At 62.3% G+C, this 57,671-nt stretch carries 46 protein-coding genes (1 of these 46 running past the window's edge); 16 read left to right on the forward strand and 30 right to left on the reverse strand.

Annotated features, from left to right (window positions below; all coding sequences use genetic code 11):
- Window positions 1-90: 90 nt before the first annotated feature.
- On the reverse strand, window positions 91-7,224 hold the full coding sequence (locus MU551_RS19665; RefSeq protein WP_247048241.1) for an immunoglobulin-like domain-containing protein: 7,134 nt from the start codon (window positions 7,222-7,224) through the stop codon (window positions 91-93).
- Between the two features lie 293 nt (window positions 7,225-7,517).
- Between MU551_RS19665 and MU551_RS19670 the strand changes: the two genes are divergently transcribed.
- Window positions 7,518-7,847, forward strand: a complete 330-nt coding sequence (locus tag MU551_RS19670; RefSeq protein WP_247048242.1) for a DUF6457 domain-containing protein — start codon at window positions 7,518-7,520, stop codon at window positions 7,845-7,847.
- A gap of 56 nt (window positions 7,848-7,903) precedes the next feature.
- Here MU551_RS19670 and MU551_RS19675 read toward each other — a convergent pair whose 3' ends face one another.
- Together MU551_RS19675 and MU551_RS19680 are read right to left on the reverse strand one after the other, a co-directional pair.
- Entirely contained in the window at window positions 7,904-8,347 is a 444-nt protein-coding gene (locus tag MU551_RS19675) for a GNAT family N-acetyltransferase (RefSeq protein ID WP_247048243.1), read from the reverse strand.
- Window positions 8,348-8,439: 92 nt separating this feature from the next.
- Complete coding sequence (locus MU551_RS19680; RefSeq protein WP_247048244.1) at window positions 8,440-9,411, reverse strand: helix-turn-helix transcriptional regulator; 972 nt, start codon at window positions 9,409-9,411, stop codon at window positions 8,440-8,442.
- A gap of 96 nt (window positions 9,412-9,507) precedes the next feature.
- Between MU551_RS19680 and MU551_RS19685 the strand changes: the two genes are divergently transcribed.
- On the forward strand, window positions 9,508-9,873 hold the full coding sequence (locus MU551_RS19685; RefSeq protein WP_247048245.1) for a VOC family protein: 366 nt from the start codon (window positions 9,508-9,510) through the stop codon (window positions 9,871-9,873).
- A gap of 25 nt (window positions 9,874-9,898) precedes the next feature.
- Here the strand turns inward: MU551_RS19685 and MU551_RS19690 are convergent, their stop codons facing one another.
- From MU551_RS19690 to MU551_RS19700, 3 genes are all read right to left on the reverse strand, one after another.
- Window positions 9,899-12,226, reverse strand: coding sequence for an FdhF/YdeP family oxidoreductase (locus tag MU551_RS19690; RefSeq protein ID WP_247048246.1), 2,328 nt, complete (start codon window positions 12,224-12,226; stop codon window positions 9,899-9,901).
- A gap of 46 nt (window positions 12,227-12,272) precedes the next feature.
- Window positions 12,273-13,634: an MFS transporter gene (locus MU551_RS19695; RefSeq protein ID WP_247048247.1), complete on the reverse strand. Its 1,362-nt coding sequence runs from the start codon at window positions 13,632-13,634 to the stop codon at window positions 12,273-12,275.
- A 103-nt stretch (window positions 13,635-13,737) separates the two neighbouring features.
- Entirely contained in the window at window positions 13,738-14,088 is a 351-nt protein-coding gene (locus MU551_RS19700; protein WP_247048248.1) for a GNAT family N-acetyltransferase, read from the reverse strand.
- Between the two features lie 255 nt (window positions 14,089-14,343).
- Here MU551_RS19700 and MU551_RS19705 point away from each other — a divergent pair, with 255 nt between their 5' ends.
- On the forward strand, window positions 14,344-16,014 hold the full coding sequence (locus tag MU551_RS19705; protein ID WP_247048249.1) for a RecQ family ATP-dependent DNA helicase: 1,671 nt from the start codon (window positions 14,344-14,346) through the stop codon (window positions 16,012-16,014).
- On the opposite strand, the gene MU551_RS19710 is transcribed toward MU551_RS19705, so the two are convergent.
- From MU551_RS19710 to MU551_RS19725, 4 genes are all read right to left on the reverse strand, one after another.
- On the reverse strand, window positions 15,998-16,636 hold the full coding sequence (locus MU551_RS19710; RefSeq protein ID WP_247048250.1) for a ScbR family autoregulator-binding transcription factor: 639 nt from the start codon (window positions 16,634-16,636) through the stop codon (window positions 15,998-16,000). The two genes, MU551_RS19705 and MU551_RS19710, sit on opposite strands and share 17 nt — an antisense overlap.
- A gap of 103 nt (window positions 16,637-16,739) precedes the next feature.
- Window positions 16,740-17,045: an acylphosphatase gene (locus MU551_RS19715; RefSeq protein ID WP_247048251.1), complete on the reverse strand. Its 306-nt coding sequence runs from the start codon at window positions 17,043-17,045 to the stop codon at window positions 16,740-16,742.
- Window positions 17,046-17,151: 106 nt separating this feature from the next.
- Window positions 17,152-17,655, reverse strand: coding sequence for a hypothetical protein (locus MU551_RS19720; RefSeq protein WP_247048252.1), 504 nt, complete (start codon window positions 17,653-17,655; stop codon window positions 17,152-17,154).
- Complete coding sequence (locus MU551_RS19725) at window positions 17,648-17,878, reverse strand: hypothetical protein (protein WP_247048253.1); 231 nt, start codon at window positions 17,876-17,878, stop codon at window positions 17,648-17,650. The genes MU551_RS19720 and MU551_RS19725 overlap by 8 nt, the downstream gene beginning before the upstream one ends.
- A 260-nt stretch (window positions 17,879-18,138) precedes the next feature.
- On the opposite strand from MU551_RS19725, the gene MU551_RS19730 reads away from it, so the two are divergent.
- Both MU551_RS19730 and MU551_RS19735 read left to right on the forward strand, forming a co-directional pair.
- Window positions 18,139-19,896 carry a glycoside hydrolase family 13 protein gene (locus MU551_RS19730; RefSeq protein ID WP_247048254.1) on the forward strand — a complete coding sequence of 586 codons (1,758 nt, stop codon included), beginning with the start codon at window positions 18,139-18,141 and terminating at the stop codon, window positions 19,894-19,896.
- A gap of 150 nt (window positions 19,897-20,046) precedes the next feature.
- Entirely contained in the window at window positions 20,047-20,241 is a 195-nt protein-coding gene (locus MU551_RS19735) for a hypothetical protein (RefSeq protein WP_247048319.1), read from the forward strand.
- A 109-nt stretch (window positions 20,242-20,350) separates the two neighbouring features.
- Here the strand turns inward: MU551_RS19735 and MU551_RS19740 are convergent, their stop codons facing one another.
- The 3 genes from MU551_RS19740 to MU551_RS19750 all read right to left on the reverse strand — a co-directional run bounded on the left by MU551_RS19740 (window position 20,351) and on the right by MU551_RS19750 (window position 24,033).
- Complete coding sequence (locus MU551_RS19740; RefSeq protein ID WP_247048255.1) at window positions 20,351-21,643, reverse strand: ammonium transporter; 1,293 nt, start codon at window positions 21,641-21,643, stop codon at window positions 20,351-20,353.
- Window positions 21,644-21,898: 255 nt separating this feature from the next.
- Window positions 21,899-22,840, reverse strand: coding sequence for a pullulanase X25 domain-containing protein (locus tag MU551_RS19745; protein ID WP_247048256.1), 942 nt, complete (start codon window positions 22,838-22,840; stop codon window positions 21,899-21,901).
- A gap of 212 nt (window positions 22,841-23,052) precedes the next feature.
- A complete protein-coding gene (locus tag MU551_RS19750) occupies window positions 23,053-24,033 on the reverse strand; it encodes an adenosine deaminase (RefSeq protein WP_247048317.1) in 981 nt (326 codons plus the stop codon).
- A gap of 410 nt (window positions 24,034-24,443) precedes the next feature.
- Here MU551_RS19750 and MU551_RS19755 point away from each other — a divergent pair, with 410 nt between their 5' ends.
- Entirely contained in the window at window positions 24,444-25,103 is a 660-nt protein-coding gene (locus tag MU551_RS19755; RefSeq protein ID WP_247048257.1) for a LysM peptidoglycan-binding domain-containing protein, read from the forward strand.
- Window positions 25,104-25,239: 136 nt separating this feature from the next.
- Here the strand turns inward: MU551_RS19755 and MU551_RS19760 are convergent, their stop codons facing one another.
- Window positions 25,240-25,812 (reverse strand): hypothetical protein, encoded by a 573-nt coding sequence (locus MU551_RS19760; protein ID WP_247048258.1) that lies wholly within the window; start codon window positions 25,810-25,812, stop codon window positions 25,240-25,242.
- A 193-nt stretch (window positions 25,813-26,005) separates the two neighbouring features.
- Between MU551_RS19760 and MU551_RS19765 the strand changes: the two genes are divergently transcribed.
- From MU551_RS19765 to MU551_RS19785, 5 genes are all read left to right on the forward strand, one after another.
- The gene (locus MU551_RS19765; RefSeq protein ID WP_247048259.1) at window positions 26,006-26,935 is read left to right on the forward strand and encodes an MSMEG_6728 family protein; all 930 of its coding nucleotides are present in this window, start codon (window positions 26,006-26,008) and stop codon (window positions 26,933-26,935) included.
- A gap of 76 nt (window positions 26,936-27,011) precedes the next feature.
- Complete coding sequence (locus tag MU551_RS19770; RefSeq protein WP_247048260.1) at window positions 27,012-27,893, forward strand: SDR family oxidoreductase; 882 nt, start codon at window positions 27,012-27,014, stop codon at window positions 27,891-27,893.
- A gap of 218 nt (window positions 27,894-28,111) precedes the next feature.
- Window positions 28,112-29,638 carry an amino acid permease gene (locus MU551_RS19775; protein WP_247048261.1) on the forward strand — a complete coding sequence of 509 codons (1,527 nt, stop codon included), beginning with the start codon at window positions 28,112-28,114 and terminating at the stop codon, window positions 29,636-29,638.
- Window positions 29,639-29,654: 16 nt separating this feature from the next.
- Window positions 29,655-29,834 carry a hypothetical protein gene (locus MU551_RS19780; protein WP_247048262.1) on the forward strand — a complete coding sequence of 60 codons (180 nt, stop codon included), beginning with the start codon at window positions 29,655-29,657 and terminating at the stop codon, window positions 29,832-29,834.
- A gap of 28 nt (window positions 29,835-29,862) precedes the next feature.
- Window positions 29,863-30,642, forward strand: coding sequence for an isocitrate lyase/PEP mutase family protein (locus tag MU551_RS19785; RefSeq protein WP_247048263.1), 780 nt, complete (start codon window positions 29,863-29,865; stop codon window positions 30,640-30,642).
- A 97-nt stretch (window positions 30,643-30,739) separates the two neighbouring features.
- On the opposite strand, the gene MU551_RS23530 is transcribed toward MU551_RS19785, so the two are convergent.
- Window positions 30,740-31,624, reverse strand: coding sequence for a GNAT family N-acetyltransferase (locus MU551_RS23530; RefSeq protein ID WP_247048264.1), 885 nt, complete (start codon window positions 31,622-31,624; stop codon window positions 30,740-30,742).
- A gap of 318 nt (window positions 31,625-31,942) precedes the next feature.
- Here MU551_RS23530 and MU551_RS19795 point away from each other — a divergent pair, with 318 nt between their 5' ends.
- On the forward strand, window positions 31,943-33,799 hold the full coding sequence (locus tag MU551_RS19795; RefSeq protein ID WP_247048265.1) for an HNH endonuclease signature motif containing protein: 1,857 nt from the start codon (window positions 31,943-31,945) through the stop codon (window positions 33,797-33,799).
- Between the two features lie 310 nt (window positions 33,800-34,109).
- Here the strand turns inward: MU551_RS19795 and MU551_RS19800 are convergent, their stop codons facing one another.
- The 5 genes from MU551_RS19800 to MU551_RS19820 all read right to left on the reverse strand — a co-directional run bounded on the left by MU551_RS19800 (window position 34,110) and on the right by MU551_RS19820 (window position 40,202).
- Complete coding sequence (locus MU551_RS19800; RefSeq protein ID WP_247048266.1) at window positions 34,110-34,469, reverse strand: hypothetical protein; 360 nt, start codon at window positions 34,467-34,469, stop codon at window positions 34,110-34,112.
- A 130-nt stretch (window positions 34,470-34,599) separates the two neighbouring features.
- Window positions 34,600-36,405 carry a gamma-glutamyltransferase family protein gene (locus tag MU551_RS19805; protein WP_247048267.1) on the reverse strand — a complete coding sequence of 602 codons (1,806 nt, stop codon included), beginning with the start codon at window positions 36,403-36,405 and terminating at the stop codon, window positions 34,600-34,602.
- Window positions 36,406-36,485: 80 nt separating this feature from the next.
- Window positions 36,486-39,026 (reverse strand): Tex family protein, encoded by a 2,541-nt coding sequence (locus tag MU551_RS19810; protein WP_372489903.1) that lies wholly within the window; start codon window positions 39,024-39,026, stop codon window positions 36,486-36,488.
- A 138-nt stretch (window positions 39,027-39,164) separates the two neighbouring features.
- On the reverse strand, window positions 39,165-39,605 hold the full coding sequence (locus MU551_RS19815) for a CBS domain-containing protein (protein ID WP_247048269.1): 441 nt from the start codon (window positions 39,603-39,605) through the stop codon (window positions 39,165-39,167).
- Between the two features lie 102 nt (window positions 39,606-39,707).
- Window positions 39,708-40,202 carry a nucleoside deaminase gene (locus MU551_RS19820; RefSeq protein WP_247048270.1) on the reverse strand — a complete coding sequence of 165 codons (495 nt, stop codon included), beginning with the start codon at window positions 40,200-40,202 and terminating at the stop codon, window positions 39,708-39,710.
- 187 nt (window positions 40,203-40,389) lie between these two features.
- Between MU551_RS19820 and MU551_RS19825 the strand changes: the two genes are divergently transcribed.
- Complete coding sequence (locus MU551_RS19825; protein WP_247048271.1) at window positions 40,390-44,079, forward strand: TM0106 family RecB-like putative nuclease; 3,690 nt, start codon at window positions 40,390-40,392, stop codon at window positions 44,077-44,079.
- A gap of 56 nt (window positions 44,080-44,135) precedes the next feature.
- On the opposite strand, the gene MU551_RS19830 is transcribed toward MU551_RS19825, so the two are convergent.
- The 3 genes from MU551_RS19830 to MU551_RS19840 all read right to left on the reverse strand — a co-directional run bounded on the left by MU551_RS19830 (window position 44,136) and on the right by MU551_RS19840 (window position 46,895).
- Entirely contained in the window at window positions 44,136-45,206 is a 1,071-nt protein-coding gene (locus tag MU551_RS19830; RefSeq protein ID WP_247048272.1) for an alkene reductase, read from the reverse strand.
- Window positions 45,207-45,308: 102 nt separating this feature from the next.
- Window positions 45,309-46,061 carry a hypothetical protein gene (locus tag MU551_RS19835; protein WP_247048273.1) on the reverse strand — a complete coding sequence of 251 codons (753 nt, stop codon included), beginning with the start codon at window positions 46,059-46,061 and terminating at the stop codon, window positions 45,309-45,311.
- A 174-nt stretch (window positions 46,062-46,235) separates the two neighbouring features.
- Window positions 46,236-46,895, reverse strand: a complete 660-nt coding sequence (locus tag MU551_RS19840; RefSeq protein ID WP_247048274.1) for a DUF6318 family protein — start codon at window positions 46,893-46,895, stop codon at window positions 46,236-46,238.
- Window positions 46,896-47,203: 308 nt separating this feature from the next.
- Here MU551_RS19840 and MU551_RS19845 point away from each other — a divergent pair, with 308 nt between their 5' ends.
- Window positions 47,204-47,632, forward strand: coding sequence for a very short patch repair endonuclease (locus MU551_RS19845; RefSeq protein ID WP_247048275.1), 429 nt, complete (start codon window positions 47,204-47,206; stop codon window positions 47,630-47,632).
- A 7-nt stretch (window positions 47,633-47,639) separates the two neighbouring features.
- On the opposite strand, the gene MU551_RS19850 is transcribed toward MU551_RS19845, so the two are convergent.
- On the reverse strand, window positions 47,640-48,383 hold the full coding sequence (locus tag MU551_RS19850) for a response regulator transcription factor (protein ID WP_247048276.1): 744 nt from the start codon (window positions 48,381-48,383) through the stop codon (window positions 47,640-47,642).
- Between the two features lie 101 nt (window positions 48,384-48,484).
- Between MU551_RS19850 and MU551_RS19855 the strand changes: the two genes are divergently transcribed.
- Window positions 48,485-50,149 (forward strand): sensor histidine kinase, encoded by a 1,665-nt coding sequence (locus MU551_RS19855; RefSeq protein WP_247048277.1) that lies wholly within the window; start codon window positions 48,485-48,487, stop codon window positions 50,147-50,149.
- A gap of 133 nt (window positions 50,150-50,282) precedes the next feature.
- A complete protein-coding gene (locus tag MU551_RS19860; RefSeq protein ID WP_247048278.1) occupies window positions 50,283-50,573 on the forward strand; it encodes a hypothetical protein in 291 nt (96 codons plus the stop codon).
- Between the two features lie 52 nt (window positions 50,574-50,625).
- Here the strand turns inward: MU551_RS19860 and MU551_RS19865 are convergent, their stop codons facing one another.
- The 6 genes from MU551_RS19865 to MU551_RS19890 form a co-directional block, all read right to left on the reverse strand.
- A complete protein-coding gene (locus MU551_RS19865) occupies window positions 50,626-51,843 on the reverse strand; it encodes a 5-methylcytosine restriction system specificity protein McrC (protein ID WP_247048318.1) in 1,218 nt (405 codons plus the stop codon).
- 76 nt (window positions 51,844-51,919) lie between these two features.
- Window positions 51,920-54,148 carry an McrB family protein gene (locus tag MU551_RS19870; protein ID WP_247048279.1) on the reverse strand — a complete coding sequence of 743 codons (2,229 nt, stop codon included), beginning with the start codon at window positions 54,146-54,148 and terminating at the stop codon, window positions 51,920-51,922.
- A gap of 107 nt (window positions 54,149-54,255) precedes the next feature.
- Window positions 54,256-54,519, reverse strand: a complete 264-nt coding sequence (locus MU551_RS19875; protein ID WP_247048280.1) for a hypothetical protein — start codon at window positions 54,517-54,519, stop codon at window positions 54,256-54,258.
- A 38-nt stretch (window positions 54,520-54,557) separates the two neighbouring features.
- Entirely contained in the window at window positions 54,558-54,974 is a 417-nt protein-coding gene (locus MU551_RS19880) for an acyl-CoA thioesterase (RefSeq protein WP_247048281.1), read from the reverse strand.
- A 38-nt stretch (window positions 54,975-55,012) separates the two neighbouring features.
- Window positions 55,013-57,088, reverse strand: a complete 2,076-nt coding sequence (locus tag MU551_RS19885) for an ABC transporter ATP-binding protein (RefSeq protein ID WP_247048282.1) — start codon at window positions 57,086-57,088, stop codon at window positions 55,013-55,015.
- Window positions 57,085-57,671 carry the final stretch of an ABC transporter ATP-binding protein gene (locus MU551_RS19890; RefSeq protein ID WP_247048283.1) on the reverse strand. 1,147 nt of this gene lie beyond the right edge of the window, so the window shows 587 of its 1,734 coding nt (coding positions 1,148-1,734); its start codon lies off the right edge, out of view; its stop codon occupies window positions 57,085-57,087. Before MU551_RS19890 ends, MU551_RS19885 begins: the two co-directional genes overlap by 4 nt.

A 57,671-nucleotide genomic window follows, 5' to 3' on the forward strand; every position in this document is an offset into this window, starting at 1 on the left:
CGGCGGGCCTGCTGCAATCGCAGCAGGCCCTCCTTTTGTGTCGGTCAGCCCGCTTCTAGACTGACCCGCTTTGTGGAGACCACTTAGTTTCTATTTCTTTACCGTGACCTTCACTGTGGCCACCGGATCCCCGTCCGAGCCCTTGGCCGTGATGGTTGCAACGCCTGCCGGGGTGCCCGCGGGGATGGTCAGGGTGACCTTCGCCGCGCCCTTCTCGTCCGTCAACACCGTGCCCAGGACGGTGGCCCCGTTACTCAGGACCACCTTGTCCCACCTGTCGAAACCGGCCAGTGTGAACGTCAGCGTACCGCCGGGTTTAACACTGGCGGCGCTGGCCTTCAAGGACGGTGCCACGTCGGCGGTGATCCTCACTGTGACGGTGCGGATCTTGTCGGCGTTGCCTGCCTCGTCGAAGGACCGGTAGCTCACCACAAAGTCGCCAACTGTGGAGAACTTCACTGAGTCACCGGCAGCAATGGCGGTCCAGGCGCCCTGGTTCACCTTGTACTCGATCCTGGCGACGCCGGACAACGTGTCCCTCGCCGAGAAGAGCACATTCACCGGGTTCCGGGGAGTTCCGACAGCGGAGACAGGCGTGGTGAGAGCCGTCGTCGTCGGCGTGATCTTATCGATCTTCACCGAAGCACTGCCGGCAGAACCGTCCAGCACCGCATTGTTCTTCAGCAGCCGGTGGTCAACCGTGTGCAGTCCGCTGGTGGAGATGGTGAACGGCTGCGCCGCCGACCCCCAGGCCCCGCCGTCGAGTCGGTACTCAGCTATGGTGCCGGAGGGCGCCGTGATGGTCACGGTCACGTCGTTCGCGTACCAACCCTCGGCTGACGGCTGGGCCGCCGCCGCCAGTGTCACTGTCGCCTTGGCCACGGCCTCCGCCGGAACGAGTGCGGACTGCGCTGCGCTCACGTTACCCGCGGCATCCACCGCACGGTACTCAACGGTGGCCGCACCTGCACCGACTGTGATTTCGGCACCGGCACCTGCCACGGCCGTCCATGCCTCGGCTCCGTCAACCCGATACTCCAGTCCGGCCACGCCGGACTCCGGCTCTGCGTCAGCGCCAGTCAGCGCCACCTTCCGGGCAGCACTGTCCACCACCGCCGACGCCGTCGGAGCCACGCGGTCGATCTTGAAGGCCTGATCCACGACGGCGGACACGTTGCCCGCCGCGTCCACTGCGCGGAGCTTCAAGGAAGGACTTCCATCAGCCAGCACCAACGGCGCGAACACGTCCCAGGTCACGCCGCCGTCGCGGCTGACCTCGATGCGCGGTGCCACACCGCTGTCATCGGTAGCAGTTGCCGAGACGTTCACAATCGACTTCCACCACCCATTCATCCCGTCAGGGGCGTCAGGAGACACCGTGACGGTCAGTACCGGCGCTGCAGAATCCGAAACGACAACCTTGACCTGCACGTTCTTGTACGCATCAGCCAGTTCTTCGGCTGCCGTCATGTTCAGGACCGGCTGCCCGTCAAAACCGAAGTGCACCGTTGCTGCCCTGGCATGCCGCCCTGGATCAAACAGGCCTCCGTCACCCTGGTCGCCCGGGCCGGATACCTCTCCGATGGTCCGCGAGTGGAACACAATGACCGGGTTTCCGTACTCGTCCACGGTGAAGGAGTTGTGGCCGGGGCCTGCCTGGCCGGGAACATCCGCGGTGGTCAGGATGGGATACGGGTTCTTGGTCCACGACGCCGGGTTCATCAGATCGGCGCCCTCAGAAGCCGTCAGCAACCCGATGCAGTAGGCCGCGTCCACGGTGGCCGCGGAGAAGGTGAGGAACACCTTCCCGTCCTTCTTGATCACTGCAGGGCCCTCATCCACCGACTGGCCCGCGTTTTTCTCCCACGCCATGGTGGGCGTGGAGAGCAGGATCGACTTGCTGGTCAGCTGCGAAGGATCGGCGGGATCGATGGTGGCCATCCGCAGGTTCGAGGCACCGGGCTTTTCGGCCCAGACCACATAATGCTTCCCGGCGTTCTCGAAGTACGTCATGTCCAGCGAGAAGCCGCGGAAGGCCTCCGTGTCACCGGCTGCCGGTTTCATCCGACCCAGTTCACTCCACTTGCTGCGGTCCATCAGGTCAGTGCCATCGAGCTTCAGCACCACGGGCCGGATGCTCCACACGCTGCCGTCGACACTGGCGGTGAAGAACACGTACCAGCTGTCGCCCACCTTGTGCAGTTCGGGCGCCCAGACGTACCGGTTCAGTGCCGAGGTGTTCTCGTCCCAGATGGTGACCTCGGGTGCGCTGCCCAGCCCTTCGATGGTCGTGGCCCGGCGGAGGGTCACACGGTCGTAGCCCTCCGGGTCTCCGCTGCCGACCATGGGGTAGGAAGCGGTGAAGTAGTAGTACCCGTCATCGCCCTTGATCACGTCAGGATCGGCCCGCTGTGCCACGAGCTTCTCCGGGTAGGTGGGCCGCTGCACCGTGCCATTGACCGTGTACGTTCCCGGCTTGCGGGATTCGACGGCGGCAACATCGGCAGCGTTCCACTGCACGCCCATCTTGGTGGTGGAGCCGTTGTTGTACTGCACGTCCGACGTCGTCGGCAGCGTAAGCTGCGTACCGCCGTCGAGCTTCACATCACTGAACGGAGCTACACCGGTGTTGACCAGGCGGCTGTACTTGGCGATGACCCGGTCAAGCTCGGCCTTGGTGAGCCCGATGGATGACGACTCAAGGGCGCCCTCCGGGAACGTACCCTGACCGGACGCGGGCATCGCAGGTACCTCAGCCGGATCGGTGAAGGACGCGAAGTCCTTCGTGGTGACCTGGTAGGTCTTGCCGTCGCCCGTTGCGACGAAGGTCAGGCGGTAGGCCGCGATGCTGTTGTCGTACTTCACGGCGACAGACTTCGCGGCAAGGTTCCTGCTGTTGAAAGCGGCCAGCCGCTCCCCCGTGAACGCCGTCAGGTCAGCTGAATCGTAGACGTAGATGGAGGACGAGTTGCTGTCCACCGTGGCGACGAGCCCGAAGGACCCGTCAGCCTTCCGGAACAACGTCGGTGAACCGAACTTCACAGCGCCGATGGTTGGGTAGAGGACCGCACGGCCGTTGTTCAGACCGGTGTACGTGCCGCCGTCTGCGTTCTGGGAAGCAAGGTGCAGTGCATCCGTGCGGGCAGTGTTCCCCGACTGAATGTATGTGCCGATCCGCCCGGCGTCCGCTGCCAGCACCTTCACGGTGTAGTCGCGTACCTCGATCAGGCTGTCGGCGGCGAACGTCGCCGACAGCCTGACCGTGGCTTCGGTGGACGGCCTGGTGACCTTGCCTGCGCCGGAGAGCACTTGGGCATTCGACGATTCCCAAGAGACGGCCACGTTCCCGACAGTTGTCGGGAGACTGATGTCCTCCGTCACTACGCCGATGGCCGGGTTGTAGGAGTCAGCCACCAGTTTCAGGTCCTTCTGCGGGGTGTTGGCAACCACCGTGAAGGTGAACGTGCGGGTGGTGGTCTGGCCTGCGAGTTCAAGCGTCGCGGTCAGGGTGACCGTGACATCCTCGGTGGCGGGCCGGGTGACCTTGCCGTTCGCGTCCAGGTGCGACGGGTCCGAACTGGCCCAGGTGATCTTGGACCCCTTCGTTCCGGCCTGCGGCAGTGTCAGATCCGCCGCGATGGTGTCCGGGCCCAGGTTCAACGCAGCAGCATCAGCATCCAGGGCAGCCTTGGCAACCGCCGGATCCGACCCCGCGTAGAAAGCGTTGGCCACATCAGCCTCAGAAAGCGCCGTGCTGTAAACCGACACGTCCCGCACCCCGCCCTTGTAGAAGTTATCCGGATAAGTGGACCTGCCGATGTATGCAACCAAACCAGTGCCGAAGTCGCTCACGTTCCGGGTGGTTGCAACCGTGCCGATCTTGACCCCGTTGTAGTAGCCCGTGATCGAGCCGGGCTTGATGACCGTCGTGTACAGGCCCCAGTCAGTGCCCGTAGCCGGACCTGCAATACCCATGGACGCCGTCGTCGGGGAAATACCGGCCTCGGTGCCCCACGGCGCCGAAGCGTTCAAGCTGTCAGTGATAACCGACTTGAACAGCCCCTGCTGGTTCCGCGGGTTCAGCAGCCAGTACTGGCTCGGTGGCGAGGCGGGCGAGCCGAAGAACATCGCCGCGTAGTTCCCGGAGCCTGTCTCGTTCTTCAGCCACGTCGACACCGTCAGCGTGTTCTGGCCATCAAACATCCCGGTGGGCAGCTTCACGTGCGCCGCACCGCTTGTTGAGGAACCACCCGGAAGCGTCAGTTCCTTACCCGCAACCGTCGCCCCCGAGCCCACTATCGTCGCCGTCTTACCGTTCCCCGAAGCATCCGGAACAGAGGTCCCGGCAACTGCCGAGAAATCGTAGCGTGCCAGCAGCTTCTGCCCCACCACCTCCGGCGAGGACTTTGCCGAGGCCGGGGAATCACCGACGGCGTTCGTGGCCACTACCGTTGCCTGGTAGCTCCCGGTTTCCAGCTCGGAGAACCGCGTGGAGGTGACGGAAGCATCCACCCGGGAGGTCCGGTAGATGGCACCGTCCGACCGGTAAAGGGTCACGTTGTAACCGGTGATCGGGGAGCCGCCGTCGCCCGGCTTTACCCAGGAAGCGGTCAGCGCCGAGGGCCCGTCCACTGTCAGCAACGGTGCAGCAGGGGCGGCCGGGGCCACCTCCTCGCCGGTCGAGGGGTTCTGGGCAACAACCGTCAGCTGGTATTGGCGTGTGACGGACTTGGTGCCGAGCGTGAGGGTTGCCGTGAGCGTGACCGCAGCATCGGCGTCGGCGGGCCGGGTGACCTGGCCCGTGACGGAGATGATTGCGGGATCCGAAGATACCCAGCTGATGGCCGAGCCCTTGGCGCCACTCGTGGGGAGGGTGAGGTTACCGGTCACCTGGGTGGGACCCAGGTTGATGGCGTCAGCATCTGCCTGGAGGGCGGCGTCAACGACCGCCTGGTCCACGGTGCTCAAGTAATAGTCCTTTATCTGTTCCGGAGTCTTCGCGGTGCTGTGCACCATAACGTCCTTCACGCCGCCCTTGTAGAACGGGTCAGGGTAGGACGACCGGCCGATGTAGGAGACCAGGCTCGTGCCGAAGTCACTCACCTTGCGCGTGGTGGCAACGGTGCCGATTTTGGTGCCGTTGAAGTACCCGGTGATCTGGTTGGGTTCAATGACGGTGGTGTAGAGGCCCCAGGAATTGTCGGTCAGAGGACCGGCGATGCCCTGCGCGGCGTTGGTCGGAGAGATCCCGGCCTCGGTCCCCCACGGCGCGGATGTGCTGTTCCCGTTGGTGATCACGGACTTGAACCGGCCCTGGGAGTTGCGCGGATTCAGCAGCCAGTACTGGCTCGGCGGGTTGTTCGCTCCCCCGAAGAACATGGCGGCGTAGTTTCCGGAGGCAGTCTCATTCTTGAGCCAGGCAGAAATGGTCAGCGTGTTCTGGCCGTCGAAGGTTCCGGTGGGTAGCTGTACGTAGGCCGCGGTGCTGTTGGAAGCGCCGCCTGGCAGGGTCAGGACATTGCCCGCGACGGTGGCGCCGGTGCCTTTGATCGCACCGTCACGTCCCCAAGGGGACGAGTCCGGCACCACGGTGCCGGTGACCTTTGAGAAGTCGTAGTGGAGGAGGGTGTCGCTGCCCGCGGGGATCATGGAGATGATGGCCGTGGCCGTCAGATCCGTTCCGGTGACTGCTCCGGTCACGGTGACGTTGCCTTCGCGGGTGTAGTAGTCAGCGGGTGCCGGAGCATTCCAGGTGACGGCGAGATCCCGGGTGCTGTTGTCGGCGAAAGTCACAGTCGCGGTGCGGGGCAGTTTTGCTGGGGTTCCGACGACGGCGGTTGTCTTCACCTCGGCGACGGACGTCGCCTTCGGCAGGTAGGCACCCATGAGGGCCTTCTGCTCGGCAGCCGTGATCGGCATGATGGTTCCGTGGCGCGGGGCCGGGGACGGCAGGGAGTATCCGGTCGGGACCGCCCAGCTGGCGTTCTGCAGGCTCTGGGAGAACAGCGGGATGTACTTGCGGCCGCCGAATTCGTCAACGAACAGGTAGTAGCCGGGGCCGTTGACGTCGCCGTCGTTCGCCTTGAAAACAGTGGGGCCCTCGACGGCGGCGGTGCCGGCGTTCTTGCCGATGCAGGTGGCGTCGAGCTTCCAGGTGTCAGAGGTGGCGGAGGTAACTGTGGTCACGGCAGTGAGGCTGGTGGAGTGCTCCTGCATGATGTCCAGGCAGCCGCTCGCCTGGGCCTCGTCCTTGGTGAAGCGGTAGTAGGTGCCGTTCTCCGCAATCACCGTGCTGTCGATCCTGGACTTGCCCGTGTTCTGCCAGACCTTGGCCGGGCTGAACGTCACGAAGTCCCGGGTGGTGGCGTACAGCATCTGGTTCGGCTGGCCCTCGCTGTGGTCCGCCGTGGTGTAGAGCTTCGAGGCCCAGAAAACGACGTACTCGCCGAGGCTGACGTCGTAGTAGGCCTCGGGCGCCCAAGTGTTGCCGGCGTTGTCCGGGGAAACCTTCACATGGCGCTGATCCGACCAGTTCACGAGGTCCGTGGACTCCCAGATTTCGATGTACTGGCTGCCCTGGCGCTGGGAAGCATCCCACGTGGTCCCGCTGCCGATCGAGAGGTCGGTGGCGATCATGTAGAACTTGTCGCCCTCCGGGGAGCGGACGATGAACGGGTCGCGCAGGCCCTTGGTGCCCATCGTGGAGGACTTAACCGGCTGGCCGCCGTTGAGCGTCAGCCAGTTGCGGGCGTCGTTGCCGTTGCTGGCGCCGAAGTAGATCTTCTCACCGGCGATGGAGTCGCCGGTGAAGTACGGGAACATGTACGCCTCGAATTTCGGTGTCTCCGGGAGGGCCGGAACCACGGCGTTGAACGTCTTCGTGGCGGACGCGTCGTTCCTGGTGATGGTGGCGGTCAAGGCGACTTCGTCGGTTGCCTGGCCGGTGGCGGGGCGGTGCACCACGCCAGTCGGGTCAACCACCGCGCTGTCCTCTGAGGCCCACGCGATCGAGGTTCCCTCCGCGCCGGCCGACGGCAGCGTCAGGTTTCCTCGCACGTCGTTGATGTTTGTTACAGCGAGAGCGCTGGCTGCTGCTTGGACGGCAGCTGCATCCTCAGGGGCGACGGCGAGCGCAGGTTGCGCCGGCACGATCACCAGGGTTGATGCAATGCAGAAAGTAGCAATGGTGGAAGCAACCCGTAGCCAGGTACCGCTCGTTGTCATGAACACTCCTCTGTGTTTGACTCCCGCCCAGGGCATTTGGGGAACAAGCTGGCGCTGTTGGCGGATAGAGCGTTGTGAGCGCTCACAAGTTGGAACTTTAGAGCGCCACGGAGCTTTAGGCAATAGAAAGGCAGCAAAGTTGCCCTCGTGACGGGGTAATGGCGGCGATTGTTACGCGCAGAATACTGCCCGGCTCGTCGACGCTGTCCGGTGACTTACCCCGCGAAGCCTTGTAGTGTCTTGGGCACCGGACCAGCACATGTTTCGGTCCATACCGCTAGCAAGGAGGAACGATGGCCGCCGCCGACGACGAACTGCAGATCCTGGATGAGTGGAGCCAGCGACTTGCCCAGGCACTGCAACTCCTGGATCTGGAAATTGACCAGGGACTGCTTCTTGACCTGGCCAGGAAATCCGCCGGCTCGGTGATCCACGCGGCCGCGCCGGTAACAACGTTCATGGTCGGCTACGCGGCCGGGCTCGAAGCCGGTACGGGAAGCGCACGTTCCAAGGCGTCGTCGGGAGCCGCTATCCGCAAGGCAGCCGACGTCGCCTTCCAACTGTGTGATCACGGAGCCGACGGCGGCCCGGCCAGTAAGGGCTGGGCGGACACCGCCCAATAGAGGCCGTCAGTTCTTAGCTACAGCGCGGCCAAGGGCCCGGGGTGAGCGCGCTGCTCCTAAAACTCCATAAGGCTCAGTTCCTCGGCTGGTTTGAAGCCCAACCGCTCATAGATGCGGCGGGACTCTGAGGAGGGCGATAGGACAATTCGAACCGCTCCGATGCTCCGGGAGAATTCAATGGCTGCTTGCACCAACTGCTTTCCGATGCCCATGTTTCGGTGCCGCGGCAGGACATAGACGTTTCCGAAGTAGACCCAGCACGACTCCGCCTTCCCTGGCTTGGGCATCCGATGGAAGACCATGACGTTGAGCATCCCGATCAGCTCCCCGTCCTGTTCAGCCACCAGGACCTGCCGGGGGTTCGCCTTCGCCCATTGAAGGAACTCCTTTTCGAAGTCCGGATCTTCGATATCAGAGGGCTCCTGCTCGGCGGCCCAGATTGTCCTTAGCCTGGCAAGGCGGGGGTTATCGTCAGCGGTTCCCTCACGAACAATCAGCATGGGAAAACACTATGGGGTGCGACCCGTCCGTTCGTCAACAGCTGCGGCCGCTGCTCGCGCTACGCCTTTGGGCGGCTTGCGGTGGCTTGCGGTCATCGCCTCGGTGATGAGTGCCTCTCCGCGAGGTCGGCGGCAAGTTGTTGAACGCGTTCGCGCGCTTTGTCCGGGGTGAGTACTTCGATGTGGTCTGCGAATTGAAGGAGTTGGCGCACTGACTCGAGATCAGGATAGCGAAGTCTGACGAGGCACCAGCCGGATTCTCCGGTAGCGACGTCGTCGATGCGGGCGCCGAGGATGCGTAGTGCGAGGTCCAGTCTGTTCTCGCGGAGGCGGACTGTGATGATCACTTGGCTTGACGCTTCGATGCGCTTTTTCAGCTCGGTCCAGACAGTACTGAGCGTCTGCCCGGCCCGGGTCTTGGCAGGCTCTCCAAGGCACTCATATGCCTCAATCCGATCGAGGGCGAAGAGCCGACCTGCTCCATGATCGTCGGCGACGAGGTACCAGCGGTCAGACTTGGTTGCGAGCCCGTAGGGGTCGACGACTCGTATCGTTGACCTGCTCTCTGCACTGCGTCGATATTCGATTTGCAGCTGGCGTCGGCTGCGCAGGTCGAGTGCGAGCTCGGCAATGTTCACGCCCGGTGTCAGGTTGCTCACCATCCACGGGGTGTTGTCGACTGCAATCAAATCCGCAAGCTGCGGGAAGTCCGGGGAAGTGCCGGGGGCCGAGGCTTGGCGGGCGGCGATCTTGTGTCTGGCCATCTGGTGCGCTGCGGACAACCCCAGGCGGTCGAGCTGGCTGCTGTCCAGCCCGGTAACGGACAGGGCTTCCAACTCGCCGGGTTCCAGGTGGGAGGCATTGAGCCGTGCGCCAGGGAGCAGGACGATCCCGCCATTGCGGCCGCGTTCGGCATAGACCGGCACTCCCGCCGCTGAGAGCGACTCGACGTCGCGCAAGACGGTGCGCCGGGACACCTCGAGGCGCTCCGCGAGCTCGCTCGTGGTGATGCGCTGACGCGTTTGTAGTAGGAGCAGAAGGTTCAGCAGCCTGGAGGCTTTCATATCACCTCATCCTCTCAGAATAGGTGACAGGTTCTGGCGTGATTTGCCGATGTTCTGAAGTGGTACTGAGAAGCCATCAACTCTAGGAGTTCGCCAATGCCCGCACCCAATCTGTTCTTGATCTACGTCAGCGACGCTGAGGCTGCCACCGCCTTCTACAGCGACCTGTTCGAGATCGAGCCGAACTTCAGCAGTCCCCGCTATGTGGCGTTCGAGGTGGCGCCCGGCATCCTGTTCGCGCTGTGGACCGGCCGGAATGAGCATGCGATTCCTAGCACCCCGCGCACGTTCGAGGTTGGGCTCATGATTCCTGGCTCGGCGTCCGCAGTAGACGCCCTGTACGGGCGCTGGGTAGCCAAGGGGGTGCAGGTCGCGGAAGAGCCGCACGACGACGTCTTCGGCCGCACGTTCGTGATCACCGATCCGGACGGCAACCTCATCCGAGTCTCCCCGGTGGACTGACCGGCCTGAAGTCGGATCAGGTTCACTAACCTGCCGCAGAAGGCTCCGCGGCCAGTTCTGCGGCAGGCTCCAGCCGGACAAGGACGCCCTTGGACACCGGCGTGTGGCTTCCCTCGGCAACGCTCTCCAGCGGAACCAGCACATTGGCTTCGGGATAGTAGGCTGCCGCACACCCGCGGGCGGTGGGATAAGAGACCAGCCGGAAGTTCCGCAGCACCCGCTCCACGCCGTCGGCATAGATACCGTGGACGTCCACATACTGCCCGTCGCTCAGGCCAAGCTCGGCAAGATCCTCCGGGCTCACAAACACAACGTGCCGGCCTTTCTTGATTCCCCGGTAGCGGTCGTTGTGCCCGTAGATGGTGGTGTTGAACTGGTCGTGCGAGCGCATGCTTTGCAGGATCAGGGTCTTGTCCGGCCGCTCCAGATACTCCAGTTCGTTGACCGTGATCATGGCCTTGCCCGTTGGGGTGTTGAACGTCCGCGAATCTCTGGGGCCGTGCGGCAGGAGGAAACCATCGCGCTGGCGGATCCGCGTGTTGTAGTCATCGAAGCCCACCACCACGTGGGAAATGTGGTCACGGATAAGGTCGTAGTTTCGTTCGTACCCAGCCCAGTCAGCCCGGATCCGGTCACCTACTACCTTCGCGGCGAGCCTGCTGATGATGGCCACCTCGGACAGCAATTGAGGCGCAACCGGATCAACTTTGCCGTAGGAGGCGTGGATCGCGCACACAGTGTCCTCCACGGACACGAACTGCTCGCCAGACTCCTGAAGGTCAATCTCGGTGCGTCCCAGGGTAGGCAGGATCAGCGCTTCCTTTCCGGTGACTGTGTGGGAGCGGTTGAGTTTGGTGGAGACCTGAACCGTCATTTCGGTGTTTTCCATGGCCGCTTCAGCGGCGTTCGTGTCCGAGATAGCAGCCACCAGGTTGCCGCCGACCGCAACGAAAACCTTGATCCCGCCGTCGCGCATCCGCCGGATGGTTTCGACGGAATCCACGCCGTGCTCGCGCGGTGGCTCGAAGCTGAATTCTTCGCCCAAAGCGTCCAGGAAGGCGGGCGGCATCTGCTCCCAGACGCCCATGGTCCGGTCGCCCTGGACATTGCTGTGACCGCGGATCGGGGAGGCTCCGGCGCCTGGCTTGCCGATGTTTCCGCGCAGCAGCAGGAGGTTGATGATCTCCTTGATGGTGGCGACCGCCTTTTTCTGCTGCGTCAAACCCATGGCCCAGGTGATGATGACTTTGTCGGCCTTCAGGTAGCGCCCGGCCAGTTCATCGATCTCTTCGCTGCGCAGGCCGGTGGCCTGGAGGACCACGTTTTCATCCAGCGTGGCGAGGTGTTCTTTCAGCTCTTCCAGCCCCTGACAGTGCTTCTGGAGGAAATCATGATCCAGAACGGTTCCGGGATTCTTTGCTTCGGCGTCGAGCACCCGCTTGGAGACCGCCTGCAGCAACGCCATATCCCCGCCGATGCGGATCTGCACGAACTGGTCCGCGAGCTCCGTGCCCCGCCCGATGATGCCCTTCACCTTCTGGGGGTTCTTGTACCGCATGAGGCCGGCTTCAGGCAGGGGATTGATGGCGACGATCTGCGCTCCGGCTTCCTTTGCTTCCTCCAAGGCCGTCAGCATGCGCGGATGGTTGGTGCCCGGGTTTTGGCCCATCACAATGATCAGGTCCGCCTTGGCGAAGTCCGCATAGGTGATGCTGGCTTTGCCGATGCCGATGGTCTGGCCCATGGCCCACCCCGAGGACTCGTGGCACATGTTGGAGCAGTCAGGGAGGTTGTTGGTGCCATAGGCGCGGACGAACAGCTGGTACAGGAAGGCCGCCTCATTCGACGTCCGGCCGCTGGTGTAGAACGCAGCTTTATCCGGGCTGTCCAGGCCTTTCAGCTTGTCGGCGATGATGGTGAAGGCCTCGTCCCAGCTGACCGGGCGGTAGTGGTCCTCCCCCGCAGGTTTATACACAGGTTCGGTGAGGCGTCCCTGCATCCCGAGCCAGTACTCGGTCTGCCCTCGAAGTTCACTCACGCTGTGCTCGGCCCAGAACTCCGAACCGATCACCACGGGGGTGGCCTCCCAGGTGACCGCCTTGGCTCCGTTTTCGCAGAACTCGAACGTTTTGCGGTGGTCCGGATCCGGCCACGCGCAGCTCATACAGTCGAAGCCGTCTTTCTGGTTCAGCGCCAGCAGCGTCTTCCGCGACCGTTCGAGCCCCATGTGCTCGATCGCGGGCTTCATCGAGTGGTAGACACCAGGGATGCCTGCCGCCCACTTCTTCGGGTGGTCCTTCACCTCGACGTCTTTCTCGTCGACCTCTTCCACCCGCGGGTTCTTGTCCGTCACGCTGCCCACCTCTTGGATTACAGAACGGCAGTCAATCAGCTCAAGTCTAGTCCGTCGGCTCCCGCCACAGCAGTGCCACCAGGAACGCCACCGCGCCGAGCCCCAGCATCACCAGCACCATCGAACCCCAATTGGCCTGGGTGACTCCGCCGCCATAGAGGAGGCCGATAAGCACAGTGGCGGTGATCGCGCCAAGGTACCGTGAGGTCTGGTAAATCCCCGCCGCCACTCCCCTCTCCTGCGGCCTGGTGGACACAAACATCCCCTGGCTCGAGGAAATGCTCACCATCCCGTACGGAACGCCCAAAAGCGCGGTGAGTACCAGCACCAATGGGACGGCGAGGGACCCGGTCAGCAGCCACATCGCGCCGGACGCGAGGGTCAGGAGTACGACGCCGGCGATCAGCACCCGCCGCACGCGGAACCGCTCGATCGCGCGGACAGCGAACGGCGTCGAGACTACGGACATAGCAGCCAGCGGCAGCATCAGCAGGCCCACAATTCCGGGATCGTAGCCGCCTGCTTCCTCCAGCAGTTGAGGCAATCCGAAGAAGGCGAAGTAGTAGAGGCCGTTGAAGAGGGCGAAGCCCACGTAGACCAGCAGGAGCGGGCGGTTCCGGCCCAGCAGCCGCAGGTCCAGGAACGGCGGGGCAAACCTCAGCTCACGCCAGACAAACAGCACGGCCAGCAGCGTTCCGCCGGCCAGCAGCCACCAGCGGAAGTCCGGAAGCACGTTCAGCAGGGACATCATCACCAGCATGAGGGAGCCTACAAAAGCGAGGATTCCAGGAATATCGGAGTCGCGCAGCAGCTCGGACACTTTGCCGTGCTCCCGCTCGGTGTCCGGGGGTGCGAATTTCCAGACCAGAAACAGGGCCGCGAGGGACAACGGGACGTTGATCAGGAACAACGCCTGCCATCCCAACAGGCTCACCAGCACGCCGCCGATCACCGGCCCCACTGCCGCTGCGGAGGTGTTGGACATCTGGATTCGGCCCAGCGGCCGGGTTGACTCAACCTTCGCCAGACGGGCAATCGACCCCACCATCACGACGGCGCTCGGATAGGCCGTCGCTGTCCCGAGGGCCATGAAGGCGCGCGCCACGCAGACCAGCAGGAAGTTCGGTGAAAACGGGGCGAGCGCACAAGTCACAGCCACCAGGGCCATGCCGAACAGGTAAAGCCTCCTCGGCCCGAACCTGTCCGCCAACCTCCCCATCACCGGCTGCCCGGCGGCGGAAGTGAGGTAGAAGACGGTGATCACCCAGGTGACCGAAGCGACGTCGAGCCCGAAGTCCGCGCGCAGCACCACCAGGGCGACGGCGATCATGGACGAGTTCAGCGGGTTCAGCGCAGTGCCGAGGCTGAGGCCGGTGACGGCGAGTCCTGTCCGGGGAGTGTTGCTCACGGCAACAGTCTGGTCCACTGCGTGGAGGCACCACGACTCTATTACGAGTGATTTGCGTCCCACCCGGACTTTTCCGGGGAGCGCACTCCAGGAAACCCAGCCGTCAGGACCTCGCGCCCTGTACCAGGGCAGCGTCGAGGAAATCCAAGTGGGCCGCCGTGACAGGGACCCGGCTGTCATCGTACTCCGGGTGTTTGGTCAGGAATTTCTTGATGTACGGGCAGACCGGGACAATCGTCAGGCCCTCCTGAACAGTCTGATCCAGAGCCTGTGCAGCCAGCTTCTTCGCCAGGCCCTGGCCGCCGTACTCCTCGTTGATGACTGTGTGATAGAAAATGCGCTGGCTGGGATCTGTGCCGTAGGTCCTGTAGGCGGCTCTGCCGATAACCTTGCCGTCGTCGAGCACTTCGAATCGTTCGCACTCCGGGTTGTGCCGGATGGTAATCCCTGACATCGCAACTCCCTGGTTCTTTCTGAGGTTTACTCAGGCCATTTTGGTTTGTCCCCAGCCTAGCCGTGGCAAGGCTGTTCTATGGAGGTCTTATGGCATGCATGCGCTGATCGTTCGCCCAATAACACGCTGCGGCGTTTTCTCCCTGAATGGAATAGTGCACAGGCCCGGGCTTTGCCCGCACCTCCGCTCCCGCTACGCTGTATCTCACGGCTAAAGCAACCTGGCCGAGGATCGTTCCGCCAGGGGGCAGCCACGATGACGCACCAGCCAGCCGACACCGAACTGAGCGAAACGGCCGCAGCATGCTTCGGTTGGGAAACGCTCAAGCACGGCCAACTTAGCGGCATGCGGGCGCTCGTAGCCGGCCGCGATGTCCTGGCCGTCATGCCCACCGGTTACGGAAAATCAGCCATCTACCAGGTAGCAGCCCTGCACCTGCACAGTGAAACGCAACGCCCCGCCGTCGTGGTTTCACCTCTGATTGCGCTGCAGGAGGACCAGGTGGACGGCCTGCTCGAAGTACTGGGACCCGGCGCCGCGGTTGTGGTCAACTCCTCGCACAGTGACTCTGAGATCCAGGAGGCCTGGGAATCAGTGGAAGGCGGCGACGCCGCGTTCCTCTTCCTCGCACCGGAGCAACTCGCTAAAACCGAGACCATGGAACGGCTCGCCGCACTGAGCCCGTCGCTGTTCGTGGTGGACGAGGCCCATTGTGTCTCCTCCTGGGGTCACGATTTCCGCCCGGACTATCTGCGGCTGGGGGAAGTGCGGGCGCAATTGGGCAACCCGCCGGTCGTGGCACTCACTGCCACTGCCTCTCCCCCGGTCCGCGACGACATCCAGCAGCGCCTCCGGATGAAGGATCCACTGGTCCTGGTGCATGGTTTCGACCGCGCCAACATCCGCCTCGAGGTGGTCCGGCATCATGAAGACAAACAGAAGCGAAACACCGCCACAGAGCAGGCCGCAGAACTCGTAGCCAGCCTGCAGGGCCCCGGGCTCATGTACGCGGCCAAACGCAAGGACACAGAGAAGTATGCCGCCACCCTTGCCCAACTCGGGGTCCGCGCAGAGGCATATCACGCTGGCCGTCCGGCAGCCGATCGTGAGCGCATCCATGACGACTTTATGGATGGCGCCCTCGACGTTGTGGCGGCCACCACCGCTTTTGGTATGGGAATCGACAAGCCCGACGTCCGTTTCGTCATCCATGCAGACATCCCCGAGTCGTTGGACAGTTACTACCAGGAGATCGGGAGGGCGGGGCGGGACGGTGGGCCAGCCGTGGCGGTCCTGCACTATCGTGCCGAGGACCTGGGCCTGCGCAAGTTTTTCGGTACTCACACTCCGGATGGGGAATCCCTGCTGGCTGTCCTTGAGGCTCTCCGCGCCGCCGACGGTTTCGCCACTGCGAAAGCACTGGCGGAATCAACAGGATTCGGCGCCCGGCGCGTTACGGGCTTGCTGAACCAGCTTCAAGAGACGGGCTCCGTGAAGAGCGGCAAGAAGGGCGCAAAGCTCAAAGCGAAAGCCGAACTTTCCACGGTGGTGGAGCGCGCCGTCGAACTCGCCGAAGCACGGCAGCGCGTGGACACTTCACGGATCCAGATGATCCGCGGTTATGCCGAAACTGATGGCTGCCGGCGTCAGTTCCTGCTCGGCTACTTCGGCGAGGACCTCCCCGAGCCCTGCGGCAATTGTGATAGCTGCACAGACGGGTCGGCGTACGACGTTGATGACACTACAAGCAACGGTGCAGGCGAACCTTTCCCGCTGCAATCCAGTGTGGTTCATAAGGAATGGGGTCCAGGCCTGGTGATGCGGCACGAGGATGACGTGATTACAGTCCTGTTCGAGCAGGAGGGCTACAAGACCCTCTCCCGCCAGGCTGTAGAGGAGAACCACCTGCTCAAGCGAGGGGTGTGAGTTCTTCCAGGGTAGAGAAGCCGTGCTGCCCTGAGGGCGATGGCGATAGTGTGAGCCGGACAAAAGCCAACAGTTCATCAACGCGTTCTGTCAGGTCCTGGCGGGCGGTCAGCACATTGGACACCATCTGGACACCGGTGAAGCTGGCCACGAGATACCTTCCAAAGGCCCGCGCGTCCACCTTGCCGGAGATCTCCCCGGAGGCCTGGCCCTCAAGCGTGAGCTGTTCCATGATCTGCATCCAGTCGGTATAGGGGCTACTGATGCGTTGACCGAAGGTTGATGACTCCAGAGTCAGCCGGATCCCTGCCCGCACCACAGGGTCAGTCTGGAGAAGGCTGGCAAAACAGGAGCACAGCGCGCAGATAGTTTCGATCGGTCCCAGGTTGCGGGAAAAGACCTCGGCAGCTGACTCTTTGGTCCGCGCATGCTGGTCGTCAATGACGGCCAAGGCAAGGAGTTCCTTGGTCTTGAAATGGAAATAGAGGGCGCCGCGGGTCACTTCCGCTGTCTCAGCAACCATTTGAAGGCTGGCAGGCCCGTATCCCGCGTCTTCAAAAACCGCGGCCGCACCCCGAATGATCGCCTTGCGGGTTTCCACAGCCCGGTCCTGAAGTGCCACGCCGATTTCCTCTCCGCAGTTTGCGCTTTCCCGGTTCCCGCTGCGCAGGATCCCGGTCCGGAGGCGCAACAGACATGGTCAGTCTAGGCGCAAGTGCCATCGGTCAGTCGACAATCCAGAATTCCTTGAATTCCCCGGTCGCCGGCGTCACAGACTCCTCGACGTTGTCCACACGTCCCGGCGGATGGCCTGACCTGAGCCAGTTCCTGAAATTCAACACGAGCGGCTGGGGACCTTCGACGACGACGGCGACAGTACCGTCGGCGTCGTTCCTCACGGTCCCGGTGAGCGCAAGTTCGTCAGCCTTACGCTGGGTCCAATACCGGAAGCCGACGGCCTGCACCATACCTTCAACACGCGCCGTCAGCCGTACATTCTTTGCGGAGTCCTGTCCGGAAGTCTCGCCCATGCCTCCAATGTAACCGCCGCTCTCGGGCCATAGAAAGAGCCCCTGTCCCGGATCCATTCCCGGGCAGAGGCTCCTTCTCTTGACCGCACCGACCTGCTGCGCGAACCTAACCGGCTGGCCGCAGCGAGGTGATCATCTTCTTGATGTCCTTGTACTCCTGGGTTTCCATGTAGCCCTGCGGAGTGTCCACATGCGGCTCATTGCCCGGGGTGGTGTCGAAGGGATTGTAGACGCCTGAGAACATGGCAGCGTTTGGAGGCCAGGTGAAGAACTGGAAAATCGGGCAAGCGTCGGGGCCTGTCGGTTCCGGCCCTGAGGTGATCCCGTAGGCGAGCACATTCATCTTCATCGGGTCCGTCTGGGTGGCGTCCATCCGGGATTCAAAGATGAAACGAGGGGTCTGACCCGACTGTGCCAGGGCAGGCAGGGGTTCGGAATCCAACAGTGCGTAGGGCTGCCTCTCAGTACACGTCGAACCGACGGCCATGTGAGTACGGAGGGTGGCCAGCGGCTTTCCGTTGGCGTTCGTGATTTCCACGAAGACGCCACCGCTGGCAGGAGTTTCCCCGGCGGGATCCTTGATGGTCCACGCCGAGGGGTAATCAAACATCAAATCCCCGTCTGTGGTTGTGTAGCTGGTCCGACCGGCTGACGGTGTTGAGGCGGGTGTTGAGGCCGTCCCTGTGGCCGAAGCGGTGGCGGTTGGTGACGAAGTCGACGTCGGCGTTGGGCTTTCGGAGATGGTGGACGTTGCCGTGGGGGTCGGGCTGGCCGTTCCTGTTCCGGGGGCGGAAGCTGGCGCTCCACAGGCGACCAGCAGGAAGGAGAGGCATAGGGCCCCTGAAGCGGCAAGGGCGGATGGCGCGGTGCGGTGCATCTGTAACTCCTGGTTTTTCGTGAGACCGCCGATAATTCATCAATTGTGGACTGCCGGAAGTCGGGCGAGAAGCATTTATTCCAATCGATATCGAAACGTTGCCCACGTAACGAACGTCGTTAAACAGGGGGGATAGGCGAGGGAGGGTTCGTTGCCCGCCTGTGGCATCTGGTCAATAATCGGAACCGTTGACCAAGGCTAATGAGGAGAACAGCGATGACGATCCAAATGGAACCGGCAAACGAATCTTCAACAGGCTCTGAGGACAACGGTGAACTGGAGGCGGGCAGGGACTGGTTCCACGGCGCCGTCGTTTATCAGATCTATCCCCGTAGCTTCGCTGATTCCAACGGAGACGGGATTGGCGATCTGCGCGGCATCATCAGCAAACTGGATTACCTGCACACGCTGGGGGTCGACGTCGTCTGGCTCTCCCCCATCTACGCCTCGCCGCAGGACGATAACGGCTACGACATCAGCGACTACCGCAGCGTTGACCCCATTTTCGGTACCCTTGACGAGCTTCAGGAACTGAGCGAGGGACTCCATAAGAGGGGCATGAAGCTGGTCATGGACCTCGTGGTGAACCACACCTCGGACGAGCACCCCTGGTTTGTGGAATCCCGCTCCTCCAGGGATAACCCGAAGCGGGACTGGTACTGGTGGCGCCAGCCGCGTGACGGCGTCGAACCCGGAACACCAGGCGCGGAACCCAACAACTGGGGGTCTGCTTTTTCAGGTCCCGCCTGGGACTACGACGACGCCACCGGCGAGTACTACCTGCACCTGTTCGCCAAGAAGCAGCCCGACCTCAACTGGGAAAACCCGGAGGTGCGGGCGTCCGTGTACGACATGATGAACTGGTGGCTGGACCGGGGCGTGGATGGCTTCCGCATGGATGTCATTAATTTCATCTCGAAGGACACCGCGCTACCAGACGGGCCACGTGGTGACGGCAAGCTTTACGGCGACGGCAGCCCCTACTACCTGTCCGGACCGCGCATCCATGAATTCCTGCGCGAGATGCACCGGGAAGTCTTCGCCGGCCGCGACAAGCCACTGCTGACCGTGGGTGAAATGCCCGGCGTGACGGTGGAGGACGCGGTGCTGTTCACGGACCCAGAGCGAAAAGAAGTGGACATGGTGTTCCAGTTCGAGCACGTCGCGTTGGACCAGGAGCAAGGCAACAAATGGCGTCCCAAGAAGCTGGAACTGACCGAGTTGAAGAGTTCCCTGGGCCGTTGGCAGGATGCCCTGGCCGAACGCGGGTGGAACAGCTTCTATTGGGGAAACCACGACCAGGCGCGCGCAGTCTCAAGATTTGGCGACGACGGGCAGTACCGTGAGTTGTCCGCGAAGATGCTCGCCGGCGTCCTGCACCTCCACCGCGGCACACCATACGTGTACCAGGGCGAGGAACTGGGAATGACCAACATGACATTCGGGGCCATCAGCGATTACCGGGACATCGAGGTGCTCAACCATCACCGGGAAGCCACCACCCACTTGGGGCACACCGATGCCGAGGTCCTCGCTGCCCTGGCCCCGCTGAACCGGGACAACGCCCGCACGCCGGTCCAGTGGGATGCTACCCGGCACGGCGGGTTCACCACGGGATCCCCCTGGATCTCTGTCAACCCGAATGCCAACCACATCAACGCCGCAGCCCAGGTGGATGATCCGGACTCGGTGTTCAGTTTCTACCAGAAGGTCATCGCGTTCCGTCATGAGGATCCGGTGATCTCCGACGGCGACTTCACCATGCTGCTGCCCGATGACCCCCACGTCTACGCCTACCGCCGCTCGCTGCCGGGCGTTGAAATCCTGGTGTTGGCGAACTTCTCCGGCTCGGAACAAACTCCACAGGTAGATAAAAGCTGGGCCGAGGCAGAACAGGTGTTGGGTAACTACACTTCCAGGCCCGACCTGCACCTCAAGCCATGGGAACTGAAGGTTTTCCGCCGGCTCGGCTGAGTTCTCTGGGGCACCGCCGAGTTCTCTGGAGCCTGGCTGAGTTCCCTGGGTGGCTTGTTCTTTAGAGCTGGCCTGTTATTCGGCATGGTCCGGACGTATCCTGATGTCGCCGTCCAACAATCGGAACCGAGCCACCATTGAGGGGGCACCATGACTATCCCACCTACCCGCGAACCTGATCCCTTCCCGCCGGAACCTGGCCCCCATCCGGGATCGCCCGATCCCACCAACCCGTTCCCGCCGGAACCGACTCCTTCACCGGAACCGAATCCGCCAACTCCCGGGCCTCTGCCCATCCCGGATCCGGGGCCTGTTCCGCCAAATCCGGACCCCACAAGGTTCTAGGGGCTAACGCCGGTTTTCAAGGGGCAGCACCCCCATTCGACAGGACAGCCCGCCAGTGCTTGGAGCATTGGCGGGCTGTCGTATGTTGTGATCCTGTGGCGTCAGCTTGTCATGGCCGGCTGGTGGCAGATCCCAGGTTCACCGGGTCTTCGTCAGTGAGGTAAGCATCCTCAGCATGGGCAGCGAGGTCGATGCCGCGCAGTTCGTCCTCTTCGTGGATACGAAGGCCAATCGTCATGTCCAGGACCTTGGCAATAACCCAGGTCAGGATGAACGAATATGCCAGCACTGCGCCCGTCGCCACAGCCTGGATACCCAGCTGCTGTGGCCCGCCGCCGTAGAAGAGGCCGCTGACTCCGTTGGGGGCACTGTCCGTGGCGAAGAAGCCCACCAGGAGTGTGCCGATGATGCCACCCACCAGGTGCACACCAACGACGTCGAGCGAATCATCGAAGCCGAGCCGGAACTTCCATTCAATGGCCAGTGAGCAGACTGCACCGGCAATTGCACCGATGGCAACAGCACCCAGCGGGCTCACTGCCCCACAGGCAGGGGTGATCGCAACGAGCGCCGAGACGAGCCCGGAAGCTGCGCCCATGCTCGTGGCCGCACCCCTCCGCAACCGCTCGACCAAGGCCCAGGCGAGCAAACCTGCAGCCGCGGCGACGGCAGTGTTAAGGAAAACTACCGACGCCGATTGGCCTGCGCTCAGGGCCGAACCGGCATTGAAGCCGAACCATCCAACCCACAGCAGGCCTGCGCCGACGAGTACCAGTGGCCGGCTATGCGGCTTGGTGTGTTCCATCTTGGGCCAACCGGAACTGCGGCCAAGAACAAGGGCCAGTGCGAGGGCTGCGACGCCGGCGTTCATGTGCACAGCCGTTCCGCCGGCAAAGTCGATAGCCTTGATCCCGCTCGCTATCCAGCCACCGGTGACTGAGCCATCCGCGGAGGTGAAGGCAAAGACCCAGTGGGCGATGGGGAAGTAGACCAGCGTGGCCCACACTCCGGCAAAGACCATCCATGCCCCGAACTTCATGCGACCGGCAGCGGCACCAGCGACCAGGGCCGTGGTGACGCAAGCAAAAAACAGCTGGAAGGCTGCGAAGAGGGCCGGCGGTATGGCGGCGTCCGGGTCCTCGACCAGCAACTTGTCCATGCCCAGGTACTCGCTGACATCCCCGATCAGGCCAAGTCCGCCCACCGAGTTTCCGAAGGACATCGAATAACCGAAAAATGCCCACAGTACGGCCACTAGACTCGCACCGCCGAAGCACATCATCATCATGTTCAGGATGCGGCGAGATCCCACCATGCCACCATAAAAAAGCGCCAGGGCGGGGATCATCATGCAGACCAACGCGGAACTCGCGAGGATCCAGGCGACATCTCCAGGGTTCATTTGGGTAACTCCACTCATAGTCGGATCCGGGCAGCTTGCTGAGACCGACGCATGCCGTCACCTAACATCTTTATTCTCGGACGATGCCTTTGGGTTTCGCCAGCGTTTAATTCGTTGGAATGTTGGGTTACCGGATGAACGGTGAACACAGCTGAGGATGTCGGAAATCCCGCCTCCTACGGGAAAACGGAAGAGCCGGATCCGTTGGGCGGATCCGGCTCTCAAACCCCGAATAGCAGGGCTAAGTAAAGGTGATTACGAGTAGCGGATGTCGTGGGTGCGGTGATCGTACTGGATGGTCAACGGTCCGCCGACGTGGTGCAGTTCGTGGTTCGGCCCGTCGAACGCACCAAACGCACCGTAGTTCTCATCCCAGGAACGGTTGAGCGCGATCTTGAAGGTGTAGTAGCCGGCCGGCAGATCAGCAGAAAGCTTCCACAGCTGGTCCAGCTGATCCAACTCCAGCTGGGCCTCGTCGTACTGCGGGGCCCAGTTGTCCGGCGCGCCAAGAAGCGTGTTGAAATCACCGGCGACGGCGACTGCCTCGGGCTGGTCAAACGTCTCCACGGCAGTTGCCGGCGCAGCGACAGCAGAAGCTGCTTCGACGTCGGGAACAACCGTTGGAGCGACGGACCCTGCCTTCTTGGCAGCAGGCTTGCGGGTCCGGACGGCCTTCGCCACCGGCTTCACAACGTCCTCGATCAGCTGAGTGGCCTTGTCCTGTACCTTGTCTGCCACCTTCGCAGCTTTCTTGGCAGCAGGCTTCTTGTCCTCGGCCTTCTTCGGCGCTGCCTTCTTCGGCGCTGCCTTCTTCGCCGCCAGGTGGGCAGGTGCCACCGTGGGAACGGGAAGGTCAGCCGGAACGGGAGTGCCGGCGTCGAGCGCTGCCCCAAACGCAGAAGCGTCCGGGAAGGCGACAGTTGCGCGCAGGCCGTCGTCGGTGATGGTCCAGCCTGAACGGCCCTTGACCAGCCACCCTGCTTTCACGAGCTTGGCGGTCGCCGAGGTCAGCGTCTTGTGGCCCCGGGGAATGCCACCGCTCAGCAGCACTCCCTCATGTTCGTTGAAAGGAACGCGGCCCGTTGCTTCGCCCAGCACGGCGCCGGCGTTCGCCGATTCGCCGGACCACACCCCTTCGGCTAGAACCTCAAGCACGGCTTTCAGGCGAAGGTTGGTGTTTTCAGCGGTGTTCCCCATGGGTCTCCTTTAGAAGCGATTGATGCACCAGCAATTTTGCCAAGGAATTATTAAATTAGCCCATTGGAAACGGTTAACTCTGTGTGTCGTGAACCACTGTGACAGCCGAAACGGGGCGTTTATCCTGTTTACCCATCAGTAACCCTTATTCTGTCGCCTCACGGAGTCGTTGGGCGATTCGCAAGTAAAGAAGTACATAGACAGTCTGCTTATCAGGCGCCCGAATAGCCCAGCTCTGCCAGTAGTTCGGCCTTCCGTTCCTCGGATGCAAACGAGGACCGGATGGAATTTGAGGCAAGGCGCACGCGGTCAAACTCGGAGAGCCCCAGCACTTCCTGCAGCTCCGTGAAATTGTCGTCCACGTAGCCGCCAAAGTAGGCCGGATCATCCGAGTTCACGGAAACGTTCAGCCCAACCGCCAGCATCTCAGGCAGCGGGTGTTTGGCCAAAGAATCCACCGCCCTGAGCCGCACGTTCGAAAGCGGGCACACCGTCAGCGGAACCCACTCGGCCACCAGACGTTCCACCAGCGCAGGATCTTCCATACAGCGGATTCCGTGGTCGATCCGCTCCACGCCCAGAACGTCAAGGGCTTCCACAATATATTCCGGAGGGCCCTCCTCCCCGGCATGGGCAATCAGGTGAAGGCCGGCATCACGTGCCATCGCAAAGAGCCGCTCGAACTTCGCGGGCGGATTTCCCACTTCCGCTGAATCCAGTCCTATCGCCGAGATGGGCGCTTCCATAGCCAGTAGGTGCTCGAGTACAGCGAGCGCCGACTCCTCGCTCAAGTCACGCAAGAACGCAGCGATGAGCAGGGTGGAGATGCCGAATTCCTGTTCTGACGTAGCAAGGACCGAGGAGACACCCTTGACGCACGTTTCGAGGGAAATGCCGCGCGCCAGATGGGCCTGCGGATCCATCATGATTTCCGCATGCCGAACCCCCGCCTGTGCAGCCCGGGCCAGATAGGCGCGGGTCATGTCAGCGAAATCCTGTTCCGTCTGCAGCACGGACATGTTTGCGTAGTAGAGATCCAGGAACGACTGGAGATCAGTGAACTCGTACCGCGCCCGGAGCTCGTCCAGATTCGCGTACGGCAGTTGGATTCCGTTGCGTTCGGCCAGCGCGAAAATCAGCTCCGGCTCGAGCGTCCCCTCAATGTGCAAATGCAATTCCGCCACCGGCAGCATCCCCGGAGGATTATGTTCCGGCTCGGACGTAAGGGAGTCTTCAAGCGGCAGGTCAGCGCCGTCGTCGTGCGTGGTCATCTGGCAAGAATAGTCGCCCGGCGGCAAAAAAGATCCGGGGTGATGAGCTGGCTCGGGTGCCGCGCGGCGGGGAGGCTCGGCGGCGCGCGTCGGGGCTGTTCGGCGCGGGCACGACACACCTTCGTGGTTGACGATTTGGCTTCCGCAACCAGCTGTCCTAGCGTGGAAGACAGGCCCGCCAAGCGGGACCAAGAATGCCCGGTGCTGCCACTACCAGATACTGCCCGGCCGGCAGACACCGAATACGACCTCTATTTGTCAGGGGCGGGCAGTGGCGCAACGACCTCCGGGGACGGATCGAGCGCAGGTGGCCCTCAGGAGCATCCTCACCCATGAAATCATCAACTCTTACTACTGCCGCGCGCCGTGGAGTCACTGTGGCCGCCGTTTCCGTTGCGGGGCTCGCCCTATCTGCAACCGCCGCCAACGCCACAACCGCTGCTCCCACAAACACTTGGGACGCCCTTGCCCAGTGCGAGAGCGGCGGAAACTGGAGCACAAATACGGGTAACGGCTACACCGGCGGCCTGCAGTTCAGCTCGAGCACTTGGGCTGCCTACGGAGGCACAGGGTCAGCGGCTGATGCCAGCCGCGAACAGCAGATCGCAGTAGCCGAGCAGGTCCAGGCCAGCCAGGGCTGGGGAGCCTGGCCGTCCTGCGCAGCCCAGCTCGGTTTGAGCGGGGGCGCGACGGCGACAGCTCCGCAAAGCGTCCCGGTCCAGCAGGTTCCTGCCGAGGTTCCCGTGGAGGTGCCGGCCATAGCCGCCGTTGCCCCGGCCGAAGGTGCCCCGCTCGAATCGGCACCCCGCCATGCCGCCGCCGTTCCGCTCAGCGGCAAGACCTACACCGTTGAGAAGGGCGACACCCTGAGCAAGGTCGCCGAGAAGCTCAACATCACAGGCGGTTGGCAGACCCTTGCCGACGCCAACCTCGATACGCTCGCGGACCCTAACCTGGTCTTCGAGGGACAGGTACTGCAGCTGCCGGCGTAGCCAGGCAAACGGGTAGTACCTCGTCCAAAAAGAGAAGTACGACGCCGGAGCGTCCCCCATGAGGGAACTCTCCGGCGTCGTACTGCTTTGGGGATATTTTAAAGCTTTGCCTCTGTTGGCTGCGCGGTTGTCTTGGCTAGGCCGCGACGGGCAGTTCCCGGACGATCTGGACTTTCCACGCGGTGTCGTCACTCGTGTCCAGCAATGCCACCGTACCCAATGCGAGATGGAGGGCGACGCGCTTGGCGGCGAGCAGCTCCAAGTAGAGCTGTTCGTTCATGCGGGAAGGAGAATCAATGACGAACTTCACGGCGTTGCGCATTTTGCGGTAGTTATCACTTCGCTCGCGGTGCATGTGGAGCTCCAGCTCATGGCGCTGGCGGAGCTTCGGTTCATGTTTGTTCAGCCAGGAAACTGAAGCGTGGACTCCAATGACCAGGGCAAGTGAAACTCCGTAGATCCACCAGCCGGTGGAGAGCAGGAAGAGCGGGAGGTTGGCGATGGCCACAACCGCAATGATCACCCGGGCCGCCACAATACGGTTCAACGCCTGGGCTACGGAGCCGAGGGCGGCGCGGAAACCATGCTGCTCCTTGATCGCAGCGGCGGGATCAAGGGTGAATTCGTCAAGCACCAGAATGCCGTTCGCGTCCGGGCTGAGCATCTGTCCGTACTTTGGCTGCGGTAACGCGGCTGGAGTGAGTGTCATGGGAGTTCTTCCGGGCGGCGGGCGGCTGGTGGGGTTTATTAATTTTAGTCCTGCTACGGCGTGTTGTCGCTGGTGTCTCACCATATGGTCGAGTAGGCTACGCCGCGCACTTCTCAAACCATGATAAGCCATGCCTTTTTCGGGTATCCGGCGGCCATTTGGACTCTAACGGCGGCGGCTCCACACTGGAGGGATGCAGACCTTCCTCCCGTACCCAGATTTCCACCAGAGTGCAGCGGCCCTTGATCCCATCCGTCTCGGCAAACAACGAGTCGAAGCCCTGCAGATTCTGCGTGCCCTGGTCATTCCGGAGTACGGCTGGCAGTCGCACCCCGCAACCCGGATGTGGATGGGTTACGTCCCCGCCCTGACGCTCTACGGCCTGGCCATGGTGGACGAATGGACCGTGCGCGGCGGCGCCGATACAACACGGGAAAAAATCACCGAGTTTGCCCCGCAGGCAGCCCACCGTGCCTACGCCGAAAAGATTCCGATGCCGCCGTGGCTGGGCGATGCTGATCTTCACCTGAGCCACCGCTCCAAACTCATCGGCAAGGAGCCGCGCTTTTATACGGAGGTTTTCCCGGGGACGCCAGCGGACCTTGAGTACGTGTGGCCCGAACCAAAGCATGTGTTCCTCCCTGAAGACCCTGAGGAGGACCTGCTCTGGATTCTTCGTGCACCCGTGGGCGATTCCGATCCCGAAAAAATTGACACCGTCAGCCTGCCGTCAGTGAGCCGCTCCGGGGCTGTAGCAGCTCCGGGCAACGATCCCGAGGGCGAGGACTACCAGTTTGTTTACGCCGAGACTGGATCGAGGCGTCCAGCCAAACAGGCAAAGAAACTGCCGCCCAAGCAACTCGTGAAGAAGCCGTCCCGGAAGCGCCAGCGCCAGGAAGAGGCCTTCCGCACCCTGCCAGGCAAGTCAAACGTTGCCATCCCCTTGGAAGACGGCGGATCGTTCGCAGTAGGCAAGGTGCTGGGGCGCCCCATCACGCTCCCGGACGGCAGCTTCGGGCGCAACTTCGAGGTCACCGAAGTCATCAGCCGCTCCGCGTTCGACTACCCGGCCTTGCTGCAGGATCCCCGTGTGTTCTTCCCGGTTCCCGCACCCCTGACCTAAGCGCCAAGGTATGCCCTCAGCAGGGTAGGCCAGACTAAGTACGCCCACAGAGTAGCGCTCTGGCAGACTGGCGAGCATGACAGTACTTATGGCCGGTTGTGGCGATCTTGGTACCGAGGCCGGGCTGCGTTTTGCCGCTGCCGGCCATCGGGTGGTGGGTTGGCGGCGCTCAGCGGAGAAACTTCCGGGTGAAATTGAGGGTGTCTCCGCCGACCTAACGTCGGCCAACCTGCCACCCGCATCCTCCGACACCTCAGCCGTGGTCATTGCCGTTGCGGCAGAGTCATCAGCCGAGGCAGCGTACCGCGCTGCCTACGTGGACGGACTTGCGAATGTTTTGCGTGCGCTGGACCGTGACGATGTCAGACCCCGGCGCGTGCTGTTCGTCTCCTCGACGGCCGTCTACGGAGACGCCGACGGCGGCTGGGTTACTGAAGACACGACGCCGGCCCCTGGCGGATTCTCCGGCCGCATCATCCTTGAGGCAGAAGAGCTGCTTCATCGCCACTTCGAGGGAACAGACACGGATACCGTGGTGCTGCGCCTCGGCGGGATCTACGGCCCAGGGCGGACGCGCCTGATCGATCAGGTACGCAGCGGAAGTGCTGCCACTCCCGCCGAGGCCCGCTACACCAACCGTATCCACAGGGATGACGCTGCTGCGGCCATCGTTCACTTGTGCAGCATGGAAGGCACTCCCCATCCCGCTTACTTGGGAGTGGACAACCATCCAGCCGAGATGGGTGAGGTCCTGCGGTTCCTGGCCGAGGAACTGGGGCTCCCCCACCCACCGGCGGCACCACGGGAACCTGAGGCCTCAGCTGGCCAGGCCGGCCGTGGCGGCAACAAACGGTGCAGCAACCAGCGTCTCCGCGACACGGGCTTCGAATTCAGCTATCCCACTTACCGCGAAGGATATCGCGCAATCCTGGAGGGTAAAGGCGTCCGGCATCCGTAATAACCGGGGCGCCGGGAACACTGGGGCGCGGGGAACACCGGGGCGCCGGGAACACCGGGGCGCCGGGAGCACGCGGGAACTTGAAGTGCCGGTAATAATGCGCAATTGTGTGTGCGCATATTGCAACACTCTGTAACGAATGCGGATGCCGAGGTGCTGCCGACTTAGCGTGAGGTGGTCCGACTTCCCGGCCACTCCCCCTGATCCGGAGCCTAGAAATGCCGCAACACTCAAGCACGGCCTTGCAACCACCGCAGGCGAGCGAGCCCGCAGACCTGTCGGCAGCAGACCCGTCGCACACAGACCCTACAACTCAGGAAAGCAGCGGGCTGCTGCGAACCATGGGTCCGCGTCACCTGATCATGATTGCCATGGGCGGCGTGATCGGCTCCGGACTGTTCCTTAGCTCCGGTTACACCATCTCGCAGGCCGGTCCGTTTGGAGCAGTGCTCGCTTATCTGGTGGGCGCCCTCCTGGTGTATCTGGTGATGGCCTGCCTCGGCGAGCTTGCTGTCGCCTATCCAGTGGCCGGAGCCTTCCACATCTATGCTGCACGGTCCATCGGCCCAGCAACCGGCTTCACCACGGCCTGGCTTTACTGGCTCTGCTGGGCAGTGGCACTGGGCTCTGAGTTCACCGCCAGCGGGATCCTGATGCAGCGGTGGTTCCCGGGAGTCGACGTCTGGATCTGGTGTGTGGTGTTCGCCGCCCTGGTTTTCGGCCTCAACGCATTCTCCGCCAAGTTCTTCGGCGAGGCAGAGTTCTGGTTCTCGCTGGTGAAGGTTTCGGCCATCGTGGCGCTGATCGTCCTGGGCGGCGCGGCCCTGTTCGGCTTCCGGCCCTTGAACTCCGACGCTGGCCCTCCCCTGCTGCTCACTAATTTCGTGACGCCCGACGGTCTCTTTCCCAACGGATTCACAGGAGTGCTGGTAACCACGCTGGCCGTCTTCTATGCCTTCTCGGGTTCGGAACTGATCGGTGTCGCAGCCGGCGAAACCAAGGATCCCTCCACGGCCATTCCAAAAGCCCTGCGCGCGACCGTGCTCCGCCTGCTGATCTTCTTTGTCGGCGCAATCACTGTCATTGCGGCGACGGTTCCCTACGGGCAGGTAGGCCTGGATGAAAGCCCCTTCGTCACTGTCTTCAGCGGTCTGGGTGTGCCTTACGCCGCCGACATCATGAACTTCGTGATCATCACTGCCCTTCTCTCTGCCGGTAATAGCGGCCTCTTCTCTTGCGGACGCATGCTCTTCTCCCTCGCAGACGAAGGCCACGCGCCGAAGGCCTTCCGCCGCGTTACGCGCCGCGGAATCCCGCTGATCGCCCTGAGTGTGAGCATGGTGGGCGGGCTGGCTTCCCTACTGTCCAGCGTCATGGCTGCCGAAACTGTTTACCTTGTGCTCGTTTCCATTGCAGGCTTAGCAGCCGTTGGCGTCTGGATGTCGATCGTTGCATCGCATTTCTTCCATCGCCGGGCCTTTGTGCGCGACGGTGGCGACGTCACCACGCTGCCCTACCGCGCCCCGTTCTTCCCCTTGGTACCGCTGCTGGCTTTCGCCATCTGCCTCGTATCCCTCATTGGGCAGGCCATTGATCCCAATCAAGTGGGGGCCCTGGCCATCGGCTTGGCCTTTGTGGCGGGTTGCTACCTGTACTTCCGTTTGCGCTACGGCGCGGGCAAAACCGGGCCACGCACCGCCGTCGACCGTTCCTCAAAAATCGAAGAAAGCGAGGTGTCCCGATGAGCTCATCAACCCTTTGGTGAGCCCGGGATCGCTCAATGACTTCGCGGAGCTGGTGGTTCCTGAGTTGGTGGAGCGTGGGCTGTACAGTGCCGAGCCGAAGAGTGGAACACTGCGTTCCAGGCTTCGTGCTGATGGTTCTGATCTCTTGGCGGATTCGTCGTACGGTGCGGGGTTCAGGCAGGGCGTGGAGGTTTAGCGATAAGGCCGCACGCTAGGCTCGGGTTATGACTGAATCCACCACCGCAAAAGCAGCGGAGCTCCTTCGCCTGCACCAGGCACCCCAGATTTTGCAGCTCGTGAATGTTTGGGACTGCATTACCGCCAAAGTGATTGCAGACCTCCCCGGCACGTCCGCCCTGGCAACGGCCAGCCATTCAATCGCGGCGTCACTTGGTTACAAGGATGGCGAAAGCATCCCCATGGAGCTAATGGTTGAAGCTGTAGGACGAATCGCCGCGGTCACAGAACTCCCCGTTTCAGCTGACCTCGAGGCAGGTTACGGCGACCCCGGTGAAACCACGCGGAAGGCAATCGGCGTCGGGATCGTCGGCGCCAACATCGAGGACCAGATGCGACCCATCGACGACGCGATCGTCCAGATGGCTTCTGTCATCGAGGCTGGAGAGTCCGAGGGAATTGATTTCGTCCTCAACGCCCGCACAGATGCTTTCCTTAGGGGCAAGGACCGCAACCCGGCTGACGTTTTAGCCGATGCAATCGAGCGCGGCCGCGCGTACCTCGACGTCGGCGCAACCACTGTTTTTGTTCCCGGCCTGCTCGACGAAGCCACAGTTGCCGCGCTTGTGGAGGGAATCGGCTGGAACAAGGTATCGGTCATCAACGTACCGGGATCCTTGCCGCCGGCAAAGCTCCAGGAACTGGGTGTATCAAGAATTTCCTATGGTCCTTGGAGCCAGCGTGTGGCCCTCACGGCCTTGGCGGATACCGCGGCTGACTTGATGGTTGGCGGCATCTTGCCCGACGGGATTCGGGTACTTAACTAGGGTCTGTCTCCCATATAGTTCGTGATCGACGCGCGATTCTGCGTGGCAATGGGCTCCACGCCGCCCTTACCTGGGCGACTCTATTGGGAGAGATACCCTAGTCGCCGCGTGACATGTCCACGACGGGCGTGGCAGGAACGAACCCGGCCGCGAGGTAGGTTGCCAGAGCGCCGCTATTGGCTCCTTCGGCGGCCACCACGACACTGGAGGAACCCATCTCCCGCAGCACCGCCGCTCCCGCACGGGTGATCTCCGCCCCGTAGCCGCGCCCACGGTGGTCCCGGTGCACGCCCATAGGCTCGATGAGGCCGGGACGCCCCGGTCCGGCAGACCATACCGTTGTCACCGCGACCGCCTTGCCGTTCTCATCGAAGGCGACGAGGTTACGCGATGCCACTGCGAAGGGCCCGGAGGTCATCGTCAGCCATCGGTTGACGAACGTCTGCCTCGCGCCATCATCGAGCGGAGTGCCCCGGAATGCGGACCAGTGGACGCCGACCCATTCTCCGGCCCGGTCCTCGTCGATCGTCTCGATGAGGGTACCGGCCGGCTGGACAGGTGTGGAGAGATCGAAGCGCAATGGAATCCACGGTTCGTCCTCTTGCCAGCCTTGTCGTCCCAGCGTTCGCGTCAGAGCATCAGCGCCTCGCGCCTCCACCGTTGCCTGTCCGGGGGCGAACACGCCGCCTTCAGGGTCTTCGACCGAGTCTGCGATCCGCGTTGCAAGGCCGGTGTCGTCCCGTCGCGTCGGGTCGATCGCCAGACGAAGGAGCTGCGGGCCGTCAAGAAGGCCGATCGCGGACGGTGTCGCACCGTCCGCCCAGATCCGTATCGACGATGCCGTCTCCTCGGCGCCGCGCAGCGAATACCAGCCGAGGTCACCAGGGTGCAGGTGGACGGGGCCTCCATCCACCTGCCATCGTGCAAGCGTCTCTCCGACCTGTGCGAGCCGTGAGACGTCGGGCGTCGTCACTTCGAGCACAACTGTCCCTCCCCTCTCCGATCGGATTCTACGGGGCGCGCAAATGAGAATGCGACTGTCGACACGGCTGGGCGGCGCCGCCGGAATCAGCGGCGAGCAATCTTGTTGCGGCAAGCATGGGTTCGAGCGCGCGATCGGCTTCCATGGCTTCCGGGCTACGCCGGACGATCATTGGTTCGCTTGGCTCGCGAAGACTCGGCGACGAGGGGATCAGCGTCGACGGGGCTCGCTGGTCCCCGTTTTCGTGGCTCGACGTTGGGGTTTTTCGGGGTTCGATCGTTCGGGCTTATTGTCGTACCCCTTTGGCAGAGTTGTTCCATGGAAGCCATTGGAGAACACGCCCCGAAGCAGGCCACGCGCCTTGGGCTGTTCTCCAACGCCCGCTTCCAGCAGGATTCAGCATCCAGTTTTGCAGCGCCCACCTTTCCGGGGCGGGCGGGCCTCCGCGCGGTGCCCGCCTCTGCCGCATCCCGACGCGCACTGGTTCCGGAAGAGCTAACCGTCCCCGCCGTCTTGGCTGGCGACCCCGCGGTGTTCGACGGCGGCGTGTCGGGTGCGGTGGCGGCGAGTCTTGGGCTGTTGGGAACAGCGCGGACGACGGCGGCGGGTGAGCTCGCGCTGTCCGGTTTCGCCCACGCGGCGGACTTCGCCGGCCAGGTCGAGGAGCTCTCCCGGACGGTGGAATACCTTCAGGTCCTCGCCGCCGCAGCAGTGGACCGCACCCGCCACGAGGCCGCTACAGGAGCCGGTTCCGGGAAGGGCTGGACCACCGGCTGGGGCACAGAACCAGTGGCTAGCGGGTCTCCCGGACCTGGTGTGCTTGCCGCTTCTGCCGGACCCGGGCCTTCCGGGACCGTGCCTGAGAGGTCTTCAGGTTTTCCTGTGCCGGCCGGTTCTGCCGGGCCTGTTGGGGATGGCTGCCGGAATACTGCCGAGTTCCTCCGGGCCCGGCTGCGGATCAGCGCCGCCGAAGCCCGACGCCGCCTGGCCCTGGCCGCCGCGCTCCTGCCCTCCACCGGAATCACCGGCCAAACCGTCCCGCCCGCCAGGGAAGAACTCGCCACCGCCCTCGCCGCCGGGACCATCCCCTCCCGCGCCGCGACCATCATCACCATTGCCCTCGAACGCGCCGAACACGTCACGGACCCGGACACCCTGGCACGGATGGAACACGCCCTGACCCGCACCGCCACCGCAGAAGACCAGGACTTCCTCACCCGCATCACCCGCCGCTGGAACGACGCGATCGACCAGGACGGTGCCGAACCCTCCGAAGAAGAACTCCGCCACCGCCAAGGAGCCTTCATCCGCCACACCCGCCGCGGACTCCACCACCTCGAAATCTTCGCCACCACCGACCAATTCGAAAACCTCCTCACCGCCATGAACACCGCCACCAACCCCCGCCTCCACACACCACCGGAAGGCACAGGGGCAGACGCAGCAGCCGCAGACCTGGCAGCGGACAAATCAGCCGGAGAACCCGTAGCCCTGGACCGACGGACCCGGCCCCAGCAACTCCTCGACGGCCTCATCGGAGCCTGCAAAACAGCCCTCACCACCACCCACCTCCCCACCACCGGAGGCCTCCGACCCCAGGTCATGGTCACCATCGACTACCAAGACCTCCTCACCCGCCTCAACCCCACCAGCGCCAGCACCGGCACCGAGCCAAGCACCGGGCGCACAGGCTCCTACGCGGGCACACGCGCAGGCAGCCCGTCATGCCCCCGTTCCGGTTCCGGCACCGGCTCCGGCACGGGTACGTTCGCGTTCACCGGGCCCGTCACCGCCTCCACCATCCGCAAAATCGCCTGCGACGCCGACATCATCCCCATCCTCCTCGGCAGCGAAGGCCGCATCCTGGACATCGGCCGCACCACCCGGATCTTCCCACCCCACATCCGCAAAGCCATCACCGCCCGCGACCAAGGCTGCACCTTCCCCGGCTGCACCATCCCCGCCCCCTGGTGCGAAGCCCACCACACCACCTACTGGTCACACCACGGACCCACCAGCACAGACAACGGCACCCTCCTCTGCAGCCACCACCACCACCTCATCCACAAAGAACAATGGACCATCCACATGCCCCACGGCACCCCCTGGTTCATCCCCCCACCACACATCGACCCCACCCAACAACCCCGACAAAACCACTACTTCCACCAATAACCACCGGAAGCCAAGCAAACACGCGCGGAAGAGCAACGCCCAGGAGACAGTGACCGCGAGTTTGCCAGGTCGAAAGTGGAGTCTCCGCTGTCCGTGGTGAAACCACACGGCGCAAGCGGCCAATGCACCCGGGGTAGCCCGACACAAGAATGCCCCAAACGAATCCCTCAATAATCCGGTCGGGGCCGACTTGGTTAGGGAGACTCAATGCTGCCCAGCCAGGAACTGGGACGGACTTGCTCGTCCTGGTGGCAGTTGCAGAAAAGTCTGCCGGTCAGATCCGAACTTCAGCGTCCCGCAGCCCCCGACCTTAGTCCTCGGGCAGCTCCGCGGGCTCGTAGTCCTCGGGCTGGGCATCCTGCCAGCCGCGGTCTTCCACGAATGTTGCTACCAGCGTGCCCACTCCATCCTGTAGCGAATTAGAGGGGTCATCATACAAAGATCCTTCCGTCGCCCGGCTGTGGAGAATGAGTTGTTCAGCCTCGAGCTTGGCCTCAGGAACTGTCGCCCCCACGATCGCCGTCCGGGCAGGCAGTTCGGGAGTATGGACGATTTCGGCACGGGTTTCCGAGAGGGGAATGGTTTCCCCGGCGTTTATTTCATCGTGCGGGAACTCGAACTCGGCGTTGTCCGGGCCGGCAGGGATGGTGTACTCAAGGAAATACGTCATTGACCCAGCCTCGCAGAAACCCAGTACTGCCGGAAGTGCCTCTGCCCATGTGGCGCGTCCGCGCCCCCGTACCGAGCAGACACCGCCCCTGTACCGGGAGGGCACCAATACGAGGGCCCGATTCAAGGGCTCATCGCCCGGCAGCATACCCTTGGGCACCACGGGGATTGGCCGCAGCCTGCAGTATCCCGGTGTGGGGATCCCGCGTCACAGCGGACAATCGGCCTAAGGTCCAACCTCCAGCCATGGTGATCCGATGCCCTCGGCGCTCCAGACCCGCAATGACGTCGGCACCTAGCCGGTCTTCGAGAACCGCCCCACCTGGTTCCCAGGTGCGAGGCCAAAAGGAACCGGGCATAGACGTTGTGTGAAACGTTGGCGCATCTATGGCCTGCTGCGGCGAGTAGCCACCCACGATGGTTCGCAAGAGGTAGGGCAACTGCCATTGGTCCTGCTGATCACCACCTGGAGATCCCAAAGCAGTCACAGCGTGGCCGTCGCGAACGATCAAGGTAGGGGTGAGAGTCGTCCGCGGCCGCTTTCCGGGCGACAGAGTTGAGGGAGTTCCCGGCTCCAGCCACGTCATCTGCAGGCGGGTGCCCAGGCAGAAACCCAGTTCGGGAATCGCTGGCGACGACTGCAGCCAGCCGCCGGAAGGAGTTGCGGAAATCATGTTGCCCCAACGATCTACGACGTCAATATGGCAGGTGTCGCCGCGGGTCTCCCCCGTCGGTTGCACTGTTGGTTCGCCCAGACCTGCTGGCATCTGTCCCGCTGTCGCAGGGACGTACTCGGTGCGAAGAGGTGGCATGTAGGGTTTTGGACCCGGCACTGTTCCGGGGCGGAACTCCAATGAGGCGTCCTCTGTGATGAGACGCCGGCGCGCCTCACAGTACTCGGCCGACAGAAGGTACTCGAGCGGCACATCCGTGTCGCCGTAATACGCTTCCCGGTCAGCCAGCGCCAGTTTCTGCGACTCCAGGATCGTGTGGATTCCAAGTTCAGTGGAAGGGTCAAGATACTCGTCGTCGAACCCCTCAAGAATCGCCAGGGTTTGCAGAAGTGCCGGACCCTGCCCCCACGGTCCAGTCTTCGCTATGGTGTGGCCGCGGAAATCGAAAGTCGTCGCGGGCTCAAAACCCGCCTCAAAGCGCGCGAGGTCCTCTAACGCCAGCACCCCAGCGTGATCCCTTCCAGAGGAATGCCGGTGCGGGATCTTCACCGAATCCGCGATTGCATGTGCGACGAAGCCCTCCCGCCACTCGCGTCTAGCGGCGTCAATCCGACCTTCCCTGGACAGGGCCTTCGAACTCCCGGCTTCGAGCAGTCGCTGAAGCGTGCGGGCATAGGCCGGGTTCCGAATGAGCTCACCGTCAGCAGGAATCTTGCCGTTCGGCATCCACAATTCCGCTGATGTGGGCCAATGGTCTCGGAACAGCCCGGAGACGGCAGCGATAGTGTGGCCGACGCGCTCCAGCATCGGATGGCCGTCCTGCGCGTATCCGATCGCAAACTCCAGTACGGATTCCAGCTCCCACGTTCCGTGGTCCCGCAACAGCAGGAGCCAGGCGTCGACGGCGGCAGGAACGGCTGCGGCCAATGCCCCTGATCCGGGAACCATGTCGAGGCCTTCAGCCAAATAGTGTTCCCGGGTTGCACTCAGTGGGGCAGGGCCTTGGCCCATCAGCACCACTGGCCTTTCTGGTTCAGCCGCAGTGGCAAATACGCCTGTCACGTCACCGCCCGGCCCATTCAAGTGGGGCTCGACAACGTGGAGCACGAAAGCTCCTGCTGCGGCGGCATCGAAAGCGTTGCCTCCGCGTTCAAGCACGGCTTGGGCTGTCGCCGTCGCCGTCCAGTGGGTAGAGGCACTCATCCCGAACGTGCCTTGCAGCGTGGGCCTGGTAGTGAACGGAGCCGGCTCGGTGAACGTCATGCGTCAATGCTAGTTCTGGGTGGCCTCCCTGCCTGGCCCGCGCTGGGCCCATGGTGCAGGCATCCGGAGCCAACCGTGTCCTATTTCCCGAGCCCGGCCTTTCGTAAGGCTTCAGCCATGGCCGTGTTCACGGGTGCCGGTTTAGGGGATTGGGTGGTTTTAGCTGGTTGGGCTGGCCGGCCGGACTGCGCCGGCTTATTGGCTTGGCCCTGATTGCCACCCTGGGCTGGCTTGCCCGCCTGAGCTGGCCTCCCGCCGTGGCCAGGCTTCCCGCCCTGGCCAGGCTTCCCGTCCTGAGCTGGCCGGCTGGACTGTGCCGGCTTGTTGGATTGGCCGGGCCTGCTACCGGACGCAGGGCGAGCCTGAGCCGGTTCGTCGTCGAGCCTTAAGGTGAGTGAGATCCTTTTCCGCTCGGGATCCGCCTCCAATACCTTGACCCGGACAACCTGCCCGGACTTGACCACCTCACGGGGGTCTGACACAAAGCGGTTGGCAAGCGCGGAGACGTGGACCAGGCCGTCCTGATGCACCCCCACATCCACGAAGGCCCCAAAGGCTGCCACGTTGGTCACCGTCCCCTCCAGGACCATGCCTGGCCGGAGGTCTGATATCTTCTCGATCCCCTCGGCAAAGGCCGCAGCGGCGAAGGCGGGGCGCGGATCACGTGCGGGCTTTTCCAGCTCCGAGATGATGTCCTTCACCGTGGGCAATCCGAAAGTTCCTTCGACAAAGTCCTGGGCGTTGATAGTCGCCAATGAACCCGCGGCAACGGAAGGACCGCCCCCGGCACCGGGAGCAGCCGTTTTCACTCCAGCGGCTGCCATGATTTTGCGTGCCACAGGATAAGCCTCGGGGTGAACACTGGAGGCATCAAGAGGCTCAGGCCCTCCACTGATCCGCAGGAACCCGGCACATTGTTCGAAGGCTTTGGCGCCCAGTCGCGGGACTTTCTTGAGCTCACTCCGCTTCGCGAAGGGTCCATTCTCGTTCCGGTAGGCAACGATGTTCTCGCTGAGAAGCGGACCCACTCCGGCTACCCGGCTTAGCAACGCAGGCGAGGCCGTGTTGACGTCCACGCCCACGGCATTCACACAATCCTCAACGACCGCGTCCAGGCTCCGATCCAGCTTGGCCGGAGTGACGTCGTGCTGATACTGCCCTACACCGATTGCCTTCGGCTCGATCTTCACGAGCTCGGCCAGTGGATCCTGCAACCGCCGCGCAATGGATACGGCACCGCGGAGCGAAACATCCATCCCTGGCAGTTCGGCGGCGGCCAGGGCGGATGCGGAATAGACGGAAGCCCCGGCCTCGGATACCACCAGTTTCTGCGGTTTGCTGCCGGTGCTGGCCCCCACCCTCTTGATGAGGTCCGTGGCCAGCTTGTCCGTCTCCCGGGATGCTGTTCCGTTGCCGATGGCGATAAGTTCGACGTTGTGTTGCCGGGCAAGGCGCTCCAGGGTTGCCAATGACTCGTCCCACTTACGGACCGGCGCGTGGGGATAAATGGTTTCCGTGGCCACCACCTTCCCTGTGCCATCCACTACCGCAACCTTCACGCCTGTACGGAGCCCTGGGTCCAGTCCCAGCGTGGACCGGTTGCCGGCGGGTGCGGCGAGCAGGACATCCCGGAGGTTATTGGCGAACACCCGAACGGCTTCGTCTTCGGCAGCGGCGAACATCCGGGTCCGAAGATCGGCCGTCAGCCGGGCAAGGACGCGGGACCGCCACGCCACTTGTGCGGTCTGGATGAGCCATGAGTCTGCGGGGCGCCCCCGGTCAGAAACTCCGAGGAACCTGGCCACAGCGGACTCGTAACGGGCGCGCGCACTGGCGAGGGCGTCGTCGTCGGACGGTTCTGCTTCTGCGAGATCGAGGTCCAGGACGCCGTCCTTCTCGCCCCGCAACAGCGCCAGTACACGGTGGGATGGCATCCCGTTGGGAGCCTGGGAGAACTCGAAGTAGTCCGCGAACTTCTGGCCTTCTGCTTCCTTGCCCTTCTTCACTCGGGAAACCATCCGGCCCTGTGCCCAAAGCCGATCTCGGAGAGTTGCGGCAAGATCGGCGTCCTGCGCTACGCGCTCGACCAGGATTGAGCGGGCTCCAGCGAGCGCTGCGGCGGCATCATCAATGGAGTGCTCCGCGTTCAGATATTTTCCGGCCTCACGCTCGGGATCCAGTTCGGGATGTTTGAGCAGGGAGTCAGCCAGCGGCTCCAACCCGGCCTCCTTGGCGATCTGCGCTTTGGTCCGGCGTTTGGTCTTGAATGGCAGATAGATATCCTCCAGCCGGGATTTGGTGTCCGCCGCGACGACGGCCGCCTCAAGTTCCGGAGTCAGCTGGCCTTGGGCAGTTATCGCCTCGAGGACGGCGCGACGGCGGTCCTCCAGCTCGCGGAGGTACCGGAGGCGTTCCTCAAGTTCACGGAGTTGGGTGTCATCCAGCGTCCCGGTGGCTTCCTTGCGGTACCTGGCGATGAATGGCACCGTTGATCCGGCGTCGAGCAGTTCCACAGCAGCCTTCACCTGCCAGGGCTTGACCCCAAGTTCCTGGGCGATCTGGGCATGGATCGCGGCGTCAGGCGTGGCGGAAGGAGACGTGGGTTGCTGTAGCTGGTTCACCCGAATCATTTTGCCCTACCCCGCCGACATTCTCTCAGGCCAGTCCCGGAGGCCTGTCTGATCGAGCACATACAGGAGCAGAAAGAAGCGCCACAGAGTGGTCTCCGTGGCGCTGGTTTGCTTATGAGTTTGTCTGACTTACGAGCTGCTGGACTGCATCCTCTTGCGTTCCGAGATGTGCTCCACCAGTTCGCCCACTTTCTCCTCAGAGTAGTTGCGGGCGATGTCTCCCTGGCTAATGATGCCTACCATCTTGTGGTCGGCAATAACCGGTAGACGCCGGATCTGGTACCTTTCCATCATTTCGATGGCTTCGTCAATGTTGGCGTCGGCGTCGACCCAGTGGGGCTTGCCGGTGGCGAGCTCGCGGGCCATCATCTCGCCTGGATCACGTCCAGCGGCAACGCACTTGAGCACGATGTCCCGGTCGGTGATCATGCCCTTCAATCTGCCGTCATCACCACAGATCGGCAACGAACCGCAGTCAAGATCCATCATCATCCGTGCAGCATCCACGAGGGACTGATTTTCCGTAATACATCGGGCGTTCGTAGTCATGAATTCACGGACAGCACTCATTGGTCCTCCTTCATCGATTGAAATATCGACGCAGGCCCCCGGCTTGCGCCGACAAATCCAGCCTACGCCTGGGCGTTCACCAAGTCGACGGCGGGAGGCCTCCTACTCGGCGATGTCCTCTGCCCAGAGCTCGGGGTGTTCCTGCTGGAAGGCCACCATCATGTCGATGCACCTCTGATCGTCCAGAACCACCACCTCGACGCCGCGGGACCGCAGGAGCTCAAACTCACCCGGGAAGGTCCGGGCCTCGCCCACTACCACCCGCGGAATCTTGAACTGGATGATGGTGCCTGTGCACATCGCACACGGGGCAAGGGTGGTGTACAGCGTCGTGTCCCGGTAACTCTTTTGCCGGCCAGCTGCGCGGAGGGCGGACATCTCCCCGTGGGCAATGGGGTCGCCTTTCTGTACACGCTCGTTGTGGCCACTGGCAATCACCTCGCCTCCCCTCGCCAGGGCTGCACCGATGGGAATTCCACCTTCTCGCAAGCTCTGCACAGCGGCATGGACGGCTGCTTCGAAGGCGGGACCGTCGGCCAAGAGGGCGTCCGCACGCGCAGGTGCGGGCTGGTTCGCGGAGGGCTGCTTGTCAGTCATATGCCTCAGACCCTACCTCTCGGGACCCGGCTTCAACAGGCTGCTAATGCTGGAAGCAAAAATGTCAGCCGCCTTTGATAGCTTGGCAACAGAAGGTCGGCCAACGGAGTTAGCGCCTACAAGCCAACTTAAGCCGGCACCAAGGTGGCAGCCATGTCACGACGCATCAATGAGGAGCGGGGACGCCGTGTTTCTTCTTGAACCAGAAGTTCCCGCGCGGGAACAGGACCTGGTGTTCTCCGCCAGTGACCTCGTGACAGCGGCCACGTGCGAATACCAACTGCTTCGGAAACTCGACGAAAAACTCGGACGATCCCCGCGCGCTATCTTCGAGACCGACGCGATGCTGGAACGAACAGCGAAGCTTGGCGACCTTCACGAACACAAAGTACTGGACAAGTTCATTGAAGAGTTCGGTCCTTGGGACCCGTCCCGGCAACGCGGCGTGTACGACGTCGCGCCCTCCGCTGAGATGGACCGCGCCACGCTGCGGGCCAAACATGCGGAATCCATCGCAGCTCTGCATTCAGGCGCCGACGTCGTTTTCCAGGCTGCGTTCTTTGATGGCACCTTCCACGGGCGCTCCGATTTTCTCGTGAAACAGCCTGACGGTCGGTACGCCGTTTACGACACCAAACTCGCCCGGCACGCAAAAGTCACGGCACTGCTCCAATTGGCTGCCTATGGTGATCAACTGCTGGGAGCAGGTCTGGAGCCCGACCCGCTGGTTACGCTGATCCTTGGCGCCACAGTGATCACCGCTGATGGGAGCTTCGAGAACGTGCGCAGCAGCCACAAACTCGCGGACATCCTCCCGGTTTTCCGGGAGCGGCGTGAGCGTTTCCTGGAACTTGTTGGCGAGCACCGGGCTGTCCCGGTCCCCGTGAGCTGGGGGGCACCTGGAGTCGTGGCCTGTGGAAGGTGCGATTACTGCCAGGAACAGGTCAAGGCTACGGATGATGTCCTGCTGGTGGCCAGGATGAACTCCAGCCAACGCAAGAAACTTCAGGAGCAGGGTATCTTTACTGTGCATCAGCTCGCGGAAGCAGATTTTCCCGACGCCAATCCCCCGCTCCTGAGGCTGCAGGACCAGGCACGGATGCAGACCGGTTTTGGGCCAGTGGACGGAAGCGTCAGCTACGTCAAGGACGGCGAAGAACACGCTCTGAGCTACCGAGTGATCCCCGAAAACACTTTGAGGGAACTGCCACCTCCTGACGACGGCGACATCTTCTTCGACTTTGAAGGAGACCCCCTGTGGCAAGAAGATTCAACCGGCACCTGGGGTCTGGAGTATCTGTTCGGTGTGGTTGAAGCGCCGGTCAAGCCGGGCGTGGCCGGGGTGTTCAGGCCCTTCTGGGCACACACCCGCGCCGCCGAAAAACAGGCCTTCCTGGATTTCCTTGACTATGTACAAGACCGGCGGGCCCAATACCCGGACATGCACGTTTATCACTACGCCGCCTATGAGAAGACGGCGCTGCGCAAACTCTCAGTGATGCACGTTGCTGGTGAAGACATTGTCGATCAATGGCTCCGAGACGGGCTCTTGGTTGACCTCTATCAGACTGTCCGCAACAGTATCCGCATCTCCGAGAACTCCTACAGCATCAAGAGACTTGAGCCGCTGTACATGGGCAACAATCTCCGTTCCGGAGACGTCACTGACGCAGGGGCTTCTGTGGTCGCCTACGCTGATTTCTGCGAAGCACGCGATAACGGACTGGACGATCTTGCGGCCGAAATCCTCGCCGGAATTTCGGACTACAACCAGTACGACTGCGTTTCCACGCTGGAACTGAGGAACTGGCTTCTTGGCCTCGCCCGCCAACACGGCATCGAGCCTGATTCATCGTCATCCGGCGATTTTTTAGCTGACTCCATACAAGCGGATCACTCTCCAAAACGTAAAGATAAAAGTGAGGCTGTGGCGGCTGCTAATGACCTCAGGAAATCGGAGATCGTCCTGCACACGTTCCTGGACGAGTGGGCAAAATCCCGGACGCAAGCCGCCAAGGTTGCCGGCACCATCGAGGACCGCGGGCCCGATCCTGATGCCCACGCCGTTGCTATGGTAGCCGCGGCCGTCAGCTATCACCGCCGCGAGCGGAAGTCGTTCTGGTGGGCCCACTTCGACCGCTGCGAGAACGGACCCGAGAGCCATCATCACGACCGGAATGTCTTCCTCGTCGAGCAGGCAGAAATCCTGGACGACTGGCGCAAAGAGGGAGGCAAGCTGCCCGAACGCAAAGTGAAGCTCACAGGCAGCGTCAGCGCAGGGTCGGATCTGCGTGTCGGCAGTACGTGGTTCCGAATGTACGATCGCCCGCTCCCGCCCGGACTGAAAGGAACGGGGAAAGACGGCGGTGGGCGAGGCGGGTGGTTCGGAACGGAAATCCTGGAATTGGGGCATGAAGACGGTCAGGACACCGTCATCATCCGGGACCGGCTTCATCGCAAAATCGACCCCTACGCCTCTGTACCCATCGCCCTGACCGAGGACCAGCCCCTCGCCACCAAAAGTTTGGAGCAGGCTCTGGCTTCTCTGGCCGACCAGGTGGCAGCGTCCCTGTTGGACAGCAAACCGGGCCACCCCCTTTTCCCTGAACATCCGGGTCTGGATTTGGTCCGGAGGGTTCCGCCCCGCCTTCGGAACCGTGCTGCCCTACTGGAGGTCGGACAGGGACCGGACCGTTTTATCGATGCCATCACCGATGCTGTCCTGGATCTGGACCGCTCCTACCTGGCCGTTCAGGGCCCTCCTGGCACAGGAAAGACCCACGTAGGTTCCCATGTGATCGCGCGTTTGGTTCAACGTGGCTGGAAGGTAGGAGTCGTTGCTCAGTCTCATGCCGTGATCGAGAATCTTATGCGGACCGCTGTCCAAAAAGCTGGAGTGGACCCGGGCAGAGTCGCCAAAGACGTCAAGCACAGCGACTCCCTTCCGTGGGACAACCGATCTGCCGCCGATGTGGAACGGCTCCTCAATTCCCCCGACGGGGCGCTGGTAGGCGGAACTGCCTGGACGATGACAGGGGCCACTGTCCCCGCCGGTTCGCTGGACCTCTTGGTCATAGACGAGGCCGGACAGTTCTCGCTCGCTAACACCTTGGCAGTTGCTCAAGCCAGCCCTCGCCTTTTGCTGCTCGGCGACCCGCAGCAGCTTCCCCAGGTAAGCCAAGGCACTCACCCTGAGCCCGTCAACGAGTCTGCACTGGGCTGGATTTCGGACGGCCACTCGACGCTGCCGCCCGAGCTGGGTTATTTTCTTGCGGACTCCTGGCGGATGACTACAGAGCTGTGCAGGGCAGTCTCAGAGCTCTCTTACGACGGACGACTGGAATCCTCACCGGCAGCGGATCAGCGCATGCTCGACGGTGTTCCGGCCGGAATCGAGACCGTTTTTGTCCCCCACAGCGGAAACACCACGTCCTCCGCTGAGGAAGCAACAGCAGTAGTCCAACAAGTCCACCGACACCTCGGGCTTAAATGGCACGACGACGGCGGGAGCCGCCTGCTGGGCGAAGCGGACGTTCTGGTCGTGGCGGCCTACAACGCTCAGGTAAACGTAGTCCGGGATGCCTTGGACGAGGCCGGGCTCAGAGCAGTTCGCGTCGGCACCGTCGACAAATTCCAGGGGCAGGAAGCCGTCGTGGTGATCGTGTCCATGGCATGTTCTGCCGTCGCTGACGCTCCCAGGGGTATCGAGTTCCTGCTATCGCGGAACCGGATCAACGTTGCAGTTTCCCGGGCCAAGTGGCGCGCCGTGGTGGTGCGATCTCCCCAGCTGACAAACTACCTTCCCTCCCATCCGGAGGGCCTGGCGCAACTTGGCGGATTCATCGGCCTATGCCAGCGGGGAACCGCACCCAGCTAGATGCACCGTCGCGGTGCGCCCGTTTTGCGGTACCCCGCTGCCACTGCAGCTGGATATTAGTTCTGGTACGCCGGGTAATCGGTATACCCCTCGGCACCATCACCGTAGAACGTTGCGGGGTTTGCCTCGTTCACGGGCAAACCTTCACGCCATCGGCGGACCAGGTCCGGGTTGGCTATAGCCGGTCGACCGACCACGACGGCATCGGCGTGACCGTCGGCCACCAGACCCATAGCCTCATCGCGGGTGGTCACCATCCCGAAGCCGGAGTTGACCAGGAACGGTCCCCCGAAGCGCTTCCTGAGGCCCTGAATCAACTCGCCTGAAGGATCCTGGTGGAGGATGCTCAGGTACGCGAGGTTCAGCGGCTCGATCGCATCAACCAACGCTCCATAGGTGGCCAGGACATCGGATGCGTCCGTTTCCAGAACGCCCTGAATGTTGTGTTCCGGCGAGATGCGGATACCCACGCGGTCGCCGCCGACCACAGCAGCCACAGCTTGGGCAACCTCGATGACGAAGCGGGCACGGTTCTCAGGAGAGCCACCGTAAACGTCATCGCGCTGGTTGGATGCCGGGCTGAGGAATTCATGAAGAAGGTAACCGTTGGCGGAGTGAAGCTCGACGCCGTCGAAGCCTGCCGAAACGGCGTTCACTGACGCTTGAACGAACTCCTGAATAATTGCAGGCAGCTCCCCTGTTCCCAGCGCCCGGGGCTTCGGGTAGGCCAGTTTGCCCAGCGGTGTGTGAATTTCGCCGTCGATGGCGATGGGGCTCGGAGCGATCACTTCATACCCACCGTTGACGGCTTCATGGCTGACCCTGCCGGCGTGCATGATTTGGGCGAAAATCCGGCCACCTTCGGCACGGACGGCTGACGTAACGTTTCCCCATCCTGCCTGCTGCGCATCCGTAACGAGTCCGGGCTGGCCCGAATATCCCTGGCCTGCATGGCTGGGATAGATTCCCTCGCTGACAATGAGCCCCAAAGAGGCCCGCTCGCGATAATGCTCTGCCACTAAGGGTCCCGGAACACCCTCTTTTCCTGCACGGACGCGGGTCAACGGTGCCATTACAAGCCTGTTGGGCAGTTCGAGCTCGCCAAGAGTCAGCGGAGAAAACAACATGTGCAAATCCTTTGATAGTGAAGAGGGTCCACCCTCCGCAACTTGTTTGCACAAGCAACTATTCCGCGTGAGACGCACATCACCTTTGGGCCCGACGAAGGGCTATGGGACGCTTGGGACTCCTGGGCAGCCTTGGCCTTGTGGGTTATCGATGCAATCGTCAGCGTAGTTGCGTGTGATCGATCTCCACACGCTGACGGTCTGGGGAGGTGAACTGAACTGCCCCTGCTCCGGGATAGGCAAGTCCGGTCCATTGTTTACCGAGTAGGTGCCTTGGAAGTAGGTGGTCAGCACAACCTGGAAGTCCCCGGTTTCGGTGTAAACGTGGCTGGTCCGGGTCTTTTCGCCCCAACGATCTTCTGGCAAAGGACCGCCCATCAACGTGGTGGGCCCAAGGCTTGCGCCGTCCCCGTAGTCCCATTGGAATTGCACCGGTTTTGCCACGATGGCGACGCTCTGCCCGAGCATGTCTACGGTGAAAGTCTGCTCTGCCGCTTCTGCATAAAAGTTGGTTTCGGCGCCCTTGAGCGTGTGCGGATTGGGCTGGATCCCTGAAGTACCTGCCACTACGGGTAATTGCTCAAACTTAGTCTGGATCTGTGCAGCGATCTGACCCAACACATCTGCTGGGTCTTCTGTGTAAACGCACCGGTCCGGCCTGATGGGCGACCACATTGGTGGATCGAAAACTCGAAGCGATGAGAACCAACGTACAGGCCTTCCCGATTCTCCCTCGTCACATTCAGGAGCACCGGCAAGACAGGCGACGTCGTAGTTGTTTTTACCGCCGTCAAGACACAGGTACTCGAATTTATAGAGATTGGGGTCGTCCGGGATAGCACTCGGAGAATCCACCCAGACCCCTTGTCCCGGATCGAATCGCCAGACTCCAATTCCGGGTCCATTCCATGACAGATCGGAATCTCCTTCTTGTGCTTTCGCTACGGGCAGGTAACCCAAGGTACCGAAAGCCAGGAAAGCTAGAACGATTAGCCATGACAGCGTTTTCCTCCCCCAGGAATCCACTCACTATCCGCCTAATCTGTCGACGTTGGTGACTAACCAGGCGCCGCTGATGAACTTAGCTATGAGCAGGTCACCGAGCATGCTCGTTTCCTGGACGGTTTGCCCAACGGTTGAATCCGCATTCCGAAGCGTTCCTGCACGTTGTTGAGACTGAACAGCAACTTGATATTCTCCTGCAGGTGTCTGCGTGAACTTCGTTTGGAGTGCGTGAACTTCGATCCTTGCCCCTTCAACCCAGCGTCCCTCGATGTTCCATTTCTCCACGGCTGGAAAGATCTTCTCGCACATAGCACAGGAGGAGCCGGGAGCTGCGAGAGCCCTGATCGGCTCAAGGTTGCCTGTCTCATATGCGTAGTTCAGCAGCGCGTACCAGTACTTTGCGAAGGCCTCCAGCCCCTCCTTGGTCTCCGCCTTGGCTGCTTCAGGCATAACCGGGACAGGGACGTTCTGCGCCTTGCCCTTTGAATCGGCTGGCTTGTAGGCAGCGCTGGGAGTCGGCGTAGGGCTTGCACTGGATGGTGACTGGGATGGTGCGGGGGTCGAGGGTGTCCCGCTTCCGCCCGGGGCGCCGCCACCGCACGCTGAGACCGCCACTGCGCCGGCGGTGACCGCCGCTGCCGCTAGAACACGTAGGCGCATGTGGACGGAATTGCGAGCAGTCATGAGCAGCTGTCCCCCGATAGTTTTCGTGACTCTTGGTCCGAACAATGCTTAAAGGGTAGCTGAGGTGACAATTACTAGGTCAAAGTTATCCACAGGCACCTGAAGTAGCTTTCTACCACCACCGCACCCAAATAAAAAGTCATATGGAGGGAAGACAACGCAATAAAACGTCCATCACGAAGAATTCGCAAGGAAAGGGATCGTTTATCCAGCGCCAGCCAACAAATTGCATTTCCCAGAACTCGGCGCCCCCACTGCATCAAAGGCCGGGGAACCCGCGGAGGCACCCGGAAACTTAGACTGGAACCATGGCAGATCGGCTGACACCTGAGCGTCGTAGCTGGAATATGTCCCGGATCAGAGGCAAAAACACCAAACCAGAGATGCTGGTGCGCCGTTTTCTGCACGCCAAGGGGTACCGCTACCGCCTTCACGGGATGGCGTCCGGCGGAAAGCTGCCCGGGAGGCCGGACCTTGTCTTTGCCAGCCGGCGCAAAGTCATCTTTATCAACGGCTGCTTCTGGCACTTTCATGAGTGCCGGGTAGGCCAACATGCGCCAAAGGCCAATGCAGACTTCTGGGAAATCAAGCGGACTAAGACCAGAAAGCGCGACGCCGATCAGCGCCTCCAGCTGGAACGGTCAGGTTGGGAAGTGCTCACCGTGTGGGAATGCGAGCTCAAGAATCTGACACAACTCGAACACCAACTGGACGAGTTCCTGTCAGCTGGCGCCTAAAGGTGAATCATTCCTGAGAAGGAGCGAGCCTGTAACCAATGCCTCTGACCGTCTGTAGCCAGCGGGGGTTCTGTGGAGTGTCGCCTAGCTTCTTCCGCAGGTTTCCCATGTGGACCTCAACGGACCGTTCGTCGGCGTCGGAAATGTACCCGCCGACGTCGTACGGCTCGTCGCGAAGCCGGCGCACCAGCTCCGATTTTGTCCGGACGCGCCGTCCTGCTTCCAGCAGCGAATACAAAAGTGTGAACTCGGTCCGGGTCAGGTTGAGCTCCACCCCGTCCACAACGACCGTTCGTGCCTCGTAGCTCAGTTCCAGGCCATTATGGACAATCAGCTGCTCAGAGGAAGGGGCAGCTGCAGGTTCGGATGCGGGAGAATCTGACCGGGGGCGCCGCATCATCGCCGCGACACGCGCACGCAGTTCCCTGGGACGGAATGGCTTGGTGAGATAGTCATCCGCGCCGGACTCGAGGCCGATAAGGGTATCCAGCTCTTCGGCACGCGCCGTAAGCATCACGATGTAAGCATCAGAGAACTGGCGGATCTGCCGGGCAACCTCAAAGCCGTCGATATCGGGCAGGCCAAGATCCAGGGTAATAACGGCCGGATTCAGCCTTTTGGCTGCTTCGACGCCCTCTGAACCAGTACTGGCAGCGTGCACATCAAAACCGGCCTGCGCCAGGACGACACGCACGAGTCCTCGAATGTCCTCGTCGTCTTCAATGACAAGACCTACACGTGATTCGCTCATCGCAGCCCCCTCAGTCCGCTAGCCCCCGTCTGCAGTATAGCTCCCGACGGATACCCTGTTGTTATGGATGCAGAAACCCACCCTATTTCGGCATTATGCGCATGAGTGCGGACAAAACGTGGAATATCCCATCAGGGCGCCTAATGTTTTTCAGGCGGCCTTTCCATAAGTACTCCATGCGTGGCCGCGTGGGCCTCAGTCAAATGCCGTTGTCAGTGACTACGGCCCTTACTGCGGTGCTGGTAATGGCCTATTTTCCGTCGTCACTGGCTCATCCCCTTTTCATCAGCTTCCTCCTTTCACAGGCTGTCATCCTGGTTCTTTGTTACGCCGTGCCTTGGGATCGGCTCCCCTATCCCAGCTTCCTCGTCATTCCGTTACTGGATTTCATTTCCATTGGACTGGGCCGGGAAGGGGGACAGGAAGGCCTCACCGGTATCAGTCTGATGGCGGTCCTGCCCGTCATCTGGTTGTGCGCCTCGGGCCTGTATCCCCGCGCTGCCATCGCCGCATCTTTCTTTGCTCCCTTGGCGATCATTTGGGTTCCGCTGATTGTGCACGGGCAATTCAATGGGCAGGACGCTGCCCGGTCCCTGCTGCTGCCCGTAGTTACCTTGGGGATCGGCATGTCGGTAAGTGTCCTGACGCTGAGCATGATGCGGCAGCAACGGGATCTGGAAGCGAAAGACGAACAGCTGATAGCCGCACTTACTGCCAGCACCCGGCAGGAAGACCTCCTCAACACAGTGCTGGAAACCGTCCACCTGGGCGTAGTGGCCGTCGACGCCGACGGACACGACATCCTGATGAATCGCAAGCAGCGCGCGCACCACAGACTCGCGACGCCTCCCGACACCAACGATCCGGACGAGACGCAGCTGCTGGTCTTCGAGGCCGACCGCGTCACCCCGGTGCCGCCCGAGTCCAGGCCTGTCCGCCGCGCGGTTAGGGGAGAGACATTCACTGACTACCTCGTATGGCTCGGGAAGGGCCATGAGCAGCGGGCCATGAGTACCAGCGCGCGTGCTATGAAGGATCGGGACGGCAACTTCGTCGGCTCCGTGGTGGTTTTTGGGGACGTGACCGAACTCGTAAACGCACTGGCGGCCAAGGATGATTTCGTGTCCAACGTGTCCCACGAATTCCGCACACCGCTGACGTCGATTCTGGGGTATGTGGAGATCCTCATGGACGAGGGCAAACTGACGGAAGCGGACACCTACCCCCTGAAGATCATCCGCCGCAACTCAGAGCGCTTGCTTTCGCTAGTTTCGGACTTGCTGGCCAGCCGGAGGGGCCAGCTCGTCGTCAGCCCACGTCCGGCAGACATGGCCGAGCTGGTGCGGGCAAGCGTGAGTGCTGCCATCCCGCGTGCGGACAACTCTGGCGTGCGGCTCCTTGCGGAAACTCCACCAACGATGGACGCCCACGTGGATTCGGCCCGGATCTCGCAGGTTCTGGACAACCTGGTCTCCAACGCCATCAAATACTCTCCTAATGGCGGCGAGGTGGTGGTCTCGCTGCGGCCGGATGATCGATATCTCGTATGCGAGGTCAGGGACAGCGGGATGGGAATGAGCGAACATGACCAGGCCCACGCCTTCACCAAGTTCTTCCGGTCCGGCACTGTACGCAGCACCACCATCCCAGGTGTCGGACTGGGGTTGTCCATCAGCAAGGCAATTATCGAGGCACACGGCGGCACGATTGAGCTCGAAAGTGCGGTGGGCGAAGGAAGCACCTTCACCTTCCGCGTGCCGGTCTAAATCGCCGGTGTAAATCACTGCACAGGCCGTTCCCAGGCAAGCTACAGGAGACAGATCTCACTCCTGCCGGTACCATTTATTCAAACCGGCAGGTGGTCTCCCCAAAGGTAGAACTGACCTAGGAGAGTATGCGATGTCCCGAAAACGGATGACCAAAGCAGCAGCGCCTGAGAGCGGATCCGACGCCGGTATCCCCCGAACAATTGACACGTTCCTTGATGTTGAGACGCTGCGCCATCAGGCGTCGGACATCATCGAGTCGATCCTCGAAGAGAGTGAGCCGGAGGGCTCAGAAGTCCGGGACACGCTGAGGCTGTGCTTGAGCCTGAACGTGGGTAATCCGGAGCGGGCACTCCTGCAGCACCTCATGTCCCTGCGCAGCCGGAGCCAGGCAGCCCGAAAAGTGGCCTCAGAAGTCGCATGATCCCGGGCCAAGAGTGGGCTTGGCCGTAAGGGTGGCCTCAGCCGCAGGGATCTTAGCCGTCCCGTGATTGACGCACCACGTCGCCCCACGATTCCTTGGCAAGGTCCGCAATGGATTCCAGAATCCGGGGCGCCGGAAGGGACAAATCGATGGGGTACTCCACGACGTCGATATCCGTGTTCAGGATCCGGCGCAGCTTTATTTCGCCTTGGCCCGCGTACACCAGCCAGGCGGTGGGAACCTGCAGCGCTGTGCAGTAGGCCAGCATCTGGAAGTGGTCCGCTGAGACGGAAGCGCCAATGTCCGACGCCGCCCGGTACTTAGCGTCGTACACCGCCACCGGGCGTCCGCCCAGAAGGTGGACGGCGTCGGGAGTGACCGTGAGCCGATCAGAATCCCTGACTGCCTCATTGAGCATCGCGTCGTACCGCAGCCTTGTTTCACCGGGGTAGGCAGCCATGGCGTGCCGAAGGGCCGTCCCCACAAAGTCGGCGAAAACCCGCGACATATCCACCACGAATGCGGCGGTGTGCTGGTCTCCCTCGCCAGCCTCGGCGGAAGCATTCCTGAGAATGACTTCAGACAGGCGCAGTACAGCGTGATACCGCAGGTTCATCCGGCTTGCCCGCCAGCGCGGCAGCGGAGCGCCCGATTGAAGCCGGGTGACGCCGTCGAGCTTTCCTTTAAGCTGGCGCAGCCTGCTCAAGACGTCCGGACGGACCCCGGGGACTTTTGACATGCGGTCCAAGGCAGCCCGGAGAATGCGGTTTTCCGGGATGTCCTCCGTGAACTCGTCGTAGGAAACTTCAAGTGGTACCAGCATGCCCGGGCGGCGGGAGATCTGGTCCGAAATCCGGATCCGCCCCTTCACCGTCCGCAGGGATTCATCCACATTCAGGTACCCCTGCAGCAGGCCGCGGGTCAGTGCCCGCTCTGCCAATTGGGCGAGGGATTCGGCCAGAGCGCTCCAAAGCTCCGAGTCCTCCACGGCGTTTACGGCATCGTCGCGGAAACCCTGATTGCCGGCGTAGCTCAGCAGGAAAAGGAGCCGGCTCAAACCCAGCCGGTCTTTGGGCCTGACATCCAACTGAACGGTCCCGGTCCGGACCGACCCCACCATTCCCACCGGTTCGATCCGATACAGGCCAAGGCCCATGGGTGATGCCTTGGCCAACCCGCTGGAGTTGATGAACGCAGCACTGGCGGGGTCGAGCTTGTCGACGACGCCGCCGGACAGCTCATCCAGGACTATGTGCCGCGGCTTTTGGATGCCCCTCCCGGTCGGCTGAGTCTGCGAGGTCGGCTGAGCAGTCTGCCTTGTCGGCTTGGCGGACTCCAAGACCAACTCAGCGGTCCGCAAGACGACCCAGCAGCTGGTCCAGGCCGAACCGCTCTTCCAGTTGAGCCCGGTTCAGCTGGCCGTGATAGTGCTCCTCCAGGAGCGGCATCAGCTCATACTTCCAGATCCGGCGAAGCCCTGCGGGCGTCTGCGCTGCCTTCTTCATAAAGTACGACGGCCCGATCATCAGGTCACGGTCCCACTCGTCGATGGCCTCGTTGAGCGCGTCCAGAAGCAGGGCCGGCGTCGTATCCAGCTTGCGGGACTGCAGGAAGCGCAGCAGCGTGCCCTTCACCGGCTCGGTTGTCGGGTGCAGCTCGATGAAGGAGAAACGACGCCGGATGGCAGCGTCCATCATGGCGATCGAGCGGTCGGCGGTGTTCATGGTGCCGATGATGTAGAGGTTGTCCGGCAAAGTGAACGGCTCGTTGGGGCTGTATTGGAGGTAGATGCGGTCGTCACGGTACTCGAGGAGGAAGTACAGCTCACCGAAAACCTTGGCCAGGTTGGCGCGGTTCATCTCGTCGATGATCAGGAAGTACGGCTTGGTCTCATTGCCCGGCTTGGCTGCCTCCTCGGCCAGCCGCCGCAAAGGCCCGGCCACCAGCTTAAAGGACACCTGCCCCTCATCGGTCTTATCCGGGCGGAAGCCTTCGAAAAAGTCCTCGTAGGCGTACGAGGGGTGGAACTGGACAAGCTTCACACGCTCGTCCGTGGCGTCCCCTGCCAGTTCCGCTGCGAGGTGCTTGGCCAGGTAGGTTTTACCCGTCCCGGGCGGGCCGTAAAGGACAAGCTGCCGGTTCTCCTCAAGAAGTTCGGCGATCTCCTGCAGCGGTTCCAGGTCCATGTGCAGCGACGCGGCGAATTCCGGTGTCAGCGGACGGAACCCTTCAGGAACGGGATCGACGACGGCGGTCGGTGCGGCGTCGTCGTCCTCAGTTTCCGCCTCGGCCGGCAACAGCGCCTGCAGGGCCTGGATCACCCGGGTCACGTCCACGATGATGCCTGAGGCAGCGAGCTGGCGCTGGACATGGCGGGGAAGATCGGTCATGGTGTGCGTTTCGTCGAACCAGCGCACCTTCCGGTGTATCCGCCGGTTGTCGTCGTTCTGTTCCGGTTCGCCGAGCACCACGCCTATCCGGACACCGCCGGAACTTTGGTAGAGGGCAAGGTCGCCGGGCTTCATGACGCTGAGGAAACCAAAAACTGCGGTCTTGGTGTCTTCGCGTTCCACATAGCCAAGATGCTTGTAGTCCTCATCGACCGCATGCTGGACGAGCCCAGCGGTGACGCCGGCGTCAAGCAAGCGGAGATGTTCGACGTCGAGAGTCACCTTCTCGTCACCTTGCCAGGTGGTGAGGAGCTCGCTGTTGTCGTGGTGGGTGCGCAAGAGCCAGGCACGGCGCCCCGGGTCCCCGACTTTTCGCCACTGGCTGACGAGCTGCCGGGAGTACCAGTCGATTCGCTGCCCGGCCTGTTCATCCAGGTGCAGACGAATCCGGTGAATGTCGGCGGTGATTTCCTCATCGCTGTCACCCTTGGCCCCGCCCACCAGGGACGCGAAAGCATCCCTGATTTCCTGGCGCTCAACATCAGCCACGACGGGTTCGAAGTAGCTGGGCCAGGCGAGGTACTCGATGCTTCGGCGGATCGCCGGCTGATCCTCAGGCGTTCCCACCGCAAGCTGGTGGAAGGACAGCGGATCCTGGAGGGCATCGGCAATGACAGCTGTTGGCTGCTGGTCCACGTGCTGAACAAAGCGGCACAGCCACTTCAGGTGGTCCCAGATTGTCCAGTTGAATTCAGCGGTGCGGTCGCGGATGACGCCATGGTCCGTCATGCCCTGGTACAGCTCATTGGGCAACTCGAGAGGGGGTTCCAGCCAGGAAGCTGCTTCGGCAACCCTGGCGCGCTTGACCTTGAGCGACTTGACCTCGTGTGCCAGCGGAAGAGACTGGAGGAAGAGCAATTCCACGGCCAGCTGTTTGGCGTTCCGCGAAGCGTCCTGGAGGTTCTCCCGAAGGTTGGTCATCATGGGCGCCTTGGAGTCCGAGACCCCTCGTTCCAAGCGGTCCAGGAGCTCAGAGGCAGCGTCAGCGGTCCATGTCAGCGTGTGACCGTCCAAGGCCGAAGGTCTCCCCTGCAGACCGGCCCCAAGTACGAACCAGGCGGCATCTTCGATCTCCTTGGAGATACCGAGGGCACGGGGCATGGAAGTCTTTAGGGCAGGGGTCATCCGACAAATTTACAGCCTTAAGCTGGGTGTCAGCACCATGGAAGTTTTATTTCTGAAGCCGCATCGGCGAGTCGGAGCCGACACGGCTTCACTTGCCCGCCGGCTGCCTACTTTACTGTTGGTAACTTCTTCCGTCCGAAGGCAAAGTAACTTCCCGGGCCGATGAAATTAATTAATGTCGCAAGCCTCCACATCGTCTTGCTGCCCCTGATCTGTTCTGCCGGACGCCGGGAGATGTCACGTTGTGCGGCAAAGAGCAGGGTGAGCTGGATGGCTCCCACCAGTACCATCCCAAAGCGCGCCTGCGGTGGCATGTCCTTCCACTTGGTCCGGTTGAACGATTTTTTGTCGGCCCGTCTCTTGCTTGCCATCTTCGGCTCCTCTTCAGGTACTGATTGGGACGTTGAAGCTAATGGACGAATGGAGCAAGCCTCTGCTTTTGATCGGGAGTCAGCCTCAACACGCGGCCTGTCCTCTCATCCACAAAGGCCAGGTGGGTGGTGGCCCTGACACAATCCTCGCGAGTGACGGGATCTTGCACAAGGTAGTGAATGTCGAAACTGGCGCCTTTGACACCACCGATCCAGATTTGAACCACGGCAGGCACATTCCGGTATTCGAGGGTCCGCACGTAACGGATCCGGTGCTCCACCACCAGGGCCAGGGTTCCCTCCTCAACGTCGTTGAAGAGGGCAACCTGAGGCTCGATTCCGGGCAGGCCTGCTCCACGGGGCGGGCCGAAGGCCGCTATCCGTGCCTCCTCCAGCATGCGCACTACCTGCACGTTGTTGATGTGGCCGTAGGCATCCATGTCCCCCCAGCGCATGGGTACGAGTACCTCGAGGCGACGGGGCTCCCCGGCGGTCAGCTGCGCACCGCTGCGGACTCGGCAGTGAAGGCCGATTCTTCGGCATCCTCACCGGCGAACTGCGACATGTACAGACGGTAGTAGGCGCCCTTCAGCTCGAGCAGCGCGTGGTGGTTCCCTTGCTCCACAATCCTGCCGGCTTCCATCACGAGGATGGTATCGGCGTCGCGGATCGTGGACAGGCGATGGGCGATAACAAAGCTCGTACGGTCGCTCCGGAGAGCTGCCATCGCCTTTTGCACCAGGACCTCGGTGCGGGTGTCCACCGAGCTCGTCGCCTCGTCCAGGATGAGCAGCGAAGGATTGGCAACAAAGGCCCGTGCGATGGTGATCAGCTGCTTCTCGCCTGCGCTGACGTTGTTGCCCTCCTCGTCGATGACGGTGTCGTATCCCTCGGGCAGCGCCCTGACGAAGCGGTCAACGAAAGTGGCCTTGGCGGCTTCCATCACCTGGTCATCCGTCGCGTCCAGGTTCCCGTACTTGATGTTGTCGTAGATGCTGCCCCCGAACAGCCAGGCATCCTGGAGAACCATACCCACCTTGGACCTCAGTTCGGACCGGCTCAAATGCGTGATGTCCACGCCGTCCAGGGAAATACTGCCGCTGTCCAGCTCGTAGAAACGCATCACAAGGTTAACGAGGGTTGTTTTGCCGGCACCCGTCGGTCCCACGATTGCCACTGTGTGGCCTGGCTCGGCGTTGAAGGAAAGGTCCTCGATGAGCGGCTTGTCCGGCGTGTAGCTGAACGTGACGTTCCGGAACTCCACATGGCCGTCAGTCTTGGCTGGCAGATGCTCTGTGGCTGTCTCGGCATCCTGCTCATCGGCGTCGAGCAGTTCAAAGACCCGCTCAGCGGAGGCGACGCCGGACTGCAGCATGTTGGCCATGCCAGCCATCTGCCCCAGCGGCTGCGTGAACTCTCGCGAGTACTGGATGAAAGCCGTGGCATCGCCCAGGCTCATTCCTCCCGAAGCCACCCGCAGGCCGCCAACAACCGCGATGCCAACGTAGCTGAGGTAGGAGACGAACTGCATCACCGGGAAGATGATCCCGGACACAAACTGCGCCCCGAAACTTGCCTTGTAGAGGGCTTCGTTCCGCTCATCGAAGCGGTCCAGCATGTCGGCATCACGGCCAAAGACGCGCACGAGGTCGTGACCGGAGAAAGACTCCTCGATCTGGCCATTGAGCTGGCCGGTGTTCTTCCACTGAGCAGCAAAGAGCTTCTGGCTGCGGCTGCCGATGATTCCGGCAGCGACGCCTGACAGCGGCAAGGCCACCAGGGCAATCAAGGCAAGCTGCCACGACACGATGAACATCATGATCACGATGCCGACAACGGTCAGGAGTGAGCTGACCAGCTGCGCGAACGCCTGCTGGAGTGCCTGCTGAATGTTGTCGACGTCGTTGGTCACCCTCGAAAGGAGATCGCCGCGCTGCCGGGTATCGAAGTAGTTCAGCGGAAGCTTGTTCAGTTTCTTCTCAGTATCGTCCCGGAGCTTCCGGACCACCCGCATGACCAGAACATTCAGGACATACCCCTGCAGCCAGAGGAACACGTTGGCCACAAAGTACATCACCAGGACGACGCTGATCAGGAAGGCGAGTTTCTGGAAATCGATGCCCACTCCGGGTACGAGTTCCATCCTGCTGACCATGTCCGCGAAGTTGTCCTGGCCTTGGCTCCGCAGGCCTTCGACGAACTGGTCTTTGCTGACGCCGGAAGGAAGTTGTTTTCCGACCACACCGCTGAAGATCACGTCCATTGCCTGGCCGAGGATCTTCGGTGCGATCACGTTCAGGACCACAGCTACAGTCACCATGGCCAAGACCAGGTAAATACCCGCAGCCTCGGGCTTCAACAGGCCCATCAGCCTCTTGGCGGAGGGCCAGAAGTGTTCAGGCTTCTTGGCCGGAACGGATCCGAACATGCCGCCGTCGGCCTCGCCTGGTACAAACTCTTCCTCGACGAAGTCATCGTCGTCTTCCAGCGCATCCGTTACTGGTGCATCCGCTGGCTGGGCGGGATCTTCCTCGCCGGGACGGGTGGACAGCTTCTCATTGGTGCTCATGCCACTTCCTCCGCGGTCAGCTGGGACTCAACAATTTCCTGGTAGGTGGTGGAGTTTTCGAGCAGTTCATCGTGAGTGCCACGGTCCACGATGCGGCCCCTGTCCAGCACCAGAATCTCATCCGCGTCGGCGATGGTGGACACGCGCTGGCCAACGATGATGACGGTGGCATTGGCCGTTTTTGCTTTCAGCGCCCGGCGAAGGCGTGCATCCGTTGCGACGTCAAGGGCCGAGAACGAGTCATCAAACAGAAACACTTTCGGTTCCGTCACCAATGCCCTGGCAATGCACAACCTTTGCCGCTGGCCGCCCGAGACGTTGGTGCCGCCTTGTGCGATCCTCGCGCCAAGACCGTTCTTCTTGTCCCTCACGAAGTCCGCCGCCTGTGCCACTGTCAGGGCGTCCCACAGTTCCTCATCCGTGGCCTCGGTCTTGCCGAAACGCAGGTTGTGCTCGATGGTGCCGGAGAACAGGTAGGGACGCTGCGGCACCATGGCCACCCTGCCCGTGATTTCGGAGCGGTGCAGATCGGTGACAGGGACGCCGTCGAGCAGTACTTCACCGGAACCGACGTCGTAGAGCC

It is taken from the genome of Arthrobacter rhizosphaerae (genome assembly GCF_023062595.1).
Taxonomy (GTDB): Bacteria; Actinomycetota; Actinomycetes; order Actinomycetales; family Micrococcaceae; genus Arthrobacter; species Arthrobacter rhizosphaerae.

Excerpts from the sequence above, each read along its gene's own strand:
- MU551_RS19770 (WP_247048260.1), top strand. The coding sequence starts at position 27,012 with ATGACAGTACTTATGGCCGGTTGTGGCGATCTTGGTACCGAGGCCGGG.
- MU551_RS19665 (WP_247048241.1), bottom strand. The coding sequence starts at position 7,224 with ATGACAACGAGCGGTACCTGGCTACGGGTTGCTTCCACCATTGCTACT.
- MU551_RS19685 (WP_247048245.1), top strand. The coding sequence starts at position 9,508 with ATGCCCGCACCCAATCTGTTCTTGATCTACGTCAGCGACGCTGAGGCT.
- MU551_RS19880 (WP_247048281.1), bottom strand. The coding sequence starts at position 54,974 with ATGCGCTGGGGGGACATGGATGCCTACGGCCACATCAACAACGTGCAG.
- MU551_RS19875 (WP_247048280.1), bottom strand. The coding sequence starts at position 54,519 with ATGGCAAGCAAGAGACGGGCCGACAAAAAATCGTTCAACCGGACCAAG.
- MU551_RS19740 (WP_247048255.1), bottom strand. The coding sequence starts at position 21,643 with ATGAACCCTGGAGATGTCGCCTGGATCCTCGCGAGTTCCGCGTTGGTC.
- MU551_RS19860 (WP_247048278.1), top strand. The coding sequence starts at position 50,283 with ATGTCCCGAAAACGGATGACCAAAGCAGCAGCGCCTGAGAGCGGATCC.
- MU551_RS19750 (WP_247048317.1), bottom strand. The coding sequence starts at position 24,033 with ATGCTGCCGGTGGCGGAATTGCATTTGCACATTGAGGGGACGCTCGAG.
- MU551_RS19775 (WP_247048261.1), top strand. The coding sequence starts at position 28,112 with ATGCCGCAACACTCAAGCACGGCCTTGCAACCACCGCAGGCGAGCGAG.
- MU551_RS19785 (WP_247048263.1), top strand. The coding sequence starts at position 29,863 with ATGACTGAATCCACCACCGCAAAAGCAGCGGAGCTCCTTCGCCTGCAC.
- MU551_RS19795 (WP_247048265.1), top strand. The coding sequence starts at position 31,943 with ATGGAAGCCATTGGAGAACACGCCCCGAAGCAGGCCACGCGCCTTGGG.
- MU551_RS19760 (WP_247048258.1), bottom strand. The coding sequence starts at position 25,812 with ATGACACTCACTCCAGCCGCGTTACCGCAGCCAAAGTACGGACAGATG.
- MU551_RS19855 (WP_247048277.1), top strand. The coding sequence starts at position 48,485 with ATGAGTGCGGACAAAACGTGGAATATCCCATCAGGGCGCCTAATGTTT.
- MU551_RS19745 (WP_247048256.1), bottom strand. The coding sequence starts at position 22,840 with ATGGGGAACACCGCTGAAAACACCAACCTTCGCCTGAAAGCCGTGCTT.
- MU551_RS19670 (WP_247048242.1), top strand. The coding sequence starts at position 7,518 with ATGGCCGCCGCCGACGACGAACTGCAGATCCTGGATGAGTGGAGCCAG.
- MU551_RS19735 (WP_247048319.1), top strand. The coding sequence starts at position 20,047 with ATGACTATCCCACCTACCCGCGAACCTGATCCCTTCCCGCCGGAACCT.
- MU551_RS19755 (WP_247048257.1), top strand. The coding sequence starts at position 24,444 with ATGAAATCATCAACTCTTACTACTGCCGCGCGCCGTGGAGTCACTGTG.
- MU551_RS19815 (WP_247048269.1), bottom strand. The coding sequence starts at position 39,605 with ATGAGTGCTGTCCGTGAATTCATGACTACGAACGCCCGATGTATTACG.
- MU551_RS19730 (WP_247048254.1), top strand. The coding sequence starts at position 18,139 with ATGACGATCCAAATGGAACCGGCAAACGAATCTTCAACAGGCTCTGAG.
- MU551_RS19675 (WP_247048243.1), bottom strand. The coding sequence starts at position 8,347 with ATGCTGATTGTTCGTGAGGGAACCGCTGACGATAACCCCCGCCTTGCC.
- MU551_RS19845 (WP_247048275.1), top strand. The coding sequence starts at position 47,204 with ATGGCAGATCGGCTGACACCTGAGCGTCGTAGCTGGAATATGTCCCGG.
- MU551_RS19820 (WP_247048270.1), bottom strand. The coding sequence starts at position 40,202 with ATGACTGACAAGCAGCCCTCCGCGAACCAGCCCGCACCTGCGCGTGCG.
- MU551_RS19885 (WP_247048282.1), bottom strand. The coding sequence starts at position 57,088 with ATGAGCACCAATGAGAAGCTGTCCACCCGTCCCGGCGAGGAAGATCCC.
- MU551_RS19805 (WP_247048267.1), bottom strand. The coding sequence starts at position 36,405 with ATGACGTTCACCGAGCCGGCTCCGTTCACTACCAGGCCCACGCTGCAA.
- MU551_RS19700 (WP_247048248.1), bottom strand. The coding sequence starts at position 14,088 with ATGTCAGGGATTACCATCCGGCACAACCCGGAGTGCGAACGATTCGAA.
- MU551_RS19765 (WP_247048259.1), top strand. The coding sequence starts at position 26,006 with ATGCAGACCTTCCTCCCGTACCCAGATTTCCACCAGAGTGCAGCGGCC.
- MU551_RS19850 (WP_247048276.1), bottom strand. The coding sequence starts at position 48,383 with ATGAGCGAATCACGTGTAGGTCTTGTCATTGAAGACGACGAGGACATT.
- MU551_RS19715 (WP_247048251.1), bottom strand. The coding sequence starts at position 17,045 with ATGGGCGAGACTTCCGGACAGGACTCCGCAAAGAATGTACGGCTGACG.
- MU551_RS19720 (WP_247048252.1), bottom strand. The coding sequence starts at position 17,655 with ATGTTTGATTACCCCTCGGCGTGGACCATCAAGGATCCCGCCGGGGAA.
- MU551_RS19840 (WP_247048274.1), bottom strand. The coding sequence starts at position 46,895 with ATGACTGCTCGCAATTCCGTCCACATGCGCCTACGTGTTCTAGCGGCA.
- MU551_RS19870 (WP_247048279.1), bottom strand. The coding sequence starts at position 54,148 with ATGACCCCTGCCCTAAAGACTTCCATGCCCCGTGCCCTCGGTATCTCC.
- MU551_RS19830 (WP_247048272.1), bottom strand. The coding sequence starts at position 45,206 with ATGTTGTTTTCTCCGCTGACTCTTGGCGAGCTCGAACTGCCCAACAGG.
- MU551_RS19725 (WP_247048253.1), bottom strand. The coding sequence starts at position 17,878 with ATGCCTCTCCTTCCTGCTGGTCGCCTGTGGAGCGCCAGCTTCCGCCCC.
- MU551_RS19680 (WP_247048244.1), bottom strand. The coding sequence starts at position 9,411 with ATGAAAGCCTCCAGGCTGCTGAACCTTCTGCTCCTACTACAAACGCGT.
- MU551_RS19800 (WP_247048266.1), bottom strand. The coding sequence starts at position 34,469 with ATGACGTATTTCCTTGAGTACACCATCCCTGCCGGCCCGGACAACGCC.
- MU551_RS19705 (WP_247048249.1), top strand. The coding sequence starts at position 14,344 with ATGACGCACCAGCCAGCCGACACCGAACTGAGCGAAACGGCCGCAGCA.